Raw genomic sequence first — 45,119 nt, forward strand, 5'->3', positions numbered from 1 at the left:
CCGGGCCCGGAGGCGCGGGCGAAGGGGGCGCGGGGGTCGCCGCCGCGGGCGCCGGCGCGGGAGCGGGAGGAACAGGAGGGACGCTCCGGGCCGCTCGGGCCTGCTGACAGGCCAGGGCCGCCTCCACGAAGGCCAGCTCCAGGGCGAGCTGCGGCGACCAGGCGCTCCGGAAGTCCGCCGCCGCGGTCATGAACAGGCGGATCAAACGAGGGAGGACCTCCGGGGGCAAGGCGCGGGCGTGCCGCTGGGCCGCGGCGCGCTGCTCCGGCAGGAGATCCGCCCCGCTGGCATCCCCCCATTGCAGCCACATGACCGCACGCAGGTGTTCCACCAGCTGTCGGGCCAGCTGCGGCGGATGGGCGCCCTCCTCCACGGCGCGGGCGAGGAGGGTCAGCCCGCGGGCCGTCTCCCCTTCGCTCAGGGCCTCCACGATCTCCCCCACCAGATCCCAGCGCCCGGCCCCCAGGGTCCGCTGCACGCGTTCCACCGTGATGGGCTCTTCATCGGCGGCGAGTTGATCCAGCAGGGTCACCGCGTCCCGCAGGCTGCCGGCCGCCTGGCGCCCGATCCAGGCCAGGGCTTCCGGCTCGGCGGAGAGCCCCTCGGCGGCCACGATCTCCTCCAGCCGCCGGACGATCTCGGCCGTCGTCAGGCGGCGGAAATCGAAGCGTTGACAACGGGAGAGGATCGTGGCGGGGATCCGATGGGGCTCGGTGGTGGCCAGGACGAAGATCACGTGCGGCGGAGGCTCCTCCAGGGTTTTGAGGAGAGCGTTGAAGGCCTCGGTGGTCAGCATATGGGCCTCATCGATGACGTAGACCTTATACCGGGCCTCACTGGGGGAGAAGCGAACACGCTCCCGCAGATCCCGGATCTCATCGATGCCCCGGTTGGAGGCGGCGTCGATCTCGATCAGGTCGATGAGGCGCCCTTCGTGGACCGCCTGGCAGATCCGGCAGCGATCGCACGGTCGCTCCTCCACCGCTTCGGCCAGGCAGTTGACCGCCTTGGCCAGCAGGCGGGCTGTGGTGGTCTTGCCGGTCCCCCGCGGCCCGGCGAACAGATACGCGTGCGCGATACGACCCAGGCGCAGGGCGTTGCGCAGGGTGCGGGTCACATGCTCCTGGCCGACCACTTCCTCGAACCGTCGGGGGCGCCACTTGCGGTAGAGGGCCAACGGCATCGGCGGCACGCTCCGGAGTCCTGCTGATCTGGCCGCCATTATAACCGACGGGCGGGAAACCAGCAACGCAGCGCCCTGCCCCCGCCCCGCAGGACATGTAGGGCAACTGCGAGCAGTTGCCCTACGCTCCCGGCGAAACTTGACAAAATCCCCGATCCGATTATGATAGAAGCAAATCGGAACGCAGAACCGGAGCGCGAGGGGGATGTTCTGAGGGTTTGGCCGTCGGGTCAACGCAGGACTCGCCCGACGGCTTTTTGTTTGGAAGCCCAGGCGCCTGCTCACCCCCGAGGCCGCGCCTCCCTCCCTCGGATCCCCTTCTTCCGGTCGGATCGTTCCGCAACCTGAAGCAGGGAGTCCGCCCCCCGCGGGCTTCAAAAATCTTTCTGAAGGAGTTGCAGAGATGGCTGGTCAGCGTGTCAAGGGCACCGTCCGCTGGTTCAACCGGACCAAGGGGTACGGCTTCATCCGGCCGGACGAAGGGGACCGCGACGTCTTCGTCCACTACACGGCTATCGTCGGCCAGGGGTTCCGCAACCTCGAGGAGGGCGAGCGGGTGGAGTTCACCATCCGCGAGACCCCCAAGGGCCTCCAGGCCGAGCAGGTCGTGCGCCTGTCCGAGTGAACGCGGTGCCGGCTCCACCCGACCCGGGGCAGCGGGAGCCTCCGAACGGAGGCTCCCGCTGTTTTTTACGAGGCGCCGTCAAGAGACCTCCTTAGAGCGCGCCAATGTCAGGGGCGAGTTGCGTCTCTCGACGATGAGAAGCAGAATACCTTCGTCGGAATACGCAGCGGACGCTCGGCCTGGATCATGCGTGGAGCGCGGGTATGCCCATTCGGGTGCTGGACCCGGAGCTGGTGGCTCAGATCGCGGCCGGGGAGGTGATCGAGCGCCCGGCCTCGGTGGTCAAGGAGCTGGTGGAGAACGCCCTGGACGCCGGCGCCTCGCGGATCGAGGTGGAGACGGAGGGGGGCGGCCGTTCGCGCATCCGGGTCGCCGATGACGGGTGCGGCATCCCGGCCGCGGAAGTGGCCCTCGCCTTCGCCCGCCACGCCACCAGCAAGATCTCCGCGCCCGAGGACCTCTTCCGCATCGCCACCCTGGGGTTCCGGGGCGAAGCCCTGGCGGCCATCGCCGCCGTCGCCCGGGTCACCTGCCGGACCCGGGCTGTCGGCGAAGAGCTGGGCACCTATGTTCGCATCGAAGGAGGGGAGATCCGGGAGCAGCGGCCCCTGGCGCGTCCCCCGGGCACGGAGATGATCGTGGAGGACCTGTTCTTCAACACCCCGGCCCGCCGGAAGTTCCTGAAGGGGGAAGGGGCGGAGCGGCGGGCCATCGACCTCTGGATCAGCCGCTACGCCCTGGCTTACCCGAGGGTCGCGTTCTTCCTCCGGCATGACCGGCGGGAGGCCCTGACGCTCCCTGCCGCTCGCGAGCCCCGCCATCGCCTCGCCGCCCTCTACGGGGCAGAGGTGGCGGAAGCCCTCCTGGAGGTGCACGAAGCGGACGAAGAGATGCGGATCTCGGGATGGATCAGCCCGCCGGGGATGGATCGCCCGGACCGCCAGGAGATGGTCTTCTTCGTGAACGGACGCTGGGTGCAGGACCGCATGCTCCCGGCGGCGGTGCTGCAGGCCTATCACACCCTGCTTCCCGCCGGCCGCTTCCCCTGGAGCTTTCTCTGGATCGATCTCCCCCCCGATGCGGTGGATGTGAACGTTCACCCGGCCAAGATCGAGGTCCGTTTCCGGGATCCGGATCGGGTGTTCCGGCTGGTCCAGCGGGCCGCCCACCGAGCCCTCCGCCAGACGGCCCCTCGCGTCTTTCAGCCCGTCGCCTCCCCAATGGCACCCGCTTCGATGCCTGCCCGTCCCCTCCCGCCCGGGAAGCCCGCGGATGTCCTTCCGAAGCCATTCGGGGAGGAGGCCACCGGCCTTCCCCCGCTCCGGGTGATCGGGCAGCTCCAGGCGACCTACATCGTCGCCGAGGGGCCGGATGGCCTTTACCTGCTGGACCAGCACGCGGCGCACGAGCGGGTGCTGTATGAGGAGCTCATGGCCCGGCGTCAGGAGGGGCCGCTCCCGGCCCAGCCGCTGCTGCAGCCGGTGCTGCTGGAGGTCTCACCGGAGGAGGGGAGCCTGCTGGAGGAACACCAGGAGGCGCTGCAGGAACTGGGGTTCTGGATCGAGCCCTTCGGCCCCCGCGCCGTCCGCGTGCGGGCCATCCCGGCCGTCCTCTCCGCCGAAGCGATTCGGGCGGTGATCCAGGACCTCCTGTTCGATCTGCACGAGGCGCGACGGCCGATGGAGGTGGCTTTAGAAGCCCGCTGGATCCGGAGCATCTGCAAGCGCGCCGCCGTGAAGGCCGGGCAGGTCCTCAGCATGGAGCAGATGCAGCATCTGGTGCGGGCGCTGGAGCGATGCGCCATGCCCTGGACCTGCCCGCACGGCCGGCCGACGGTGTTGCGGTTCCCGCTGGGCCAGCTGGCCCATCAGTTCGGACGGGAGCCATGAGGGGACAGGCCCGCCCATGGCCTCGGAGGGGCTCACCGGCCCCGGCCTTTGGGCATCTTGCCGCTCGGGTTCGGCTTCTTCGAAGAGGTGGAGCCCGGACCCGCCGCCGGGGTGGGGGACGGCGCGGGCGTGGCGAAGGCCCTGGACCGGGCGGAGCGCATGATGGCGCCCAGGCCCCGGCCGCCCGGATGCAGGCCGTAGGCGCGGTAGGCCTGGCCCCAGCCGACCTGGCGCCCCAGCTGGAGCGCCTGCTCCAGGGAGAGATCGTTCGTGGGATCGGCGTCGCTCTGAGAGGCCAGGACCAGCTGAAGCGCTCGGGCGATCTCGCCATAGCCGAAGCCCTGGGCGTGGAGGCCCATCAGATCCGTGACGGAGATCGTCGGCGTGAGCCCGAAGGTCGGAAACGTCTGGCTGATCCAGCGGGCCAGGGCCAGGGCCACCGGATGGATCCGGGTCACCGGCACCGTCGGGGTGAGCGTGGGCGTCGGTGTAAGCGTGGACTCCTCCGCCGGCGCCGCCGCGCCGGCCCCCCAAGCCATCGCCAGCCCCAGGCCCAGGGCCAACCCGATGCCCAACAGATTGCCAACCATCCTGATCGCGATTTGTCGCATCGCAGATCCCTCCGGTTTGGGAGTGGGAGAACGAGCGCCGCTCCAGCCCCGGGTGCCTCCGGGTCGACAGGAGGCCCGGGACCGGATGAAGGCAATTTCCGATCCACAAGCGGAGATGGTCAGAGCGGTCTGACTGCAGATCTTCTTCATCAGAAACCGCTTCAGGGTTCGGAGAAGATACGCGTGACGTTTGTCTCATTCCAGACGGTTTCATAGGAGGATGAGGGATGGGCCTGCTCACCCCTCATCCCGAAGAGCGACGCTGGATCGCCCGGGCGCGGAAGGGAGATCCGGAGGCTATCGCGGCCCTGTATCAGCATTACGCCGATGGCGTCTACCGCTATCTGCTCTACCGGGTGGGCGACGCCGAGCTGGCAGAGGATCTCACCGCGGATGTGTTCCTCAAGATGATCGAGGACCTGCCGCGGTATGAGGAGCGAGGTCTTCCTTTCGGCGCCTGGCTGTTCCGCATCGCCCGGGCCCGCCTGATCGATCACTGGCGGCGGCAGGGGCGGCGCCCCCTCGTGGCGCTGGAGGACACGGAGACGGGGCCGCAGCTCAGCCAGGACATCCCGGAGGACGAGATCGCGGTCTCGGAGATGATCCAGCGGGCGTTGCGGGTGCTCACCGAGGAGCAGCGGGAAGTGGTGGTCCTGCGCTTCCTGGTCGGGATGAGCCTGGAGGAAGTGGCCCGGGCGATGGGGAAATCCGTGGGCGCTGTCAAGGCCCTCCAGCATCGCGCCCTGAGCGCTTTAGCCCGTTATCTGGAGAAGGTCCGGTGATGGATCCGAAGCGAGACGCGCATGAGATCGAGCTCCTGGAGCGATGCCTGTGCCGGCTGGAGCAGGGCGCGGACCTGGAGACGTGCCTGCGGGAAGTCCCCGAGGCGATCCCGTTGCGCCCGCTTCTGGAGACCGCCCTCTGGCTCCAGCGCGGCCAGGAGGTGGCCCTCTCTCCCGCAGCGCGCCGACGGCTGATCCGTCAGGGGCAGCTCCGCGCAGCCCGGCGAGCGGCTGCCCCGCAAGCGTCCCGGCCGGCCCTCCGCTGGGGGTGGGCGCTGGTGGCCGCCCTGGGCTTGATCCTGGTCCTTTTGAGCGCGGTGGGGGCGGCGGAGGCCAGCCTGCCCGGCGAGCCCTTGTATCCGGTCAAACGGGCCGTGGAGGGTCTGGTCACCCTGGGGATGTCGCCGGAGGAGCGGGCCCTCTACCTGGCGGAGCGACGCTGGTCGGAGTTCGAGGCGAGCGCCGCCCGGGGACGCTGGCTCCCCGACCTCGCCGAGGAGAGCTTGGCCCGTCTGGAAGAGGCCGCCCGTCTGGGGGCGGAAGGCCCTGCAGGGCCCGCGGCGCGGCTGCGCGCCCTCTACGAGCGTCAGGGCGTCCTCCTGGAGGAGGCCGCAGCGGTCGCCCCGCCGGATGTCCGTTCCGCCCTGACCCGCGCGCGCCAGCGCTGGGCCGGGCTGGCCCCGGTCCTCGGCCGGCCCGAAGGGGGGATCCCCGAACCGACCCGGGCGGTGGAGACGCCGGTCCTGCCGGAGCCGACGGCGGAGATCCTGCGGGAGCGGACCCATACCCCGCCGGGCCTGGAGAAACGGGAGACGCCTTCTGCGCCGCGCACCCCACCGGGTCAGGAGAAGACGCCACCGGGCCAGGAGAAGAAAGAAACGCCTCGCCCGGTCCGCACCCCTCCGGGCCAGGAGAAAAAGGACACGCCGGGCCCTCCCCGAGGCCAGGATTCCGCTCCGCCGGGGGATCAAGGCCCAAAGGGCCCTCCGGGAAGGCGGAGGTAAGGCTCTCCCCGGCTGCATATCCTGATCACAAGGCCCGGCCCTGGACGGCCGGGCCGCTTTGTCGATCCCCGACAAAACGGATAAAATGGGGGGGAACCTGCCCTCAGGCGGAGCAACGATGGAACGGCTCTGGACCCCCTGGCGGATGGCTTACCTGAAAGGGGAGGGCGAGGCGCCTCAGGGTTGCATCTTTTGCCGGAAGATCAACGGTTCCGACGAGGTGGAACACATCCTCTTTCGCGGGCGCACCGTATACGTGACCCTCAACCGATACCCCTACAACAACGGCCACCTGATGGTCATCCCCTACGCCCACGTGCCCAGCCTAGAGGACCTGGACCCTCCGACGATGCTGGAGGTGATGCAGCTTGTCGCCTTATCCTTGAAGGCCCTCCGTCAGGCCTACCGGCCGGAGGGGTTCAATGTCGGGGCCAACATCGGCCGGCCCGCCGGCGCCGGGGTGGCCGATCACGTCCATATCCACGTCGTCCCCCGCTGGACGGGGGACACGAATTTCATGCCGGTCATCGGCAACACCCGCGTGCTCCCCGAATGGCTGGACGACACCTATCGCCGTCTCCGGCCGCTGTTCGAAGAGCTGGCTTCCTCCCTTCAGCGGCCATCCGGGGATCCCTGATCCGAACGGAGCGGATGGGGAGGCCCATCCCGGCGGAGGGGAACGATCGTTCGTTGGCCCGGAAGGGGGATCCCCGGCAAGGCGGGATGGATGGGATGCCTTGTTCACGGAGGGATCGCCATGCGCAAAGACGGTCGGGATCCGGTGATTGTGGGGGCGGCGCGTACGCCCATCGGAAAGCTGCTGGGGGCGCTCTCGCCCCTCCCGGCGCCCCAACTGGGCGCCGTGGCCATCCGCGAGGCCATCCGTCGGGCGGGCGTCGATCCTGCCCATATCGACGAGGTCATCATGGGAGAGGTGGTCCAGGCCGGCAGCGGCATGGCCCCGGCCCGGCAGGCCGCGGTCGCCGCCGGGATCCCTGTCGAGGTGGGGGCAGTCACGGTCAACAAGGTCTGCGGCTCAGGGCTGAAGGCGGTGATGCTGGCGGCCCAGGCGGTGAAGGCGGGGGATGCAGACGTGGTGGTGGCCGGGGGGATGGAGAGCATGAGCAACGCCCCGCACCTGATCCGATTGCGGGCGGGGATGCGTTACGGCCACCTCCAGGCAGAGGACAGCCTGATCGCCGACGGCCTGCGCTGCCCCTTCCACCAGGTGCTGATGGGGGAGCTGGCCGAGTTCATCGCCGACCAGTTCGAAGTGACCCGCGAGGAGATGGACGCCTTCGCCCTGGAGAGCCATCGCAAAGCCGTGGCCGCCATCGACGCCGGTCGATTCCGGGCGGAGATCGTCCCGGTGGAGGTCCCCGACGGCAAGGGAGGCACCCGGGTGGTGGACACGGATGAAGGCCCCCGGCGGGATACCTCCATGGAGGCCCTGGCCCGTCTCAAGCCGGCCTTCCGGCCCAACGGGCGGGTGACGGCGGGGAACTCCCCCGGGCTCAACGATGGGGCGGCGGCGGTGGTGGTGATGAGCCGAGCGAAGGCGGAGGCCCTGGGGATCCCACCCCTGGCTCGGATCGTGGGCTACGCCCAGGCGGCAGTGGATCCGCAGTGGTTGTTCTACGCGCCGGCGAAGGCGATCCCTCGCCTCCTGGAGCGGGTGGGCTGGCGCTGGGAGGAAGTCGATCTCATCGAGATCAACGAGGCCTTCGCCGCCCAGGTCCTGGCCGACGCGAAGGCCATGGAACAACAGGGATACCGGTGGGACTGGAGCCGGGTGAACGTGAACGGCGGGGCCGTCGCCCTCGGGCACCCCGTGGGGGCGAGCGGCGCCCGCATCTTGGTCACCCTGATCTACGCTCTGCGAGATCGCGGGCTGCGTCGGGGCATCGCCACCCTGTGCCTGGGCGGGGGCGAGGCGGTCGCCATGGCCGTGGAGATCGAATAGGGGCAGCTTTCGCCGCGACCTTGCCGTCTCGAAGACGGAGGTTCGGGGCTGAATTCCCCTGCGTAATCCTGCTGTAGGAGCGGCTTCAGCCGCGACCGATCTTGGATCTCCTCATGTCGGGCGAGACCGATGGTGTCATGGAGGGCAAAAATTCGGGGCTGAAGCCCCTCCTACAGGAAAACCGATCACGCACCCCATCAATGGGGAGGATCGCCATGGCGCTGCAGAATGTTCGAACGGTGGGCGTGGTGGGTTGCGGCCTGATGGGCTCGGGGATCGCCGAGGTATGCGCCCGGGCCGGCTTTCAGGTCATCGTCCGTGAGGTGAACGAGGAGCTCCTCCGCAAGGGGCTGGACCGCATCCGGGCCTCGATGGCGAAGGCGGTGGAGCGGGGCAAGCTGTCCGCCGCCGAGATGGAGGCGGCCTGGGGACACATCCGGGGCACCCTGCGGATGGAGGACTTCGCCGCTTGCGACCTGGTCATCGAAGCGGTGGTGGAGGACATGCCGACCAAGAAGCAGGTCTTCGCGGAGCTGGATCGCATCTGCCCGCCCCATGCCGTCCTGGCCAGCAACACCTCCTCCCTCTCCATCACTGAGCTGGGGAGCGTCACCCGGCGACCGGAGAAAGTCATCGGATTCCATTTCTTTAACCCGGTCCCGGTGATGCCGCTTCTGGAGATCGTCATCGGGTTGCAGACGGCGGAGGAGACGGTGGCCCTGGGCCGGGCCCTGGCCGAGCGCCTGAACAAGACGGTGGTGATCTCCAAGGACCGCCCGGGGTTCATCGTCAACCGCCTGCTGATCCCCTACCTCCTGGACGCCATCCGGCTCCTGGAGGAGGGGGTGGCGACCATGGAGGACATCGACACGGCGATCCGGCTGGGCCTGAACCATCCCATGGGGCCGTTCACCCTGATGGACTTCGTGGGATTGGACACGTTGCTCTTCATCGCCGACGCGATGTTTGAGGAGTTCAAGGACCCACGCTATGCGGCCCCGCCTCTGCTGCGCCGCATGGTGGCCGCTGGCTGGCTGGGCCGCAAGAGCGGGAAGGGGTTCTACACGTACGCGGCATGAGGGAGGCGGGCTTCTTGGCCCTAGACTCAAGGTTTCTTCGGGAGGATACTTCGAATGCGTGAGGAAAAAGATCTTCTCGTCATTTGGCGGAGGATTCCAGAGCGCTGGCGGGATCTTGCCTGGTCTTTTCTGGAGTTCCTCGCCGAACATTCAGCCGGAGCGTCCGCGCCTGGATCTCCATCTTTGTCTACAGCCATCCGACAGGAGAAGTGGCGCGCGCTCCAGAAGGCTGTGGAACCTGTGATCCCGTCCCTGGAGGAGTATCTTCAAGAGAAGCAGACAGAGATCGCTCGTGAGGAGTCCCCATAATGCTTGTTATCGACACAAGCATACTAATTGCTTATCTCAAAAAAGAGAAAGGATGGGAGGGAATCGAAGAATACCTCCTTGGAACAGATGGTGTGATCATGCATGTTGTCAATGTGTGCGAATTATATTATTTCCTTCTCCGCCGCAGTGAAAGTGTTGCAGAGACGGTGCTGTCTCAGCTTCCTCTTCTGGTGACGATCCGTTTTGATTGCGATTGGGAATTTTGGAAGGCAGTAGGAAGGCTGAAAGCGGCTGCTTCAATCTCGTTAGCCGACGCCGCAGGCTCTACGCTGGCTCGACGTCTGGATCTGCCCTTCTGGACGAAAGATGAGCAGCTGCTGCAAGCCCTTCAGCAGACCCGGTGGTGTTCGATCTGGACATCGGGCCCATCCTGAGCTTTAAGGAGGTTTCCGATGGGGGTGGAGATCCTGGCGCAGGCGGGGTTGAACTTCGAGCTCTCCGAGGAGCATCGGATGTTCCAGCAGGTGGTGCGGGAGTTCGCCCAGAAGGAGATCGCCCCGGTGGCCACGCACTACGATGAGACGGGGGAGTTTCCCTGGGAGACGGTGCGCAAGATGGCCGCCATGGGGCTGATGGGCCTGGAGGTCCCCGAGGAATACGGCGGCCAGGGGCTGGACGCCATCGCCTCCGCCCTGGCGATGATTGAGATCGCCAAAGCCGACGCTGCCCACAGCGCGATCATGTCCGTCAACAACACGCTCTTCTGCTTCCCTATCCTCACCTTCGGGACCGAAGAGCAGAAGCGCAAATACGTGACGCCGGTGGCCACCGGCCAGGCCATGGGCGCCTACGCCCTCACCGAGCCCCAGTCGGGCTCCGACGCCGCCGGCATGCGCACGCGGGCGGTGCGCAAAGGGGACGTCTACATCATCAACGGGCGTAAGTCCTGGATCACCAACGGCCCCGTGGCCGATTACATTGTCCTCTTCGCGATGACCGATCCTGAGAAGAAGCATCACGGCATCAGCGCCTTCATCATCGAGACCAACCGCCCCGGGTTCAGCCGCGGCAAGAAGGAGGAGAAGCTGGGCATCCGGGCCAGCGCCACCTGTGAGATCTACCTCGACAACTACGAGTGCCCGGTCGAGAACCGGCTGGGGGAGGAGGGCGAGGGCTTCCGGATCGCCATGACCACCCTGGACGCCGGGCGGGTGGGGATCGCGGCCCAAGCGGTGGGGATCGCCGAGGCGGCCTATGAGGCGGCCCTGGCCTGGGCGAAGCAGCGGGAGGCCTTCGGCCGCAAGATCGGGGAGTTCCAGGCCATCCAGTGGAAGCTGGCCGACATGCGGGTGAAGCTGGAGGCGGCCCGCTTGCTCACCCTGCAGGCGGCCTGGAAGCGGGAGCGGGCCAAGCGCACCGGCGAGCGCTACACGCTGGAGGCGGCCATCGCCAAGCTGTTCGCCAGCGAGGCCGCTCAGTGGATCACCTATGAGGCCATCCAGATCCACGGCGGAATGGGCTACAGCCGGGAGATGCCGGTGGAGCGCTACTTCCGCGACGCCCGCATCACGACCATCTACGAGGGCACCAGCGAGATCCAGCGCCTGGTCATCGCCCGTCAGATCCTGGGGTTCAAGAGCAGCGTCTGAGCGCCACATCCTCCAGGGAGCGGAAGATCCACCCATGAAGGCCGTCGTCTTCTATCAGCACGGGGGTCCGGAGGTGTTGCAGGCGGCGGAGCTGCCCACGCCCCACCCGGGGCCGGGGGAGGTGCAGGTCCGCGTCCACGCCTGCGCGATGAACCATCTCGATCTCTGGGTGCGGCGCGGGATCCCCTCCCTGCGGCTGGAGATGCCCCACATCCCGGGCTCGGATGTGGCGGGGGTGGTGACCGAGGTGGGCCCGGAGGTCTCGGGGGTTCAGGTAGGGGATCGGGTGGTGGTGAACGCCACCCTGAGCTGCGGGGAGTGCGAGTTCTGCCTACGAGGGGAGGACAACCGCTGCCGCCGGGGGGCCATCCTGGGCGAGCACGTGCGAGGGGGCTACGCGGAATACGTGGTGGTGCCGGCCCGCAACGTCTTGAAGCTGCCGGAGGGCTTCCCTTATGAGGAAGCGGCGGCGGCCTCCCTGGTGTTCCTCACCGCCTGGCACATGCTGATCACCCGGGGCGGGCTGCGGCCGGGGGAGGATGTGCTCATCGTGGGGGCCGGGGGCGGGGTGAACACCGCGGCCCTTCAGATCGCGAAGCTGGCAGGCGCTCGGGTGGTGGTGGTGGCCTCGAACCCCGAGAAGGCGGAGCGGGTTCGCGCCCTGGGCGCCGATCACATCATCGATCGCTCCCAGGAGCCGGACTGGTCCCGCGCGGTCTGGCAGTGGACGGGAAAGCGGGGGGTGGATGTGGTGGTGGACAACGTGGGGCAGGCCACGTGGATGAAGAGCATTCGCTGTCTGCGGCCGGGCGGGCGCCTGCTGGTGGTGGGGGCCACCTCCGGCCCGAACCCGGAGGATTTCGACATCCGATATGTGTTCTCCCGGCAGATCAGCATCCTGGGCTCCACGATGGGGACCCGGGATGATTTCCGGACGGTGATGGGGCTGGTCTTCGCCGGCCGGTTGCGGCCGGTGATCGACCGGGTGTTGCCCTTCACCGAGGAGGGAGTGCGGGAGGGCCATCGCCTGCTGGAGGGCGGGGCGGTCTTCGGGAAGATCGTTTTCCGGATGGATGAGGGGCGGTGAGCCCGCGGCGGCACGCCCTGGGGGCGCTGTGGTTGGCCTACTTCGCCCTGCTCAACGCCCTGCGGGCCCTGTATTACGGGCTGGCGATCCCGCCGGCGTGGGCCGAGGAAGGGATCCACGGCCCGTGGGGCTATCTGGCGGGGGCGGCCGGGTTGTGGGCCGTGATCTTCGGGGGGCTGGCCGTTCTCTGGTGGTGCCGGGGGCGCCGGGCTTTGAGGTGGGCCCTGGGGGCGATGGCCCTGTATCAGGCGCACATCTGGGTCCACCGCCTGCTGCTGATGCGAAGCCCCTTCACGGCTGGTAGCCACGGCTTCGCCCTGGTGATCAGCCTGCTCACCCTCCTTCTCACCGTCGGGATCCTCGGGGGCATCCGATGGGCCTGGGATGGGGCAGAAGTGAAGAAGAAGGGGATGTCCTGATCGGAACATCCCCTTCTGCTCATTGATGAACGGATCGGCGTCTGGCCCTCAGCCTTCCATCACCGCCTGGATCTGATCCAGGGCCCAGTCTAGGTCCTCCGGGGAGATCACCAGGGGCGGGGCGAAGCGGAGGATGTGCTCGTGGGTGTCCTTGACCAGCACGCCCCGCTCCTTCAGGGCTTCGGCGAAGCGCCGGGCCCCACCGGCTTCAGGATGGAGCTCGATCCCGATCAGCAGGCCGCGGCCGCGCACCTCCTTGATATATGGGCTCCGGATCGCCCGCAGCCGCCGCATGGCGTGCTCCCCCAGGGCCGCCGCCCGTTCCGGCAGACCCTCCTCCACGATCACCCGCAGGGCCTCCCGGGCCACGGCCGCGGCCAGGGGGTTGCCGCCGAAGGTGCTCCCGTGATCCCCCGGCCGGAAGACGCCCAGGATGTCCCGACGGGAGACCACGGCCGAGACGGGCACCACCCCGCCTCCCAGGGCCTTGCCCAGGATCACCATATCCGGCTGCACATCCTCCCACCACGAGGCCAGAAGCTTCCCGGTCCGTCCGAGTCCGGTCTGGATCTCATCGGCGATGAAGAGGACATTGTGGCGCCGGCAGATCTCGGCGGCGCGGGCGAGATAGCCGGGCGGCGGCACCCGCACCCCGCCCTCCCCCTGGATGGGCTCCACCAGGAAGGCCACCGTGTTCGGGGTGATGGCCCGCTCCAGGGCCTCCGCGTCCCCATACGGGATGATCACAAAGCCCGGCGTGTAAGGGCCGAAGTCCTCCCGATACTGCGGCACCGTGGAGAAGCTGATGATGGTGGTGGTCCGACCGTGGAAGTTCCCCTCGCAGACGATGATCTCCGCCTGATCCCGAGGGACTCCCTTCGCCCGGTATCCCCACTTGCGGGCGGTCTTGATGGCGGTCTCCACCGCCTCGGCCCCGGTGTTCATCGGCAGGGCCATCTCATAGCCGAGCCGCTCGCAGAGCTCCTTCAGGAAGGGCCCCAGCTGGTCGTTCCGGAAGGCCCGGGAGGTCAGCGTCACCCGCTGGGCCTGCTCGATCAGGGCGCGGATGATGCGGGGATGTCGGTGCCCCTGGTTGAGGGCCGAGTAGCCGCTCAGGGCGTCCAGATAGCGGCGCCCCTCCACATCATACACCCAGACCCCTTCCGCCCATGCGATGACCACGTCGATGGGCTGATAGTTCGGGGCGCTGTAGGTGTTCTCCATCTCAATGTAATCGATCGAGCGAAGCAGCGTCTGAGCGGACATGGATGCCTCCTGGATGGATCAGGATGGGACTCACCTTTATGGGGCCAGGCCCTTCGGGTCTGGGACCGGGGCCGGAGCGGCGCGGGAGGCCGGGACCCGCATCGCTTGCTCCAGGGCCTGCGCGACCAGCTCCTCCATCCGCACCCGCGCTTCGATCTCCCGCACGGTCTCCAGGGCAGGTCGGGTGATCACCCGGGGCGGCATCAGGAACTGGCAGCAATCCTCCCCGGGCATGATCGAGAGCTCATAGGTCCCAATGGCCCGCGCCCGCTCGATGATCTCAACCTTGTCCATCCCGATGAGCGGGCGCAGGATGGGCATGGTCGCCGCGTCCTCGATGACGGACAGGCTCTCCAGGGTCTGGGAGGCCACCTGCCCGAGGGAATCGCCGGTCACCAGGGCCCGCCCGCCCTCCCGGCGGGTGAGGGCCTCCGCCACCCGGACCATCAGGCGGCGGTAAAGGATGAGGCGATAGGGGGCGGGGGCGGCCAGGACGATGGCGCGCTGGGGCTCCCCGATGGGCACGATGTAGAGCCAGGGGTTCATCCCGTAGGGCTGGAGCTGGCGCACCAGGGCCGCGGCCTTGGCCTCCGAGGCGACCCAATCTCCGAAGGGCCCGCTGTGGAAGTGGATGGGGATCACCTCGCAACCCCGCTTGAGCATCAGATAGCCGGCCACGGGGGAGTCGATGCCGCCGGAGAGCAGCAGCCCCACCTTCCCGCTGACCCCGACCGGCAGTCCGCCGGGACCCCGATGGCGGGCGAAGTAGACCAGGGCGGTGTTGGTGGCGATCTCGATGTAGGCGACCCAGGCGGGCTCCTCCAGGTTCACCCGCCAGCCGGTGCGGCGCTGGACCTCCGCGCCGATGTGGCGCTCGATCTCCTGGGAGGTGAAGGGGAAGGATTTATCCGCCCGGGAGGCCCGAATGCAAAAGGAGGGGACGGGCTCGGAGGGGAGGTGGCGCAGGACGATCTCCGTGAGGACGTGGAGATCCTTCGCAGCGGGGATGGCCGGCGCGAAGTAGGCGATGCCGAAGACCGTGCGCAGGCGCTCGGCCCAGAGGGCCTCCGGGATCGGGCGCGGAAGCCGGACCAGGAAGCGGCCGGGGAGGCGCTCCACGAGGGCCGGCCCGACGTCCCGGAGCCGCTCCTCGATCCGCCGGGCCAGGGTCTGCTCAAAGAAGCCCCGGTTGCGGCCTTTCAGGCCGATCTCCGCATAATGCACCACGGCATACCGGCTTTCCATCGCCCCTTCCTCGTCCTGGGTCCGGATCTGGGTCCGCTCCACCGCGCCGGACGTCGGCCTTGACGCCGATTGAAATCGGCCTCTCCGGGCGCTGTGCGCCGGGCGTCGGCCTTCGCCGACGCAAAGAAGGATTCTTCGGTCGGCGCAGGCCGACCGCCGGCCGAAGGCCTTCCAAAGGTCGAATTCATTCGACCCGTGGGCCGACCGTCGGCCGAAGGCCTCCCCAGGTCGAATTCATTCGACGCGCAAGCCTCCCTGGGCCCAATTCCTTCGGCGTGCAAAAGGGGCGCGGCCTTCGCGCCCCTTCTCCACCATGGGCGAGGCAGGACTCGAACCTGCGACCCTCCGCTTGTAAGGCGGATGCTCTCACCCCTGAGCTACTCGCCCGTTTTCCCCGCCGGCCGGGTCGCCGGCTGGGTGTTGAAGCGGTTCATCGCGGCCTCCAGCCCCTCCTCAATGAACGTTCGCATCGCCTGAACCGCTCGGTGTAACACCCCCTCCAGGATCTCCTCCTCATCCGGCCGGAAGTCCTGGAGGACGTAATCCGCTGGGTCCATCTGCCCCGGAGGGCGCCCGATGCCGATGCGCAGGCGCGGGAACTCGGTGGTCCCCAGGGCCTGGACGATGGATTTCATCCCGTTATGGCCGCCCGGGCTGCCCCGGGGCCGCAGCCGGATCGCCCCCAGCGGGAGGTCCATGTCATCGTAGACCACGAGCAGCCGGTTCAGCGGCACACGGTAGGATGAAACCAGGGGACGCACGGAGCGGCCGCTCAGGTTCATGAACGTCTGCGGCTTGGCCAGGATCACCCGCTGGCCGGCCAGGCGCCCTTCGGCGAGGAGGGCCTGATGCTGGATACGTCGGAAGGCCATTTGATGGGCCTGGGCGAAGAGGTCCACCGCTCGGAAGCCGACGTTGTGGCGGTTGTGGGCATACTCCGGCCCCGGATTCCCCAGGCCCACGATCAACACCGGAGGCCCCTCCAGGATGTCCTCCTCCGCTGCCTCTCCCCCAGCGGGCTCCGGCCGCAGCGCCCGGAGGATCCGATCCAGCCGCTCCAGGGCGTCTTCGTAGTGCAGAGTCACCGGTTCGTTTCTCCCATGGGGATTCCGACGCGGCGGCTCACTGGGCCCGCACCAGGATCGGCGCCCCGCGCCACAGGGATTCCAGGTCGTAGTAGCGACGCTGCGGGGGCGCGAACACGTGGACGATGATGTCCCCGTAATCCATCAGCACCCACCCGGAGGCGGGATCTCCCTCCACCCGCGCCGGGTCCACCTGATATCCCCGGGCCGTGGCCTCCGCGATCCCCTCCACAATCGCTTTCAGCTGCCGCTCCGAGGTCCCGGTACAGATGATAAAGTAATCGGCGAAAGTCGCCCGGGACCGGATGTCCATCAACACCACGTCCATCCCTTTTTTGTCCAGGATGGCGTCCACAATCCGATGCGCCAGATCCAGCGTGTTCAGGGATCCACCTCCCGGGTCGAGGATCGATGAGCCCTCCGGGTCGGTTCCCAACCCTTTCTCATTCTATCACACCGGGCTCGATCTTCCCATCGCGATCTTCTCCGTCTTCAGGCATCCCTTCAGCCGGGATCGATCCGCAAGGGGGAGGGCGCCGGAGCCACCGGGCCCTGGCGCGGTTCCCGGGTTTGCGAAAACGGTGATAAGGTAAATCGAGCTCGAAGGATGCGGGCGGACGTCCCCCTATTCCGATCCGGAATCCTTTGCAGACGGGAGGTGAGCATGGCGGAGGCGTTCCTCGAGGCGGGGATGACGGCGGAGGAGATCGTGGCCCTCTGCCGGCAGTATACGATCTATGAGTGGTCCGCCCAGGGGATGGTGGATCCCATCCCGGTGGTGCGGGCGAAAGGGGTTTACTTCTGGGACGCCAGAGGGCGGCGCTATCTGGATTTCAACTCTCAGCTGATGAACGTGAACATCGGCCATGGCGACGAGCGGGTCATCCGGGCTATCCAGGAGCAGGCCGCCCGGCTTCCCTATGTGAACCCCTTCATGGCCACGGAGCCCCGTGCCCGGCTGGGCCGCATGCTGGCGGAGATCGCCCCCGGGGATCTGAAGAAGGTCTTCTTCACCCTGGGCGGGGCGGACGCCAATGAGAACGCTATCAAGATCGCCCGCCTCTACACCGGGCGTCACAAGATCATCGCTCGCTATCGCTCCTATCACGGGGCCACGGCGGGGGCCATCACCCTCACCGGCGACCCGCGGCGCTGGCCCGCCGAGCCCGGCATCCCCGGCGTCATCCACGTGATGGATCCCTACCGCTATCGATGCCGCTGGTGCATGCGCGAGGAGCGCTGCACTCTGGATTGTCTGAATCATGTGGAGGACGTCATTCAGTTCGAAGGCCCGCACACCATCGCCGCCGTCTTCATCGAGACGGTCACGGGGACCAATGGGATCATCATCCCGCCCGATGGGTATCTGGAGGGCTTGCGGATGCTCTGCGATCGCTACGGCATCCTGCTGATCTGCGACGAGGTGATGAGCGGCTTCGGGCGGACCGGAGAATGGTTCGCCGTGAACCACTGGAAGGTGGTTCCGGATTTGATGACGGTGGCCAAGGGCCTGACCTCGGGCTATCTGCCCCTGGGCGCGGTGCTGATCTCAGAGCGCATCGCTGAGTTCTTCCGGGATCGGCCTTTCCCGGGCGGGCTCACGTATAACTCTCACCCCCTCTGTCTGGCCGCGGCCATCGCCACCCTGCAGGTTTATCAGGAGGATCGCCTCATTGAGAACGCCCGGCGCATGGGGGAGATCCTGGCCCGGGAGCTTGCCCGGCTGAAGGAGCGCCATCCCAGCGTGGGGGACGTGCGCAGCATCGGCCTGTTCGGGGTGGTGGAGCTGGTCAAAAACCGCGAGACCCGCGAGCCCCTGGTCCCCTTCAACGCCCAGCCCCGTGAGATGGGGATCATGAACCGTTTGAAAGAGTTCTTCCTCCAGAACGGGCTCTACACCTTCATCCGCTGGAACACCTTCTTCACCAACCCTCCCCTCTGCATCCGGGAGGAGGAGCTGATGGAGGGGCTGGAGATCATCGATCGGGGGCTGGAGATCACGGACGACGCGGTCGCATAGGCCGCGGATGCCCCGGCCTGTTCCGACATCCGGCAAGGAGGCGAGACCATGCGCATCACCGTCTTCGGCAGCGGCGGCGTGGGAGGCTACTTCGGGGCCTTGCTCGCCCGGGCCGGCCACGAGGTGACGTTCATCGCTCGGGGTGCCCACCTGGAGGCGATGCGCGCCCGCGGCCTGCAGATCAAAAGCGTCCACGGGGATTTCCACCTGCGCCCCGTCCATGCCACGGACCGCCCGGAGGAGGCCCCGCCGGCGGATCTCGTCCTCTACGCGGTGAAGACCTATCACATCCCGGAGACGGTGGGGGTTCTGCCTCGACTGCTCGCCCCGGAGGGGGTGGTGCTGACCACCCAGAACGGCGTGGAGGCCCCGGATCAGGTGGCCGCGGTGGTGGGGACGGAGCGGACCCTGGCGGGCGCTGTCTGGGTGGTTTCGCAGATCGAGGCGCCCGGCGTCATCCGGCAGGAGAGCGCCTTCCGACGGGTCGTCGTGGGGGAGCTGGACGGACGGCTGACCCCCCGCGCTCAAGCGATCGCCGGCGCCTTCGCAGCGGCGGGGGCGGAGGCGGAGGCCACCGCGGAGATCCGCAAGGTGCTTTGGACCAAGTTCCTCTTCATCGCGGCCATCGGCGGGGTGGGCAGCCTGGTGCGGTTGCCGGTAGGGGCGTGGCGGGAGGTCCCGGAGACCCGGGCGCTGCTGGAGCAAGCGATGCGGGAGATTGAAGCGGTGGCCCGGGCGGCGGGCGTGCCCCTGGACCCTGATGTGGTGCCGCAGACGATGGCCTTCATCGACCGCCTGGCGCCGACGGCCACCTCCTCCATGCAGCGGGATGTGGAAGCGGGCCGCCCGCTGGAGATCGAAGCCATGAGCGGCGCGGTGGTCCGCATCGGAGCGCGTTACGGGGTTCCCACCCCTGCCCACGCGTTCATCTATGCGGTCCTGAAGCCCATCCACGCACAGGCGCAGCGGAAGGCTGGGGTATTCGCGGAGGCTTCCCGCTAAAAGCCTGTCCGAAAACCAAGGGCAAAGGAGATCCTCCCGTAGGAGCGGCTTTCGCCGCGACCCGTTGCCTCTGTAGGCCGAGATTCATTTCGGTCACAAACTACAGGAAGCCGCGACCTCCCATCATCAAAGACGGAGGTTCGGGGCTAAAGCCCCTCCTACAAAACGAACGTCGTGGGACCGGCTTTCGCCGCGATTGAGGGACCTGTTTTGCCGCCTGAACGGGCCTTAAAAGAACGCCCCCCGTCGGGTGGAGCTGAGCAGATATAGGAAGAAAGGCCCGCCCAGGAGGGCGGTGAGCAGGGTCAGGGGGATCTCCTGCGGAGGTATCAGGGTGCGGCTAAGCAGGTCGGCGAGGGCCAGCAGGGTTGCCCCCAGGAGGATCGAGGCGGGGATCACCCGGGCATAACGTGGGCCGATCAGCAGGCGGGCCAGATGCGGGGCGATCAGCCCGATGAAGCCGATGATCCCGGTGAAGGCCACGGCGCCGGCGGTGGCCAGGGTGGCAGCGGCGATGGCCAGCCGTTTCACCCGCTCCACCGGCAGGCCCAGCTGCAGCGCCTGCTCCTCCCCGAACTGCAGCACATCCAGGGGGTAGCCCAGGGCGACCAGCGCCCCCAGGCCCAGGGCCACGTAGGGGAGCGCCCCCCACAGGGCTGGCCATCCGCCCAGGGCATAGCCCCCCAGCATCCAGATCCAGGCTCGATAAGGGGCGATGCGGCCGACCATCAGCATCAGCAGCCCGAGGCTCAGGGCGTTCAGCATCGCTCCCACCGCCACCCCGGACAGCAGCAGCGTTGTGAGGGGGAGGGTCTTCCCGACCCGGGCCAGCCGGTAGACCAGCCCTACGGTCAGGATCCCCCCCAGGAAGGCAGCCAGAGGGAGGGCCAGCAGGCCGGCGAAGGCGCTGGGGAGGTTCAGGGCCACAGCCGCGAGGGCGCCCAGGTTGGCCCCCGCCGCCACGCCGATCAAATAAGGATCCGCCAGGGGGTTGCGGAACAACCCCTGATAGGCCGCGCCCGCTCCGGCCAGCGCGGCCCCGGCCAGGGCCATCAGCAACACCCGGGGGATGCGCACCTCCCACACGATGGTCATCAGAGTGGGATCCACCCCTTCCCCAGGCCGGATCCGCGCCATCAAAACCCGGCCGAGCTCCGGCAAAGGGATGCTCACCGGCCCCAGGGCCATCCCCATCCCCAGGCTCATCCCCAGCGCCAGCGCCAGGCCGGCCCACAGGCCGATCCGCATCGGGCGAGCGCGGTGTCGAAGCAGGCGAAGGGTCTCACCGGCCATTGGATGCTCCCCGGCGGGATTCCCACTCTCCCCCGCTCACGGCCGGATCGGCAGCGGGACAACCTGGGAGAGACCAAGGGGCCGGCGCGGCGACCGGACCTGCTGCGGGAACAGCTCCGGGTGGATGATCCGGGCCATCGCCTCCAGGCCCTCCACGATGCGCGGGCCGGGCCGGGAGATCAGATCCGCGTCGATGGGGTAGATCCGCCCCTCCCGCACCGCCCGCAGGCGGTTCCAGCCCGGCCGCTGTCGGACCTTCTCCGGCGTCTCGCCGTAGTTCGCCGTCCCCAGGATGATGAGATCGGGATCCTGGCGGAGCAGCTCCTCCAGGCTGAGCTGGCCCCACTCGCTGGGGAGGACAGCCCCCACGTTCTGGCCACCGGCCATGATGATCAGCCGGTCGATGAAGGAGCCCGGCCCCGCCGTCCAGGGCTTGCCCGGATCCGTGGCGTCCAGCTCATAGAACACCTTGGGTCGGCTGGAGGCGGAGCGGACCTTCTCCTCCAGGGCGGCGACCCGGGCGCGCAGATCGGCCACCACCTTCTCCGCCTGAGCCGTGTTCCCGGTGAGCCTTCCCACGGTCAGGATCTGCTGGAAGATCCCCTCCAGATCCTTCGGGGTGCTTTGATGGAACACTATCAGACCCAGGTCCTCCAGAGCCTTCACCTGCTCCGGGCTGATCACCCCGGGCGCCAGGATGAGATCCGGCCGCAGGGCAACGATGGCCTCGGTGTTCAGGGTCGGATAGGTGTGGCCGATGCTGGGGACCTGCTTGGCCTCCGGCGGATAATCCGACAGCTCGTCCCGTCCGACCAGGCGATCGCCGGCCCCGACGGCGAAGATCATCTCCGTCGCCGAGGGAGCGAGGGTCACGATGCGCTGGGGACGGTCCTTCAGCACCACGGTCCGCCCGTGGTCGTCGACGATGTTCAGAAAGGGCGCCGGCGTGGGAGTGACGGTGGGCGTGGCCGTGGGTGCGGGGGTGAACGTGGGAGCAGGGGTCGCGGTGGGCGTGGGGGAAGGTGCCCCCGCGCAGCCGGCCAGGAGCATCAGGATAAAGAAGAGGATCACAGCGCGTCGCATCGGGAACCTCCCGGTTCAGGATGGGCGCCTCGCCGGAAGGGGCGAGGCGTGCCCATCCCGAACGGGGGCCGGAAACGAGCGGCCTCCCTGCCGGAACGGACAGGGAGGCCGCGTGAGGCCCGAGGGAAAGTCGGGACGGTGCAGGCGGCGCTCCTACCCCTTCCGCGAGGCTCGGAGGAGGCCGAGGCGGGCGACCGGGCTTCCATGGTCCGCGGTGGCGGCCATGGTTACCGTTGCGGGACAGCGCCGGACTTTCACCGGACTTCGCCTTTCAGCCCTGCCATCCGGGGCGTCGGGCACCTCGGCCGTATTCAGTTGTCCGACACAGGCCAATGATAGTGCGAAGGGAAAGGGTTGTCAAGCCCGGGCACCGCCCATGCTACAATCAGGCCGCGTCCGATCGAGAGCGGGAGGGATGCGGTGGATCAGGTGCTTCTCGCATGGATCGCGCTGATCCTGGGGATCCCGGCGGTGGCGGCGGCGCGGCGGTTGCTGGGCCCGCGCGGGCCCAGCCTGGCGATGGCCATGGCGCTGACGGGCGCCCTGGGGCTCTGGCTGGCGGCAGCCGGACAGCCGCCTCAAGAGGCTGCGTTGCGCATCGAGCGACCCTTTTCGGTTCTCCAGACCGCCTGGGTGTTCCGCCTGACTCCGTTTCTCTGGAGCCAGGGGCTGGGAGCTCTCCTGGCCGGGTTCCTGGTCGGATGGATGTGGACGGCTTGCCCAGGACAGGGCCGGCGGTGGCCTCGGGTCCTGACGCTGGGGATGCTCGTGGCCGCTACCGGGGCGGTCCTGGCGGCGGATCTTTTCACCCTTCTGATGACCTGGGCCGCCCTGGACGCCATGTTCCTGGCCCTGTTGCTGGTCCGCCGGGGGCAGGCCGTTGTCGACCGCGCGGCGCTGGCCGGGCTGGTGAATGGGGCGGCGCTCCTGGCCCTGTGGGCGGCGGCCTGGCAGCTCTGGCGCGCCGGCGACAGCCTCTTCTGGAGCCGGATGGGAGGGGAAGCGGCGCTGCCCCTCTTCGTCCTGGCCACCCTCATCCGCCTGGACATCTATCCCTTCCACGTGGGGCGTCCCCCTGAACTGGCGGATGAAGTGGACCGCGCGGCGCTGCTTTACATCCTTCCCACCGCTGTGGGCTTGACCTTCTGGGCCCATCGGGTTCCGATGCTGCAGGGGTGGCCGGGGACCCCCTGGGTGGCCGGAGCGTTGGGGCTCACCGCGGTGCTCGGAGGGCTATGGGCGTGGGCGGAGCCGGATCCAAGGGCCGGGCTGGTGGAGGCGGCCTGGGGGAGCGCGGCGTGGTGGGCGCTGGTCGCGCTGATGGAGCCGGCTCTCGCCCCGCTGGCGGCGGCCCTCTGGCCGGTTTGTTTCGCCCTGCTGTTCACCGCGCCCTCCTTTCACCCGGCTTCTCCGTGGGGGTTGCCCGCCCTGGCGGCGATCTTGACCCTGGCGGGCGTTCCCCTGATGCCCGGCGCCGCTCTCTTCGCCGGACTGTTCCGCGCTGCGCCGGCATGGGCATGGCCGATTCTGCTGCTCCCACACGGCCTGCTGCTTAGCGCCCTGGTGCGGGGATGGCTTCGCCCGATGGAGGAGGTGCTCCCCTCGGAGCGAGTCTGGCGGGTTCTCTACGGTCTGGGGCTTACCCTGGGGGTGGCCGGGTTGATCGGCCTGGGCCTCGCTCTAAGAGCCTGGCGGGAGGAGCTGTCTCCACCCCTTCGGGTGGTCCTGGTCGTCGGGCTGGGGCTTGCGGTCGGGATCCAGATGCAGGCCCACCGGGTGCATGAGGCGGCCCGGCGGTGGGCGCGGGTGCGTCCGTTCCTGACCCTGGACTGGCTGTATGCGGGCCTGACGCACCGGATCTCCCGTCCGGCCGCGGCGCTGCAACAGGCGCTGGAGTTCCTGGGCCATCCCGCGGCCATGTGGCTGTGGGCCCTGGTCGTGGGGGGGATCCTGCTCCTCCTCTGGCAGGGAAGCGCCCGATAGCCACACGGAAGGCGCGGAGGCGGGCATCCCGGCTTTGCTGCGGGGCAGATCTTCGTTGCTCAATCCAATGATTTGCCTTTATAATGCCCGCGGGGAGGTATGCGATGGCGTGGACGGTGGAGGATCTGCGGGATCTGGCGGAATTGTTGCGGGCGCATCCCGAGTGGCGGGAGCCCCTGTGGGCCTTGCTGGCCTCCGAGGAAGTGCGCCGGATGCCCGAGCGGATGGAGCAGGGCTTCCGGCGGGCCGCCCGTCTGATCCTCGCCCTCTACCGCGCCCAGCGGCGGCAGGCTCGGGAGACCGACGCCCGCTTGGCGGAGATGGCCGAGGCCATCCACCGGCTGGGCGAGACCGTGCGCCACTTGGCCGAGACCGTGCACGACCTGGCCGAAGCCCAGCACCGCACCGAGGAAAACCTCCAGCGCCTGGCTGAGGCCTTTGTGAACCACCGTCAGGAGTTCCTGGCCCACCAGGCCCAGGTCAACGCCCGCCTCGAAGAGCTCAGCACGGCGGTCCGTAACCTGACTGAGACGGTTCATCACCTCACTGAAACTGTTCATCACCTAAGCGAGATCGTGGGCAATCTGGCCCAGACCCAGCTCGGTCTGGCCGAGGCCCAGCGCCGCGCCGAGGAGAACCTCCAACGCCTGGCCGAGGCCTTCGTCGCCCATCGCCAGGAGTTCCTGGCCCACCAGGCCCAGGTCAATGCCCACCTCGCTGAGCTCAGGATGGAGGTCCACGCCCTGGTCGAGGCCCAGCGCCGCACCGAGGAATCCCTCCAGCGCCTGGCCGAGGCCTTCGCCGCTCACCGCCAGGAGTTCCTGGAATTCCGCGCCGAAACCGATCGTCGCTTCGCCGAGCTGGCCGAAGCCCAGCGCCGCCATTACGAAGAGTTCGCCGCCTACCGGGCCGAGACCGACCGCCGCTTCGCCGAGCTGGCCGAAGCCCAACGCCGTCACTACGAGGAGTTCGCCGCCTACCGGGTCGAGACCGATCGTCGGTTTGCCGAGCTGGCCGAGGCCCTCCGGATCCTGACCGAGCGGGTGGACCGGGTGGAGGCCCGCCTGGATCAGGTGGAAGCCCGCCTGGATCGGGTGGAAGCCCGCCTGGACCGGGTGGAGCGTCGCCAGGAGGACCACAGCCGGGACCTGGGGGAGCTCAAGTCGATGCGCCTGGAGGCCCTCTACCGGGAGAATCCGGGCCTCTTCCGCCCTCTGCTGCGGCGGGCCGCTGTCGTCCCCGGCGCGCGCAAGATGGAGATCCTGGAGGAGGCGGAGGCGGCCGGGCGCATCACGGAGGAGGAAGCGAGCCGGGCTGCCCCTCTGGACGCGCTGGTGGAGGGCTTTCACCGGCGGGAGGACCGCCGGGTGGTTCTGGCGGTGGAGATTTCCTGGCAGGGGACCACGAAGGACGTGGCCCGGGCGGCGGAGCGGGCGGCCATCTTCGCCCGGGCGCTGGGGGTGGAGGTGATCCCGGTGGTGGCGGCGAAGGAATTGACGGCGCCGGCGCGGCGGATGGCCCGGACGCGGGGGGTGTGGTGGCTGCAGGACGGGAGGGCCTTCGCCCCTCCAGAGATCCCCGAGGAAGGATCGGAATCGGAAGAGGCCTGATCCCCTTTGTCCGGGCTGGCTGATCCGAGCGGGCTGAACGGCTGGATCTACCCGGATCCCATGGCGACGACCTTTCCCCTGAGGCGTGGAGATGGCTCCCCCACATATCCGGATCGGAGGCGGCGGATGCCGATCTATCGCGGCCCGATCCCCGAGCCTGTGCGGGCCCAGCTGCGGGAGCTGGCGGGGGCCTGGCTGCCCGAGCCCGATCTCGAGCGGGCCTATCTGCATGTGGGGACCCCCCTGGCCCGTCTGATCCTGCGCGCGATGCCCGACCCGCTCCCGGGCGTGGATCCGGCGGCGGTGACCCTGGGCCGGCACATCTTCATGGACCCTGCTTACTGGCCCCCCGATCGCCTCTCGAGGTTCCGCCTGCTGGTCCACGAGCTGATCCATGTGCGTCAATGGCGGGAGCGCGGGGTTCTGGGATTCCTGTGGGCGTATCTGCGCGATTACCTCGCCCGCCGCTACGCGGGGGTGCGCCTGGAGCAGGAGGCCGAGGCGATCGCCGCGGCGGCGGCGGAACAATGGCAGGCCCGCGGTCTTCCCGTGTAAACTTTTCCCCACAGGCTCTGGAGAACACCCCGGTATGGAGGAAGACGATGCGACGGGTGCTGATCCTGGGAGGCGGGTTCGGGGGAGTGGCTACGGCCCATGCCCTGCGGCGGCGGCTCCCCCCGGAGGACGAGATCGTGGTGGTGGAGCGGCGTCCCTACTTCATGCTGGGCTTGCGCAAGACGTGGGCCCTGATCGGCCGGGGCACCCTGGAGGAAGGACGACGTCCCCTCCAGGCCCTCGAGCGCTTCGGCATCCGCGTCCTCCCCGGCACCATCACCGCCATCGACCCGGCGAACCGGGCGGTGGAGGTGAACGGCCGGCGCTGGGAGGGGGATGCCATGGTGGTGGCCCTGGGGGCCGAGCTGGCCCCGGAGGCGATCCCGGGCTTCCGGGAGCACGCCCTCAACGTCTACGATCCCCAGGAGATCCCCCGGGCGATGGAGGCGGTGCGCGCCTTCCGCGGCGGCCAGGTGATGATCGGCATCTTCGGGGCGCCTTACAAGTGCCCGCCGGCCCCTTACGAAATGGCCTTCCTCCTTCAGGACTTCTTCGAGGCCCGCGGCGTCCGGGCGCGTATCTCCGTCTTCACCCCGCAACCGATGTCCCTCCCCGTCCTGGGGGCGGCCGGCTGCTCGGTGCTGGAGGGGCGCCTGGCCGAGCGCGGGATCGATTTCCTCCCGAACCACAAGGCCACGGCGGTGGAGGCGGGGGCGGTGATCTTCGGCGATCGGCGGCGGCCCTTCGATCTGCTCCTCGGCGTCCCTCCCCACCGCTGCCCGGAGGTGGTGGTCCGCAGCGGCCTGACCGACGGCGGCGCGTGGGTGCGGGTGCACCCCCGCACACTGGAGACCCGCTTCGCCGGGGTTTACGCCATCGGGGACATCACTGAGATCCTCCTCCCCAACGGCATGCCGCTGCCCAAGGCGGGCGTCTTCGCCGAGGCCGAAGGGGAGGTGGTGGCGGAGCGGATCGCGGCCGTTTTCGCGGGACGGGAGCCCGAGGCTTCCTTCTCCGGCGAGGGCTTTTGCTACCTGGAGCTGGGCCGGGGCGAGGCGATGCTGGTGCGCGGCCGTTTCCTCGTCGAGCCGGCGCCGGAGATCGAGCTCACGGAGCCTTCGCCGAACTATCTGGAAGAGAAGAAGCGCTTCGAGGCCGAACGCCTGCGGACCTGGTTCGGGGACGCAGCGGCCTGACCTGCGCCATCCGTTGGGGGGAGGGGATGGAGCGACCCCGGGCGGCGCTGCGCCGGAAAGCGGAACGGATCGATCGGGCCCTGGAGGCGTATTACGGGATCCCGGCCCGCTGGCATCTGGATCCCCTTTCCGAGCTGGTCCTGACCGTCCTCTCCCAGAACACCAGTGATGTGAACAGCTGGCGGGCCTTCGAGCGGCTGCGGGAGCGCTTCCCCACCTGGGAGGCGGTGCGGGACGCGCCGGTGGAGGCGGTGGAGGAAGCCATCCGTCCGGCGGGCCTGGCCGCTCAGAAAGCTCCGCGGATCCAGGCGATCCTGCGCCGGATCACCGAGGAGCGCGGGGAGCTGTCGCTCGATTTCCTCGCCGACTGGCCAGTGGAGGAGGCGAAGGCTTACCTGCGGCGCCTGAACGGCGTGGGTCCGAAGACGGCGGCCATCGTGCTTCTTTTTTCGCTGGGCAAGCCGGCCTTCCCGGTCGATACGCATGTGCACCGCGTGGGGACACGGCTCGGGCTGATCCCGGAGGGGATGTCGGCGGAGCGAGCCCACGAATGGATGGAGGCCCTGGTTCCTCCGGATCGTTATCTCCCTTTTCATTTGTTGTTGATCCGCCACGGCCGGGAGATCTGCAAGGCCCAGCGGCCCCGCTGTGACCTCTGTCCGGTGCGCCGCGACTGCGATTTCTACCGACGGCGGCGCGCGGCGGGGCGATGATCCCGGCTTCCGCTGTTTTTAAGAGAGGACCTCCAGCCCGGCGAAGGAGGCCAGCAGCCGCTTGAGGCCCGCCTCTTCGAACATCACCACTACCTCCTCATCCGCGCCGATGGGCCGGCACTCCACCACCAGCCCCTCGCCGAAGCGCGGATGCCGGACCCGCAGGCCGGGGCGAAAGCGGGGGCTGGGGGGTGTGAAGGCAGGCGCTTCCTCCCTTTCGACCTTCCGGCGGCTACGGCCGGCGGCGCTCGGGGAACGGGCAGTGGTTCGGGCGACGGCGGGAGTGAGCAGCTCCCGGGGGATCTCCCGGAGGAACCGGGAGGGGGTGCGGAGCTCATCGTAGCGGCGGAAGGCGTAGGTGAGAAAGAGCTGGTCCTTGGCCCGGGTCATCCCCACATAGAACAGGCGGCGCTCCTCCTCCAGCGCCCCCGGCTCGTCCAGGGAGCGGCTATGGGGGAGGAGTCCCTCCTCCAGGCCGGCGATGAACACCGTGTGGAACTCCAGGCCCTTGGCGGCGTGCAACGTGAGCAAGATGGGGGCCTCCTCATCGCTTTCCAGCGTGTCCACATCGGTCAGCAGAGCGACGTCGGCCAGGAAGGCCGCCAGGGGATCCTCGAAGGCGCCGGGGCGGTAAGGCCCGGCGACCTTCAACAGCTCCAGGACGTTGTCCCAGCGGCGGCCGCCAACCTCGCGCCCTCCCTCCTCCAGAGACTCCACGTATTCCGCGTATCCGATCTCGTCGATGATCCGTCGCAGGAGCTCCGCCACGCCGAGATGCGCGCGGTCCGCCCGCCAGGCCCGGACGCGCTCGACGAAATCCGCCAGGGCGCGGCGGATCTTCGGGCCCAGGGAGATCCCCGGGGCGCCGGCGACGGCCTGCTCCACGGCAGCGAAGAGGGAGGTCTTCTCCTGGAGGGCCAGGGCGCTGAGCCGGGCCATGGTCGCCGGTCCGATCCCCCGCGGCGGGACGTTGAGGACGCGGACCAGGCTGAGGTCGTCGTGGGGGTTGAGGACGAGCCGGAGGTAGGCGATGAGATCCTTCACCTCCCGGCGCTGATAGAACCGGACGCCGCCCACCAGCCGATAAGGGATTCCCGCCTGTAGGAAGGCCTCCTCCAGGGCGCGGGACTGCGCGTTGGTCCGATACATCACCGCGATCTCCCCTGGTTGGATGCGGCCGGCCTCGATGAGCTCCTGGACCCGCCGGGCGATGAAGGCTGCCTCGTCCTCTTCGTCGAAGGCCTCGTAGAGGGTGATGGGGGCACCGGGGCCCCGGGCGGCGACCAGGCGCTTCTCGTTATAGCGCTCGGTGTTGCGGCGGATGACCGCCTGGGCGGCCTGCAGGATGGTCTCAGTGGAACGGTAGTTCTCCTCCAGGACGATGATGCGGGCGTCGGGGAAGTGCTCCCGGAAGCGGATCACGTTGCGGAAGTCGGCGCCGCGCCAGCCGTAGATGCTCTGGTCCTCATCCCCCACGCAGAACAGATTGCGGTGTCGAGAGGCCAGCAAGCGCAACAGCAGATACTGCACCGTGTTGGTGTCCTGGAACTCGTCCACCAGGATGTGGCGATATCGCTCCTGATAGCGAGCGAGGACGTCGGGGTGCTCCTCGAAGAGCTCCACCGCCCGCAGGAGGAGATCGTCGAAGTCCAGGGCGTCGGCGGCCCGCAGGCGCTCCTCATAGCGGGCGTAAACCCGAGCCACGATCTCGTCGAAGTAGGTCCGGATGGGATAGGCCTCGGGGCGGATGAACTCGTTCTTGGCCCGGGAGATGGCCGCCCGTAAGGCGCCCGGTCGGTAGCGCTTCTCATCCAGGTTGAGGTCCCGCAGGGCCTGGCGGATGGCCTCGAGGGTGTCCTCCTCGTCGTAGATTACGAACTGAGGGTGGAGCCCGAGGAGGGAGGCTTCCCGCCGGAGGAACCGAGCGCAGGTGGCGTGAAAGGTCCCCAGGGTGAGCTCCCCGACCCGGTCGCCGAAGAGAGCCTCCAGCCGGGAGCGCATCTCCTCCGCCGCCTTGTTGGTGAAGGTCACCGCCAGGATATGGAAGGGAGAGACCCGGCGGGCGGTGAGCAGATAGGCGATGCGGTAGGTGAGCACCCGGGTTTTCCCGCTGCCCGGGCCCGCCAGCACCAGGATCGGCCCGTCGGGGGCGGTGACCGCCTCCCGCTGGCTTGGGTTGAGCTCCTCCAGGAAGGAGAGATCCCTGCCCATGGTCCTCCGATCCGCATCAGGTCTTGGAAGCGTCCTGCCGTCGGCCACCAGTGCGCCGGGGCGGATCCCCCAGGAGGGGCTCCAGGGTCTGGATCCACCGCGCCAGGCGTTGAGCGAAGCGCTCCAGGCTGTCCTCATCCAGAGAGGTCAGCGGATGGGTCTCGAAGACCTTGGCCCATCCTCGATCCCAGGGCTCGGCCTCCACGTAGGGGCCCAGTTGCGCGCGGATCTCCCAGATGTGCGCGCAGACGGTCATCAGCATCGCCCGGTTCCGCACCGGATCCCGGCTCTCGAAGTGCAGGCCCACCTCGATCCGCCCCCGTCGCTCCCCCAGATGCCAGACCTCATAGTGGAAGGCCGGATCCCGGTAGTAGACCTGGACCAGCCAGGGCCGGGCGGACCAGCGGAACCCCTGCAGGTCCGGCGGCAGCAGCGGCTTCAGCCGTTGAGGAAGGGCCTCCATCCAGTCCCGCAGCCGCATGGCCTCGCTCCGGGCGCTCCACCCCATTTTACCCGGAGGCGAGGCTTCTTGGCTTTGAAACGGGAAGATCGGGTGTGTCCCGATTTTGTCGGGCCTGGCCGCCTTGTAGGACAACTGCGAGCAGTTGTCCTACGATTTTGGGACACACCCGGAAGATCTCTTTCGGCCCGGATCGGCTCGACGATGGAGGTGAAGGCCCCAGGCCTGGATGTCTCCGGTTGCGGTAGATCCGGTTTCCGGTTAGCATGAAGCGCCGGCCGATCCCCCTGCTTCCGTGAGGATCTATGTCGCTTCCATCGGGGATGCGGGGGAACGCCGTGGGAAACAGTCTTCGATGAGGAGGTGGTTCCGATGGGTGCGTTGCCCAAGCGCCGGGTGACCCGCACGCGGCGGGGGATGCGTCGGGCGCATGATGCGCTCCGGCGTCCGAACCTGGTGCCGTGTCCCCGGTGCAAGAACCGGATCCTTCCCCACCACGTCTGCCCCCATTGCGGGACGTATCGGGGCGTGCAGGTGATCGAGGTGGAAGGGCGCGCCTAATCCTCGTTCTCCATAATGGGCAGGACCTCGGGATCCCAGGGCTGGAGGGGTGAGCGGCTCATCCCTCCGGCCTCTGTTCTCCCGGGGCGGCGCGCCGGAGCGCGAAAGGGAGGTGAGGACGGATGGCCTGGCCGGGGGATGGGCAGGGGGAGGGATGGCCCTTCCCGGTGGAGGGAGAGGAAGGCATCCCGTCTGCTGCGGGGCGGAAGGGACGAGTGTTCCTTGTGCTGTTCGGGGGGGTGTTGGTGGTGGGCCTCTGTGCGCTCTTCGCCCTGGCGGTCTTCGGCGCCCCCTGGACGCCGCGCTGGTTAGACACGGGGGTGCCGCCGGATCGCTTGAGCGAGGGGGTGCCGTTCCCCCTGACCCTTTCCGACCGGAGCGGACGGCTTTATCCGATGATTCTGGTGCGGGCTGGCGATCGGATGCGGGCGTTTCCGATGCAGCCTCCTGGCATCCCGTGCCTGCTGAAGATCGAGGGGACGGAGCTGTGGGCGGAATGCGCCGGGTGTCGCTTTGGGGCCGACGGCCGCCCGATCGCCGGGCCATGCGCGGCTCCGCTGCCGTCCTATCCGGCCCGCGTGATGAGCGGCTCCATCTGGGTGGACGTCAACCGGCTGCAGTAGTGGGCGGGAAGTGAGATCTCCGGTCTTCACGGATCCGGAAGCGCAGGGAGGAGGGGCATGATGCGGGAGGTGGTCATCGTCGCTGCGGTGCGGACGCCGATGGGCAAATACGGGGGGGCCTTAAAGGATGTGCGCCCGGACGACTTGGCCGCCCTGGTGATTCGGGAAGTGGTCCGGCGGGCCGGGATCGATCCGGGGATGGTGGACGAGGTCTACATGGGCTGCGCCAACCAGGCGGGGGAGGATAACCGCAACGTCGCCCGCATGGCGGCGATCCTGGCGGGCTTCCCCTACCACGTGGCGGCGGTCACGGTGAACCGGCTGTGCGCCTCGGGGCTCACCGCCGTCAACCTGGCGGCCCGGACCATCCGCTGCGGCGAGGCGGATGTGGTGGTGGCGGGCGGCGTGGAGAGCATGACGCGGGCGCCCTGGGTGATGCCCAAGGCCCCTGTCCCCTTCCCGCGGGGGAACGTCACCGTCTACGACACCGCCCTGGGGTGGCGGTTCCCCAACCCGAAGATGGAGGCCATGTTCCCCCTCGAGTCCATGGGCGAGACGGCGGAGAACATCGCCGAGGAGCATCCGGAGATCACGCGGGAGGAGCAGGACCGCTTCGCCCTGCTCTCCCATCAGCGGGCGGTGGAGGCTATCCGCTCCGGGAAGTTCCGCGAGGAGATCGTGCCGGTGGTGATCGAGCGACCGGGGCAGTCCCCTCTGGTCATCGATGTCGATGAGGGGCCGCGCTATCGCCTCGAGAACGGAGAGATCGTCCTGGACACGGATCTCGAGCGCCTCTCCCGGCTGCCCCCGGTCTTCCGGAAAGGGGGGACGGTGACGGCGGGGAACGCCTCGGGGTTGAGCGACGGCGCCGCGGCGCTGCTGCTGATGAGCGCGGAGAAGGCGCGGGCCCTGGGCCTGCGGCCGATGGCCCGCTGGATCGCCTCGGCCGCAGTCGGGGTGAACCCCCGGGTGATGGGCTACGGCCCGGTCCCCGCCATCCGCAAGCTGCTGGAGCGGACGGGTCTCACCCTGGATCAGATCGATCTGGTGGAGATCAACGAGGCCTTTGCCGTCCAGACCCTGGCCTGTATTAAGCTGCTGGGGCTGGACCTCAACAAGGTGAACGTCAACGGCGGGGCCATCGCCTTGGGGCATCCCCTGGGATGCAGCGGGGCCCGCATCCTCACCACGCTGTTGTATGAGATGCGCCGGCGCCGGGCCCGTTATGGGATAGCCGCCCTGTGCGTGGGCGTGGGCCAGGGGGAAGCGGCTCTGGTGGAGGGAATCCACTCATAGCGGCGCTCGGCGACAGCCAGCGAAAGGGGGCGACCTGTAGGGCCGCCCCCTTTTCGTTTCTCCTGAGAAGGCCTGGCCGCGCCCTCAGCTCCAGTCGCCCTTCTTGATGCGGGCCAGGAACTCGGCGTTGCTGCGGGTCTTGCCCAGGGCTCCCAGAAGGGATTCCATCACCTGGGTGAGGTCGTAACCACCGCCGTCAGGAGGCGGGGCCATCATCCGGGCGATCATCCGCTGCAGCAGCCACACCTTCTCCAGGGTGTCCGGGTCCAGCAGCAGCTCCTCCCGGCGCGTCCCGGAGCGCTCAATATCGATGGCCGGGAAGAGGCGGCGCTCCGCCAGCTTGCGGGAGAGGTGCAGCTCCCAGTTGCCGGTCCCCTTGAACTCCTCATAGATCACATCGTCCATCCGGCTCCCCGTGTCGATCAGACAGGTGGCCAGGATGGTGAGCGAGCCCCCGTTCTCGATGTTTCGAGCGGCGCCGAAGAACCGCTTGGGCGGATACAGGGCGGCCGGGTCCAGCCCGCCCGTCCAGGTGCGGCCGCTGGGCTCCACCACCAGGTTGTAAGCTCGGGTGAGCCGGGTGATGGAGTCCAGGAGGATCACCACATGCTTGCCCCCCTCCACCATGCGCTTGGCCCGCTCCAGGGCCAGCTCGGCCACCTTGATGTGGTTCTCCGGCGGCTCGTCGAAGGTGCTGTGGACCACCTCGGCCTCCACCGAGCGGTCCATGTCGGTGACTTCCTCCGGCCGCTCGCCGACCAGCACGACCATCAGGTGGACGTCGCGGTAGCGGGTGGAGATGGCGTTGGCGATGTTCTTGAGGACAGTGGTCTTGCCGGCCTTGGGGGGCGAGACGATAAGCCCGCGCTGCCCGCGCCCGATGGGAGCCACCAGATTGATCAGCCGCGTGGTGAGGTTCTTGGGGTCCGTCTCCAGATCGAACATCTGGTTCGGGAAGATGGGGGTGAGCTCCTCGAACCGCGGCCGCTGGCGGGCCTGCTCCGGGTCCAGCCCGTTGACGGCCTCCACCCGCAGGAGGCTGTAGTATTTCTCCGTCTCCTTGGGCGGGCGGATCTGGCCGACGACGAAGTCTCCCCGCCGGAGCCCGAAGCGACGGATCTGGGACTGGCTGACGTAGATGTCGTTGGGGCTGGGGAGGAAGTTGGGGTTCACCCGGAGGAAGCCGATCATCCCCAGGGAGTCGTCCTCCACGATCTCCAGCGTCCCGCCGCCGAAGGCGTAACCCTGCTGCTCCGCCTTCGCCTGGAGCAGCCGCATGATGAGGTCCTGCTTCTTCAGGCGGCTGTAGCTCGGGATCTTGAGGGAGCGGGCCAGATCACGGAGCTCATCCAGGGTCTTGGATTCCAGATGGATGTAATCGAAATCCAGGATGGGAACCTGAACCTGCGCCTGTTCCATGTCCATGGTCCTTCCACTCAGGATGAGGATAGATGACCGCTGTGCATCGCGCCCGCCGGGGGCCGGACCGGGAGACGGCAGTGCGCCCGCTGGATCCTTGCCTTACAGGGTTAGCTTCGGGGACGATGCCTCAGGCGGCTGAAGCATTTTCATTATATCGGGCTCTCGGGCCAGCGTCAAACCCGGGCTTCCCCACGGGGTTTCCCCCAGGGTCCCAACCGGCCCCCGGGGTGTGTCCCCAAATCGTAGGACAACTGCGAGTCGTTCGAAAAGCGGTTTTTGTAGGAGGGGCTTCAGCCCCGACATCCCGTCTTCGATGGCGCAAGGATCGCGGCGGAAGCTGCTCCGTTAACTCCCAACCTCCGGTTCTCGATGACGCAGAGGGTCGCGGCGAAAGCCGCTCCTACCAAACATCGATCCCTCTGTAGGAGGGGCTTTCGCCCCGAACCTCCGTCTTCGAGACCGCATGATCGCTCCGGTGCCTCTATCCCCTTCTCCTAATCCGGGGAGGAAAAGTCCTTTGCCCACATCGCTCCGGATCACCCCCAGCAAGGTCCGCGCTGATTGTTCTGGATGGCCATGAAGAGCCCATGACTCGCCGCAGGCGCATCGCCCCTCGACCCATCCTCTCCCTCCCCTGGGCCGCCACCGTCATCTCCGGCCGCTGTTCCCCGGCATGGCCCTTCCGCTCCTGAACCCGCTTTTCCGACGGATGCGCCTTCGCCCATTCAAGCGGCTCCTCCTGCATCTATCAAGCCAAGCGCCTCGGCCACCATCTTCTCCGGCGCAATCTGACCAGGGGCACACCCGCCTACGGATCGCTCTGGAACAACAGCGCTCCGCGGGCCGCAAGGCAGGGGATGTGTCCTCATTTCGTCGGGAGCAGTTAGGTTGAGTTGACAAGAATCGGAGTTTGTAGTAGCATCCATGCTCGCGTTTTCTGATACGTGCTGGGGCGAATCGGGAGCCCACTGATCCGGCGCGTGCTCAACAGCCCGGCCTGCGGGCGGGAGACAGATTGGGATCTCCACACGACCATCTACCTTCGCCATTACGGGCCGGCCAACCCTGAGAGTCCCACCGGGAGGGGCGACGGTGGGGGAGAAAGACGACCGGGGCAAAAAATCTTTCGCCCCTACCGGTTTATATTTTTCATCCAACTGACTACTACTGTTCCCTTGCGGTTGTCATAGGCCGGGAGGCTTAGGATGGAGAGAGAAGTAAGCATCCGCTCCCTCATCCTCCGCATGCTTGTCTTCGACGCTGTGGTTCTCCTGAGCGCGGCGTCAGCCTTTGTTCTTTTCCCTGATCGCATCGCTAGATGGATCGCCGAGTTCTATCCTGTGATCCTGAGCGCTCTATGCGTATGGTTTTCTTGTCAGATTTATCTTTCTCAGAATTCTCTGAAGAGGAAACATCTGGCGAGCCGGATATGGGGGTTGCTAGCCGCTGGATTAGGATTCTGGGCGATCGGTGAAATCGTATGGGCCGTATATGGACTTTTTGCCACCCCGCCCGACTTTGGTTGGATGGATCTGTTCTGGTTGATCGGCAACGGCTTTCTGATCGCTTTCTACGCGCTTCTGCTCCGCTTCCTGTCCCCGGCTATCCAGGGGTGGAATCGATTTCTGGCAGTCGGATTGATTCTGTTGTTCATTGTTGTGGCGGGCGCTGCTATCTACGCGCCGATGCTTGTCGAGCCGCCCACGGACTGGCTGGAATTCGCTGTAAGCCTTCTGTATGAAACTCAGTATCTTCTCCTCCTGGTCGGCGCGACCCTCCTTACCCTCGCGGTCTATAAGGGGATCCTGGGGATCAGCTGGAGTATCCTGGCTGTGGGGATGTGGTGGATCGCCTTCACGGATCTGCTTTTCATCTATTTGGGTTTGAACGACCTCTACTACCCCGGCGGCAAGGTTACGCCGCTCAGCGTGCTCCATAACCTCCTTTACATAGCCGCTTATGTGATCATCCTGAACGGGCTCTATCTGCGGTGGGCGTTGCCATTCCCGGCTGTCAGGGCCGAAGAGGTGCTGATGGTCGCTTCGAAATTTCGTCCGCAGGAGACGTGGGTCCTGATCTCCGACGAGAGCGGTCGGGCTTTGTTTGTGGATCCGCGCCTTCCCCGGGCCCTGGGAGCCGCCGACATTGGGGAAATGACCGGAGAGTTTATCGGAGCCATCCTGGGTTTACAGCCAAACACGGAGTTCGAGATCCTGAGGGAAGCGCTAACTCATGGAAGCAGTCGGCCGCGCCCGGTTCTGATCGCTGGCCGATCGCATGTCCTGCAGGCTGTGGCTGAAGAGGAGACGTCCTTCCGTGAGGTCTACTGGTTGCTGACCCCCGGAGATGCCCGCCTGGAGATCCGGCCCGGGGGGAAGGTTTCTCTGGAAGCGCTTTTGGCTCAGGCGATGCGCGGGGCTGCCCGATCGCCAGGAGAGTTGAGGAAAGTATACGTCCAGGCCGTCTTTCAACTCCTCGCTATAATGTGTGTCCGTTTCGGCGGCGAGGCGGTCGGGCAGCAGTTCGTCCGCCGGTTCGGCTCAATTGTCTGCTCGGAGGAATCCCTCTCGGATCTCCTCGAAGATGCCAAAGCATGCCGTGGCCTGCTAGAGCGCGCGCTGGAATGCGCTCTGATAATGGTCCCGGTGGACCAGATGAGGAGCGCGCTGAAGCGATTGGAGGAAAGCCTGGGAGAGGAGGTCCTTCGAGCAGCCGATGCCGTCGGCTTGCGCTTGTCCTTTCCCGACGGATGAGCCTCCTCTCCGGTTGACTCAAGGCCGCCCATTTGTTATAATTGCGCCAAGCACGCAATGGACGATGTGCAGGGAGCGCGGCCGGAGGTCGCGCCGAAATCTTATAGTGCCAAAGACGAAGAACGGGAGGAGTAGGCCCTGGGCCGGCGCCCAGAGAGGCGGGGGAAGGTGGAAGCCCGCTGCGCACGCCAGGGCTGAATGGGCCCGGGAGTCGCCGGACGAACGGGGCGGGAACCGCCCTCAGTAGTCCCGGCCGGAGTCGCCACCGTTATCCGGGCGGAGGGGATCGGAAGTCCACGCTTCCTGTCCCCGCGAAAGAGTGGGGCTGGCCGACGAACCCCTCGTCCCACCGGCGAGGGGTTTTTGTTTTCGGCGGCCGGCCTCAGGAGGGTGGCACCACGGGCCATCCGGCGCCCGTCCCTCAGCGAGGGGCGGGCGCTTTTTTTATCCACACCTCCGTCGATCCAAAGGGGGCTTTCACCTCGAAAGGAGCGGAGAATGCGACGCCTGATCCGGCGGACGATGCCGGCGGACCTCTGGACGCCCATCGGGCTCTACCAGGCCCTGAGCCCGGAGGGGCCCTCGTTCCTCTTCGAGAGCGTGGAGGGCGGGGCCTATCTGGCCCGCTATTCGTTCATCGGCCTGATGCCCCGCCGCGTCTACCGCGTGGACGGATGGCGGATGGAGGAGCGCGGGCCGGAGGGATGCCGCCTCTATGATCTGCGTCAGGTCCACCCCTTTGCGGTGTGGCGGGAGGCCCTGGAGGCACTGGCCCCGGAGGCCGCTCTGGAGCCCCTGCCCCGCTTCATCGGGGGGCTGGCAGGCTACCTGGGCTATGAGATGGCCGCTTTCTTCGATCGCGTGCCCCGCGCCCCCGGGGATGCCCTCGCCTTCCCGGATGCGATCTTGATGCAGGTGGAGACCTTGCTGGTCTTCGACCACGTGACCCAGACCCTCACGCTGTTCGCCTTAGCCGAACCCGGCGCCGAGGGCGAGGCGGAGGCGCGGCTAACAGCCCTGGAGCGCCGCCTCCGGGATCCGGTGCCGGCCCCGTCCATCCCAACGTCCACCCCCGCCGCCGGGGCTTCTTGGAAGACCCGGGTGGATGCCGGGCGGTTTCGGGAGATGGTGCGGGCGGCCCAGGCCTACATCGCCGCCGGCGACGCCTTCCAAATCGTCCTCGCCCGCCGCTGGAGCCGTCCCATCGCCGCCCCACCCTTTGCCATCTACCGGACGCTGCGGCGCCTGAACCCTTCCCCCTATCTCTTCTTCCTGAACCTGCCGGGCCTGGGGCGGAACGGGGAGGATCTGGCGCTGATCGGCGCCTCCCCGGAGATGCTGGTGCGGGTGGAAGGCGGGGAGGTCACCCTCCGCCCCATCGCCGGGACGCGCCCCCGCGGCCGCTCCCCGGAAGAGGATCAGGCTCTGGAGCAGGAGCTGCGGGCCGATCCCAAGGAGCAGGCGGAGCACGTGATGCTGGTGGATCTGGGCCGCAATGACCTAGGGCGGGTGTGCGACTACGGGACGGTGCGGGTGGAGGAGTTCATGGTGGTGGAACGCTATTCCCACGTGATGCATCTGGTCTCCACGGTGCGAGGGCGGCTGCGGCCGGGCTGTGACGCCCTGGACGCCCTGGCGGCCGCCTTCCCGGCGGGAACGGTCTCCGGGGCCCCCAAGGTGCGGGCGATGGAGATCATCGCCGAGCTGGAGGGGGAGGCGCGAGGGCCCTACGCCGGGGGCGTGGGCTATTTCGACCCGCGGGGGAACGCCGACTGGTGCATCACCATCCGCACGGTGATGGTGCAGGGCGACATCGCGATGGTGCAGGCCGGCGCCGGGGTGGTGGCGGATTCCATCCCCGAGCGGGAGGAGGAGGAAACCCGCAACAAGGCCCGGGCGATGCAGCTGGCGGTCGATCTGAGCCATGGGGCGGATGGGCGCTGAGGACGAAAGGGGGTCGCGATGCTGCTGGTGATCGACAACTATGATTCCTTCACTTACAACCTGGTCCAGATCCTGGGGCAGCTGCTCCGGGAGGCCGGGCGCACGGATGTGCCCCTCCGGGTGGTCCGCAACGACGCGGTGGATCTGGAGGACATCATGGCAATGGAACCCTCAGCGGTGGTGATCTCGCCGGGGCCGGGGCGGCCGGAGGAGGCCGGCATCACCATCCCGGTGATCCGGGCCCTCAGCGGGCGGACGCCGCTTTTAGGGGTCTGTCTGGGCCACCAGGCCATCGCCGCCGCCTTCGGCGGCCGCGTGGTGCGAGCGGGACGGCTGATGCACGGCAAGGCCTCGCCGGTCCTCCACCAGGGGGATGCGCTCTTCGCCGGGCTGCCCAGCCCCTTCATGGCCGGCCGCTACCACTCCCTCCTGGTGGCCGAGCCCCTTCCGGAGCCCCTGATGGTCACCGCCCGCACCCCGGAGGGGGAGATCATGGCGCTGCGCCACCGCCACCATCCCACCTTCGGGATCCAGTTCCATCCCGAGTCGGTCCTCACCCCGGAGGGCGTGCGGTTGCTGCGGAACTTCCTGCGGATCGCCGGATACTTGGATCCGGCGCCCGCTATCTCTTCCGGATCCTTGAGGGGAGGAGGTTCGCGATGATTCGGGAAGCGATCGCCAAGCTGGTGCGACGGGAGGATCTCACCCTGGAGGAGGCTGAGGCGGCGATGGGGGCGATCATGCAAGGGGAGGCCACGCCGGCGCAGATCGGGGCCTTCCTGATCGCCCTGCGGATGAAGGGGGAGACCATCCCCGAGATCATCGGATGCGCCCGGGCGATGCGCCGGGCGATGCAGCGGGTGCCCTATGAGGGGGTTGCGGTGGACACCTGCGGCACGGGCGGCGATGGGGCCCGCACCTTCAACCTCTCGACGGCGGCGGCCTTCGTCGTCGCCGGAGCGGGGGTGCCGGTGGCCAAACACGGCAACCGGGCGGTCTCCAGCCCCAGCGGCAGCGCCGATCTCCTGGCCGCCCTGGGCGCGGCCCTCACCCTGACCCCTGAGCAGGCCGCCCGCGCCCTGCGGGAGGTCCGCTTCGCCTTTCTCTTCGCCCCCGCTTTTCACCCGGCGATGAAGCATGCCATCGGCCCCCGCCGCGAGATCGGCGTCCGCACGGTCTTCAACATCCTGGGCCCCCTCTGCAACCCGGCCGAGGTCCCCTATCAGGTGATGGGCGTGTTCGACCCAACCCTGGTGGAGCCTCTCGCGGAGGTCCTGGGCGCGTTGGGCAGCCGGCGGGCCTTCGTGGTGTGCGGGGTGGGCAACGTCGACGAGGTGACCCCGGCCGGCCCCGCCCGGGTCGCCGAATACGCCGACGGCCGGGTCCGATCCTGGATCTTCGACCCGGCCGACTACGGGATCCCGCGGGCGCCCCTGGAGGCCCTCCGGGGCGGCACGCCGGAAGAGAACGCCCAGCGGCTGCGGCGGTTGTTCCAGGGGAAGGAGAACGGCCCGCTGCGGGCGGCGGTCCTCCTCAACGCCGCCTTCGCCCTGCGCGCCGCGGAGCAGGTGGAGGACTTGCGGGAGGGACTGGCGCGGGCCGAGGAAGCCCTCGAGGGCGGAGCGGCCCTGGCTGTCCTGGAGGACTACGTGGCCTTCACCCAGCGAGGCGCTCAGGAGACTTGAGCATGTCCGTGCTGCAAAAGATCCTGGCCTGGAAGCGCGAGGAGCAGGCCCGGCGGATGCGGGAGCGCCCGCTCCCGCTGGTGCGGGCGGAAGCGGAGGCGATGCCGCCCCCACGGGACTTCGCCGCCGCCCTCGTCCGCCGGGGCGATCGCCCCGCCCTGATCGCCGAGGTCAAACGGGCTTCCCCCTCCCGGGGTGACCTGGCCCCGACGGTGGACCCTGTGGCCCTGGCCGGGGCGTATCGGCGGGGCGGGGCGGCCGCCCTCTCGGTCCTCACCGACGCCCGCTTCTTCAACGGAGAGCTGGCCCACCTGCAGGCCATCCGCCAGGCCTTCCCGGAGGTGCCGATCCTGCGCAAGGACTTCACCCTGGACGCCTACGACATCTACGAGGCCCGGGCGGCAGGAGCCGACGCGGTGCTCCTCATCGCCGCCGCCCTGGAGCCCTCACGTCTGGCCGACCTTCTTGCCCTCGCGGCGGAGCTGAGGATGACGGCCCTGGTGGAGGTTCATCGGGAGGAGGAGCTGGAACGGGCCCTGCAGGCCGGGGCGCGGGTGATCGGGGTGAACCATCGGGACCTCCACACCCTGACGGTGGACCGAACGGTCTCGGCCCGGCTGCGGCCTCGCATCCCCGCCGGGATCCGGACGGTGGCGGAGAGCGGGCTGCGGACCCCCGCCGACGTCCGGGAGATGGGGGCGCGGGGCTACGACGCGGTGCTGGTCGGCGAGGCGCTGGTGGAGGCCGGCCGGCGCCCCGACGGCTTCGATCTGGAGGCGGTGGTTCGCGCAACCCGGGCGCTGGCCGGTGGCGAAGAAGGGTGAGCCCGGACGAGGGGAGGCGGCGGTGTTCATCAAGATCTGTGGGATCACGACCCTGGAGGACGCCCGGGCGGCCGTCGCGGCGGGGGCGGACGCCCTGGGCTTCGTCCTCTATCCGAAGAGCCCCCGGTATCTGCCGCCGGAGCGGGCGGCGGCGCTGGTGGCGCAGCTGCGCCGGGAGGCGCCTGGAGTGCGCTACATAGGGGTGTTCGTGAACGAGCCAGCGGAGCGGGTGCGGACGCTGCTGGCGCGCATCGGCCTGGATTGGGCCCAGCTCCATGGCGAGGAGCCCCCGGAGGTGGTGCAGGCCCTGGCAGACCGCGCTTACCGGGTGCTCCGGCTGCGCCCCGGGAGCGCCATCGATCCCGCGCCCTACCGCGGGCGGCTGCCCGACGGGCCGACCCTGGGGGTGGACGCCTGGCATCCCACGGCCTATGGGGGGACCGGACGGGTCGCCGACTGGGAGCAGGCGGCCCGGTGGGCCCGGGCGGAGCGCCTGCTTCTGAGCGGGGGGCTGACGCCGGAGAACGTGGCCGCGGCCATCGCCCGCGTCCGGCCCTGGGGCGTCGATGTCTCCTCCGGGGTGGAGCGGGCCCCCGGGCGGAAGGACCCGGAGAAAGTGCGGGCCTTCATCGCCCGGGCGCGGGCCGCCTTCCGGGCCCTGCAGGAGGGCATCCCTGTGGAACTCCAGGAGGAGGGCGGATGATCGCGCTGATTCCCCCACCGGTTTCGGAGCGGCCGGGCTACTTCGGGCCTTACGGCGGGCGGTATGTGCCGGAGACCCTGATTCCCGCCCTGGAGGAGCTGGAGCAGGCGTTCGAGGAGGCGCTGCGGGATCCGGAGTTCCTCCGGGAGTTCGAGGCCCTGCTGCGCACCTATGTGGGGCGCCCCACGCCGCTGACGGAGGCCCGGCGGCTGGGGGAGGCCGTCGGCGCGCGGATCTTCCTCAAGCGGGAGGACCTAGCCCACACGGGGGCCCATAAGATCAACAACGCCCTGGGCCAGGCCCTCCTGGCGAAGCGCTTGGGCAAGCGGCGGGTGGTGGCCGAGACCGGGGCCGGCCAGCACGGGGTGGCCACGGCCACCGCCTGCGCCCTCCTCGGGCTGGAGTGCGTCATCTACATGGGCACCGCGGACATGGCCCGCCAGCGGCCCAACGTGTTCCGGATGCGCTTGCTCGGCGCCGAGGTGCGCCCGGTGGACGCCGGCTCCTGCACCCTGAAGGACGCCATCAACGAGGCCATCCGGGACTGGGTGACGAACGTGCGCACGACCCATTACCTGCTGGGCTCCGCCCTGGGGCCCCATCCGTATCCCGCCATCGTGCGCACCTTCCAGTCGGTGATCGGCGTTGAGGCCCGCTCCCAGATGCGGGAGGCCTTCGGGCGGCTGCCGGACGTGGCGGTGGCCTGCGTGGGTGGGGGGAGCAACGCCATCGGCCTCTTCGCGGCCTTCCTGGAGGATCCGGTGGAGCTGGTGGGGGTGGAGGCGGGCGGGGAGGGGATCCCCACCGGCCGCCACGCCGCCCGCTTCGCCGACGGCGACCGGGGCCGCATCGGCGTCCTGCACGGAACCCGCACCTACGTCCTCCAGGATCCGTGGGGGCAGATCCTGGACACCCACTCGATCTCCGCCGGGCTGGATTACCCGGCCGTGGGCCCAGAGCACGCGTATCTGCGGGAGCGGGGGCGCGTCCGCTACACCGCCGTCACCGACGCTGAGGCCCTGGCTGCTTTCCGGGCCCTGGCCCGGCTGGAAGGGATCCTCCCGGCCCTGGAGTCCGCCCACGCCGTCGCCGAGGCCATGCGGATCGCCCGGGAGCGGCCCGGCGCGTGGATCCTGGTCAACCTCTCCGGGCGGGGGGACAAAGACCTGGAGACCGTGGCGAGGGCCCTGGGGGAGGCGATCGGATGAGGGGTGTGGAGGCGGTGCGGGAGGCCTTCCGGCGCGCCCGGGCGGAGCGGCGCGCGGCGCTCATCCTCTACTGGCCTGTCGGCTACCCGGACCTGGAGGCCTCGATCCGGATCGTGGGCCTCCTGGCCCGGGCGGGCGCCGATCTCATCGAGCTGGGGTTGCCGTTCTCCGATCCCCTGGCGGACGGCCCGGTGATCCAGCGGGCGGTCCACCGGGCCCTGCAGGCGGGGTTCCGAACGCCCCAGATCCTGGAGGTCCTCGCCCGCCTGCGGGCGGGAGGCGTGGGCATCCCCCTCTGCCTGATGAGCTACGTCAACCCGCTCCTCGCCGCGGGGCTTCCGGGGTTTCTGGAGGAGGCGGCGCGGGCGGGGGCGGACGGGCTGATCGTCCCGGATCTCCCGCTGGAGGAGGCGGAGGCCATGCGGGGAGCGGCAGGGGCGGCCGGTTTGGCCTGGATCCCCCTGGCGGCGCCCACCACGCCGGATGAGCGGCTGGCCCGCATTGCCGCCACCGCCACCGGGTTTCTCTATCTGGTTTCGGTCACGGGGATCACCGGGGTGCGGGATCGGCTGCCGGAGGAAGTAGTGCAGCATCTGCGCCGGGCGCGCCGGCAGGCCGGCGGCGTCCTGGTGGCGGTGGGGTTCGGGATCTCCCGGCCGGATCACGCGGCCGGACTGGCCCCGGAGGCCGACGGGCTGGTGGTGGGCAGCGCCCTCATCCGGCATGCCGAGGCCTGCGGGTTCGACGAGGCCGCCCTCGCCGCCTTCGTCCACGCCATGCGGACGGCCGCGGCTCTCCCCGACGAAGGCCTTCCCGCCGATCGGGGGTCGGGATGAGGGGGACAACAGCGAGCCGTTCCCCCACATTGTGGTAAAACCAGGAAGCCCTGCTCGCGAGCCTTCCTTCTCTACTCGACTATAATTTTTCTCAGAGACGCCAGGCAGCGCCCGGTTGACCAACTACTCCGACACACTCTATAGGAGGGGCTTTCGCCCCGAACTTTGGGTCTTCGATGGCGCAAAGGTCGCGGCTCCCTATCGGAGGTGCCCAATGCGACTCCCTCGTTTGTTCGGTCGGAAACCTGCCCGCCCCGACCCGGAACCGCTCCGGCAGGCGATCCTTGCCTTCCTCCAGGCCCGCACCTGGTCGGAATCCCGGCGCGTGGTGGAGGAGCACCCGGAGCTGCTGAGCGACGAGGCCGACGCACTGCTCGGGCAACTCATCGCGGCCCAGGAGGATGCCAACGCCCGCCGCTACCTGGAGGAGCGCCGCGCTCTCCTGCGCCGCTGCCGGGAGGTGGGGGTGGAAAGGGCGTTCCGGGAGAAAACAGAGCCGGCCGCCCCGTCAGAGGAGGAGATGCGCCAGCACCCTCTTTATCGGCTGGCCGAGAGCGTGATGCGGGGCGAACGGAGCCTGGAGGCCGCGCTCCGGCAGGCCACCGCCCCGGATACCCTGCAGGCGCTGGATGATCGCGCCATTGAGCGGCTCGACGACTACATCCTCGCCCTCTCCCGCGACCCCGCCCGCCCTATCCAGGCTCGCGTCCGCGCCTACGTGCTGGCCGAGCTGAACCACGCCGCCGCCCAGGCCCTTCCCGCCTCCCCGCCGATCCGCGCCTACACGGCCAACAGGCTGGGCAACCGCATAGAGGATTACCCCTTCAAGACCCCGGCCCATCTGGAGCGACGGGTGGAAGCTTATCGGGAGGCCCTAACGATCTGGCAGCAAGAGGGGGATGAAAGGCGGGCTGCCATGCTCCAGAACAACCTGGGCAACGCCTATCTGCGTCTGGCGGAAGTGCGGGATCGGGAGGCGAA

40 protein-coding genes, 1 tRNA gene, 1 pseudogene and 1 riboswitch are annotated in these 45,119 nt (G+C 68.6%); of the genes and pseudogenes, 30 read left to right on the plus strand and 12 right to left on the minus strand.

Going from position 1 to position 45,119, the window contains the following annotated elements; all coding sequences use genetic code 11:
* Window positions 1-1,183 (minus strand): DNA polymerase III subunit gamma/tau (gene dnaX, locus CFB18_RS09195; protein WP_143597568.1); only part of this gene is annotated, 1,183 nt, incomplete at its 3' end.
* A gap of 403 nt (window positions 1,184-1,586) precedes the next feature.
* Between dnaX and CFB18_RS09200 the strand changes: the two genes are divergently transcribed.
* Window positions 1,587-1,808 carry a cold-shock protein gene (locus CFB18_RS09200; RefSeq protein ID WP_088571520.1) on the plus strand — a complete coding sequence of 74 codons (222 nt, stop codon included), beginning with the start codon at window positions 1,587-1,589 and terminating at the stop codon, window positions 1,806-1,808.
* A 203-nt stretch (window positions 1,809-2,011) separates the two neighbouring features.
* Entirely contained in the window at window positions 2,012-3,697 is a 1,686-nt protein-coding gene (gene mutL / locus CFB18_RS09205; RefSeq protein ID WP_088571521.1) for a DNA mismatch repair endonuclease MutL, read from the plus strand.
* Between the two features lie 32 nt (window positions 3,698-3,729).
* Here mutL and CFB18_RS15320 read toward each other — a convergent pair whose 3' ends face one another.
* The gene (locus tag CFB18_RS15320) at window positions 3,730-4,308 is read right to left on the minus strand and encodes a hypothetical protein (RefSeq protein WP_159461673.1); all 579 of its coding nucleotides are present in this window, start codon (window positions 4,306-4,308) and stop codon (window positions 3,730-3,732) included.
* Window positions 4,309-4,535: 227 nt separating this feature from the next.
* Between CFB18_RS15320 and CFB18_RS09215 the strand changes: the two genes are divergently transcribed.
* From CFB18_RS09215 to CFB18_RS09260, 9 genes are all read left to right on the plus strand, one after another.
* On the plus strand, window positions 4,536-5,090 hold the full coding sequence (locus tag CFB18_RS09215) for an RNA polymerase sigma factor (protein WP_088571523.1): 555 nt from the start codon (window positions 4,536-4,538) through the stop codon (window positions 5,088-5,090).
* The gene (locus tag CFB18_RS09220; RefSeq protein WP_088571524.1) at window positions 5,090-6,094 is read left to right on the plus strand and encodes a hypothetical protein; all 1,005 of its coding nucleotides are present in this window, start codon (window positions 5,090-5,092) and stop codon (window positions 6,092-6,094) included. The genes CFB18_RS09215 and CFB18_RS09220 overlap by 1 nt, the downstream gene beginning before the upstream one ends.
* 118 nt (window positions 6,095-6,212) lie before the next feature.
* Window positions 6,213-6,731, plus strand: coding sequence for an HIT family protein (locus tag CFB18_RS09225; RefSeq protein ID WP_088571525.1), 519 nt, complete (start codon window positions 6,213-6,215; stop codon window positions 6,729-6,731).
* A 120-nt stretch (window positions 6,732-6,851) separates the two neighbouring features.
* On the plus strand, window positions 6,852-8,057 hold the full coding sequence (locus tag CFB18_RS09230) for an acetyl-CoA C-acetyltransferase (RefSeq protein WP_088571526.1): 1,206 nt from the start codon (window positions 6,852-6,854) through the stop codon (window positions 8,055-8,057).
* Between the two features lie 215 nt (window positions 8,058-8,272).
* Window positions 8,273-9,136, plus strand: coding sequence for a 3-hydroxyacyl-CoA dehydrogenase family protein (locus tag CFB18_RS09235; protein WP_088571527.1), 864 nt, complete (start codon window positions 8,273-8,275; stop codon window positions 9,134-9,136).
* 308 nt (window positions 9,137-9,444) lie between these two features.
* Window positions 9,445-9,840, plus strand: coding sequence for a PIN domain-containing protein (locus CFB18_RS09245; RefSeq protein ID WP_088571529.1), 396 nt, complete (start codon window positions 9,445-9,447; stop codon window positions 9,838-9,840).
* A 48-nt stretch (window positions 9,841-9,888) separates the two neighbouring features.
* Window positions 9,889-11,055, plus strand: a complete 1,167-nt coding sequence (locus CFB18_RS09250; protein ID WP_143597569.1) for an acyl-CoA dehydrogenase — start codon at window positions 9,889-9,891, stop codon at window positions 11,053-11,055.
* 34 nt (window positions 11,056-11,089) lie between these two features.
* Entirely contained in the window at window positions 11,090-12,142 is a 1,053-nt protein-coding gene (locus CFB18_RS09255) for a zinc-binding dehydrogenase (RefSeq protein ID WP_088571531.1), read from the plus strand.
* Window positions 12,139-12,561 (plus strand): hypothetical protein, encoded by a 423-nt coding sequence (locus CFB18_RS09260; protein ID WP_088571532.1) that lies wholly within the window; start codon window positions 12,139-12,141, stop codon window positions 12,559-12,561. The genes CFB18_RS09255 and CFB18_RS09260 overlap by 4 nt, the downstream gene beginning before the upstream one ends.
* 48 nt (window positions 12,562-12,609) lie before the next feature.
* Here CFB18_RS09260 and rocD read toward each other — a convergent pair whose 3' ends face one another.
* From rocD to rsfS, 5 genes are all read right to left on the minus strand, one after another.
* A complete protein-coding gene (gene rocD, locus CFB18_RS09265) occupies window positions 12,610-13,827 on the minus strand; it encodes an ornithine--oxo-acid transaminase (RefSeq protein WP_088571533.1) in 1,218 nt (405 codons plus the stop codon).
* A 36-nt stretch (window positions 13,828-13,863) separates the two neighbouring features.
* Window positions 13,864-15,072: a tRNA uracil 4-sulfurtransferase ThiI gene (gene thiI, locus CFB18_RS09270; protein WP_088571534.1), complete on the minus strand. Its 1,209-nt coding sequence runs from the start codon at window positions 15,070-15,072 to the stop codon at window positions 13,864-13,866.
* A 314-nt stretch (window positions 15,073-15,386) separates the two neighbouring features.
* Window positions 15,387-15,459 (minus strand) — tRNA-Val (locus CFB18_RS09275).
* Window positions 15,450-16,043, minus strand: coding sequence for an aminoacyl-tRNA hydrolase (pth, locus tag CFB18_RS09280; protein WP_407084010.1), 594 nt, complete (start codon window positions 16,041-16,043; stop codon window positions 15,450-15,452). The genes CFB18_RS09275 and pth overlap by 10 nt, the downstream gene beginning before the upstream one ends.
* A 151-nt stretch (window positions 16,044-16,194) precedes the next feature.
* Window positions 16,195-16,593 carry a ribosome silencing factor gene (rsfS, locus tag CFB18_RS09285; RefSeq protein ID WP_200808151.1) on the minus strand — a complete coding sequence of 133 codons (399 nt, stop codon included), beginning with the start codon at window positions 16,591-16,593 and terminating at the stop codon, window positions 16,195-16,197.
* 228 nt (window positions 16,594-16,821) lie between these two features.
* Between rsfS and CFB18_RS09290 the strand changes: the two genes are divergently transcribed.
* A complete protein-coding gene (locus tag CFB18_RS09290) occupies window positions 16,822-18,177 on the plus strand; it encodes an aminotransferase class III-fold pyridoxal phosphate-dependent enzyme (protein WP_200808152.1) in 1,356 nt (451 codons plus the stop codon).
* A gap of 48 nt (window positions 18,178-18,225) precedes the next feature.
* Window positions 18,226-19,179, plus strand: a complete 954-nt coding sequence (locus CFB18_RS09295; protein ID WP_088571535.1) for a 2-dehydropantoate 2-reductase — start codon at window positions 18,226-18,228, stop codon at window positions 19,177-19,179.
* Between the two features lie 228 nt (window positions 19,180-19,407).
* On the opposite strand, the gene CFB18_RS09300 is transcribed toward CFB18_RS09295, so the two are convergent.
* Both CFB18_RS09300 and CFB18_RS09305 read right to left on the minus strand, forming a co-directional pair.
* Window positions 19,408-20,472: a FecCD family ABC transporter permease gene (locus CFB18_RS09300; RefSeq protein WP_088571536.1), complete on the minus strand. Its 1,065-nt coding sequence runs from the start codon at window positions 20,470-20,472 to the stop codon at window positions 19,408-19,410.
* A gap of 36 nt (window positions 20,473-20,508) precedes the next feature.
* The gene (locus CFB18_RS09305) at window positions 20,509-21,555 is read right to left on the minus strand and encodes an ABC transporter substrate-binding protein (protein WP_088571537.1); all 1,047 of its coding nucleotides are present in this window, start codon (window positions 21,553-21,555) and stop codon (window positions 20,509-20,511) included.
* Between the two features lie 168 nt (window positions 21,556-21,723).
* Window positions 21,724-21,874: riboswitch (cobalamin riboswitch) on the minus strand.
* Window positions 21,875-21,975: 101 nt separating this feature from the next.
* Between CFB18_RS09305 and CFB18_RS09310 the strand changes: the two genes are divergently transcribed.
* The 5 genes from CFB18_RS09310 to CFB18_RS09330 all read left to right on the plus strand — a co-directional run bounded on the left by CFB18_RS09310 (window position 21,976) and on the right by CFB18_RS09330 (window position 27,612).
* Complete coding sequence (locus tag CFB18_RS09310) at window positions 21,976-23,538, plus strand: hypothetical protein (protein WP_088571538.1); 1,563 nt, start codon at window positions 21,976-21,978, stop codon at window positions 23,536-23,538.
* Between the two features lie 104 nt (window positions 23,539-23,642).
* Window positions 23,643-25,148 (plus strand): coiled-coil domain-containing protein, encoded by a 1,506-nt coding sequence (locus CFB18_RS09315; protein ID WP_088571539.1) that lies wholly within the window; start codon window positions 23,643-23,645, stop codon window positions 25,146-25,148.
* A gap of 126 nt (window positions 25,149-25,274) precedes the next feature.
* Complete coding sequence (locus tag CFB18_RS09320) at window positions 25,275-25,703, plus strand: eCIS core domain-containing protein (protein ID WP_159461674.1); 429 nt, start codon at window positions 25,275-25,277, stop codon at window positions 25,701-25,703.
* Window positions 25,704-25,750: 47 nt separating this feature from the next.
* On the plus strand, window positions 25,751-26,899 hold the full coding sequence (locus CFB18_RS09325) for an NAD(P)/FAD-dependent oxidoreductase (RefSeq protein ID WP_088571541.1): 1,149 nt from the start codon (window positions 25,751-25,753) through the stop codon (window positions 26,897-26,899).
* A gap of 26 nt (window positions 26,900-26,925) precedes the next feature.
* Window positions 26,926-27,612, plus strand: a complete 687-nt coding sequence (locus tag CFB18_RS09330) for an endonuclease III domain-containing protein (protein ID WP_088571542.1) — start codon at window positions 26,926-26,928, stop codon at window positions 27,610-27,612.
* A gap of 18 nt (window positions 27,613-27,630) precedes the next feature.
* Here CFB18_RS09330 and CFB18_RS09335 read toward each other — a convergent pair whose 3' ends face one another.
* Window positions 27,631-29,823, minus strand: coding sequence for an ATP-dependent helicase (locus tag CFB18_RS09335; protein ID WP_088571543.1), 2,193 nt, complete (start codon window positions 29,821-29,823; stop codon window positions 27,631-27,633).
* 16 nt (window positions 29,824-29,839) lie between these two features.
* Complete coding sequence (locus CFB18_RS09340; protein WP_088571544.1) at window positions 29,840-30,304, minus strand: hypothetical protein; 465 nt, start codon at window positions 30,302-30,304, stop codon at window positions 29,840-29,842.
* Between the two features lie 351 nt (window positions 30,305-30,655).
* On the opposite strand from CFB18_RS09340, the gene rpmF reads away from it, so the two are divergent.
* The 3 genes from rpmF (at window position 30,656) to CFB18_RS09355 (ending at window position 32,763) form a co-directional block, all read left to right on the plus strand.
* Window positions 30,656-30,844, plus strand: a complete 189-nt coding sequence (rpmF, locus tag CFB18_RS09345; protein ID WP_088571545.1) for a 50S ribosomal protein L32 — start codon at window positions 30,656-30,658, stop codon at window positions 30,842-30,844.
* Between the two features lie 122 nt (window positions 30,845-30,966).
* Entirely contained in the window at window positions 30,967-31,467 is a 501-nt protein-coding gene (locus CFB18_RS09350; protein ID WP_088571546.1) for a Rieske (2Fe-2S) protein, read from the plus strand.
* 60 nt (window positions 31,468-31,527) lie between these two features.
* Window positions 31,528-32,763 (plus strand): thiolase family protein, encoded by a 1,236-nt coding sequence (locus CFB18_RS09355; RefSeq protein ID WP_088571558.1) that lies wholly within the window; start codon window positions 31,528-31,530, stop codon window positions 32,761-32,763.
* Window positions 32,764-32,847: 84 nt separating this feature from the next.
* On the opposite strand, the gene rho is transcribed toward CFB18_RS09355, so the two are convergent.
* Window positions 32,848-34,188, minus strand: coding sequence for a transcription termination factor Rho (gene rho, locus CFB18_RS09360; RefSeq protein WP_320410128.1), 1,341 nt, complete (start codon window positions 34,186-34,188; stop codon window positions 32,848-32,850).
* A 1,202-nt stretch (window positions 34,189-35,390) separates the two neighbouring features.
* Here rho and CFB18_RS09365 point away from each other — a divergent pair.
* The 9 genes and pseudogenes from CFB18_RS09365 to CFB18_RS09405 all read left to right on the plus strand — a co-directional run.
* Window positions 35,391-36,938, plus strand: a complete 1,548-nt coding sequence (locus tag CFB18_RS09365; protein WP_088571547.1) for a hypothetical protein — start codon at window positions 35,391-35,393, stop codon at window positions 36,936-36,938.
* A 498-nt stretch (window positions 36,939-37,436) separates the two neighbouring features.
* Window positions 37,437-38,882: an anthranilate synthase component I family protein gene (locus tag CFB18_RS09370; protein WP_088571548.1), complete on the plus strand. Its 1,446-nt coding sequence runs from the start codon at window positions 37,437-37,439 to the stop codon at window positions 38,880-38,882.
* Between the two features lie 18 nt (window positions 38,883-38,900).
* Window positions 38,901-39,545: an anthranilate synthase component II gene (locus tag CFB18_RS09375; protein WP_088571549.1), complete on the plus strand. Its 645-nt coding sequence runs from the start codon at window positions 38,901-38,903 to the stop codon at window positions 39,543-39,545.
* Entirely contained in the window at window positions 39,542-40,567 is a 1,026-nt protein-coding gene (gene trpD, locus CFB18_RS09380; RefSeq protein WP_088571550.1) for an anthranilate phosphoribosyltransferase, read from the plus strand. The genes CFB18_RS09375 and trpD overlap by 4 nt, the downstream gene beginning before the upstream one ends.
* 2 nt (window positions 40,568-40,569) lie before the next feature.
* Entirely contained in the window at window positions 40,570-41,391 is an 822-nt protein-coding gene (trpC, locus tag CFB18_RS09385; protein ID WP_088571551.1) for an indole-3-glycerol phosphate synthase TrpC, read from the plus strand.
* A 22-nt stretch (window positions 41,392-41,413) separates the two neighbouring features.
* A complete protein-coding gene (locus tag CFB18_RS09390) occupies window positions 41,414-42,094 on the plus strand; it encodes a phosphoribosylanthranilate isomerase (protein ID WP_088571552.1) in 681 nt (226 codons plus the stop codon).
* Window positions 42,091-43,302, plus strand: coding sequence for a tryptophan synthase subunit beta (gene trpB, locus CFB18_RS09395; RefSeq protein ID WP_088571553.1), 1,212 nt, complete (start codon window positions 42,091-42,093; stop codon window positions 43,300-43,302). The genes CFB18_RS09390 and trpB overlap by 4 nt, the downstream gene beginning before the upstream one ends.
* A complete protein-coding gene (gene trpA, locus CFB18_RS09400) occupies window positions 43,299-44,138 on the plus strand; it encodes a tryptophan synthase subunit alpha (RefSeq protein ID WP_088571554.1) in 840 nt (279 codons plus the stop codon). The genes trpB and trpA overlap by 4 nt, the downstream gene beginning before the upstream one ends.
* 214 nt (window positions 44,139-44,352) lie before the next feature.
* A pseudogene (locus tag CFB18_RS09405) lies at window positions 44,353-45,119 on the plus strand (hypothetical protein); the annotation flags it as partial.

It is taken from the genome of Thermoflexus hugenholtzii JAD2 (assembly GCF_900187885.1).
In the GTDB taxonomy this organism is placed as follows: Bacteria; Chloroflexota; Anaerolineae; order Thermoflexales; family Thermoflexaceae; genus Thermoflexus; species Thermoflexus hugenholtzii.

Excerpts from the sequence above, each read along its gene's own strand:
- CFB18_RS09220 (WP_088571524.1), top strand. The coding sequence starts at position 5,090 with ATGGATCCGAAGCGAGACGCGCATGAGATCGAGCTCCTGGAGCGATGC.
- CFB18_RS09325 (WP_088571541.1), top strand. The coding sequence starts at position 25,751 with ATGCGACGGGTGCTGATCCTGGGAGGCGGGTTCGGGGGAGTGGCTACG.
- mutL (WP_088571521.1), top strand. The coding sequence starts at position 2,012 with ATGCCCATTCGGGTGCTGGACCCGGAGCTGGTGGCTCAGATCGCGGCC.
- CFB18_RS09315 (WP_088571539.1), top strand. The coding sequence starts at position 23,643 with ATGGCGTGGACGGTGGAGGATCTGCGGGATCTGGCGGAATTGTTGCGG.
- CFB18_RS09335 (WP_088571543.1), bottom strand. The coding sequence starts at position 29,823 with ATGGGCAGGGATCTCTCCTTCCTGGAGGAGCTCAACCCAAGCCAGCGG.
- trpC (WP_088571551.1), top strand. The coding sequence starts at position 40,570 with ATGTCCGTGCTGCAAAAGATCCTGGCCTGGAAGCGCGAGGAGCAGGCC.
- CFB18_RS09365 (WP_088571547.1), top strand. The coding sequence starts at position 35,391 with ATGGAGAGAGAAGTAAGCATCCGCTCCCTCATCCTCCGCATGCTTGTC.
- CFB18_RS09330 (WP_088571542.1), top strand. The coding sequence starts at position 26,926 with ATGGAGCGACCCCGGGCGGCGCTGCGCCGGAAAGCGGAACGGATCGAT.
- CFB18_RS09370 (WP_088571548.1), top strand. The coding sequence starts at position 37,437 with ATGCGACGCCTGATCCGGCGGACGATGCCGGCGGACCTCTGGACGCCC.
- CFB18_RS09295 (WP_088571535.1), top strand. The coding sequence starts at position 18,226 with ATGCGCATCACCGTCTTCGGCAGCGGCGGCGTGGGAGGCTACTTCGGG.
- thiI (WP_088571534.1), bottom strand. The coding sequence starts at position 15,072 with ATGGAAAGCCGGTATGCCGTGGTGCATTATGCGGAGATCGGCCTGAAA.
- CFB18_RS09355 (WP_088571558.1), top strand. The coding sequence starts at position 31,528 with ATGCGGGAGGTGGTCATCGTCGCTGCGGTGCGGACGCCGATGGGCAAA.
- CFB18_RS15320 (WP_159461673.1), bottom strand. The coding sequence starts at position 4,308 with ATGCGACAAATCGCGATCAGGATGGTTGGCAATCTGTTGGGCATCGGG.
- CFB18_RS09215 (WP_088571523.1), top strand. The coding sequence starts at position 4,536 with ATGGGCCTGCTCACCCCTCATCCCGAAGAGCGACGCTGGATCGCCCGG.
- rpmF (WP_088571545.1), top strand. The coding sequence starts at position 30,656 with ATGGGTGCGTTGCCCAAGCGCCGGGTGACCCGCACGCGGCGGGGGATG.
- CFB18_RS09225 (WP_088571525.1), top strand. The coding sequence starts at position 6,213 with ATGGAACGGCTCTGGACCCCCTGGCGGATGGCTTACCTGAAAGGGGAG.
- rocD (WP_088571533.1), bottom strand. The coding sequence starts at position 13,827 with ATGTCCGCTCAGACGCTGCTTCGCTCGATCGATTACATTGAGATGGAG.
- CFB18_RS09375 (WP_088571549.1), top strand. The coding sequence starts at position 38,901 with ATGCTGCTGGTGATCGACAACTATGATTCCTTCACTTACAACCTGGTC.
- trpA (WP_088571554.1), top strand. The coding sequence starts at position 43,299 with ATGAGGGGTGTGGAGGCGGTGCGGGAGGCCTTCCGGCGCGCCCGGGCG.
- trpB (WP_088571553.1), top strand. The coding sequence starts at position 42,091 with ATGATCGCGCTGATTCCCCCACCGGTTTCGGAGCGGCCGGGCTACTTC.
- trpD (WP_088571550.1), top strand. The coding sequence starts at position 39,542 with ATGATTCGGGAAGCGATCGCCAAGCTGGTGCGACGGGAGGATCTCACC.
- CFB18_RS09230 (WP_088571526.1), top strand. The coding sequence starts at position 6,852 with ATGCGCAAAGACGGTCGGGATCCGGTGATTGTGGGGGCGGCGCGTACG.
- CFB18_RS09320 (WP_159461674.1), top strand. The coding sequence starts at position 25,275 with ATGCCGATCTATCGCGGCCCGATCCCCGAGCCTGTGCGGGCCCAGCTG.
- CFB18_RS09200 (WP_088571520.1), top strand. The coding sequence starts at position 1,587 with ATGGCTGGTCAGCGTGTCAAGGGCACCGTCCGCTGGTTCAACCGGACC.
- CFB18_RS09235 (WP_088571527.1), top strand. The coding sequence starts at position 8,273 with ATGGCGCTGCAGAATGTTCGAACGGTGGGCGTGGTGGGTTGCGGCCTG.
- CFB18_RS09255 (WP_088571531.1), top strand. The coding sequence starts at position 11,090 with ATGAAGGCCGTCGTCTTCTATCAGCACGGGGGTCCGGAGGTGTTGCAG.
- CFB18_RS09305 (WP_088571537.1), bottom strand. The coding sequence starts at position 21,555 with ATGCGACGCGCTGTGATCCTCTTCTTTATCCTGATGCTCCTGGCCGGC.
- CFB18_RS09290 (WP_200808152.1), top strand. The coding sequence starts at position 16,822 with ATGGCGGAGGCGTTCCTCGAGGCGGGGATGACGGCGGAGGAGATCGTG.
- CFB18_RS09245 (WP_088571529.1), top strand. The coding sequence starts at position 9,445 with ATGCTTGTTATCGACACAAGCATACTAATTGCTTATCTCAAAAAAGAG.
- CFB18_RS09350 (WP_088571546.1), top strand. The coding sequence starts at position 30,967 with ATGGCCTGGCCGGGGGATGGGCAGGGGGAGGGATGGCCCTTCCCGGTG.
- rho (WP_320410128.1), bottom strand. The coding sequence starts at position 34,188 with ATGGACATGGAACAGGCGCAGGTTCAGGTTCCCATCCTGGATTTCGAT.
- CFB18_RS09300 (WP_088571536.1), bottom strand. The coding sequence starts at position 20,472 with ATGGCCGGTGAGACCCTTCGCCTGCTTCGACACCGCGCTCGCCCGATG.
- CFB18_RS09340 (WP_088571544.1), bottom strand. The coding sequence starts at position 30,304 with ATGCGGCTGCGGGACTGGATGGAGGCCCTTCCTCAACGGCTGAAGCCG.